55 protein-coding genes and 2 tRNA genes (2 of these 57 running past the window's edge) are annotated in these 56,792 nt (G+C 60.8%); 40 read left to right on the forward strand and 17 right to left on the reverse strand.

The features are described from left to right. The 16 genes from gyrA to Q6D67_RS11195 form a co-directional block, all read left to right on the forward strand. On the forward strand, positions 1-1,706 hold the 3' portion of the coding sequence (gyrA, locus tag Q6D67_RS11120) for a DNA gyrase subunit A (protein WP_304705683.1). It extends 862 nt beyond the left edge of the window; only the last 1,706 of its 2,568 coding nucleotides appear in the window; its start codon lies beyond the left edge, outside the window; its stop codon occupies positions 1,704-1,706. Positions 1,707-1,745: 39 nt separating this feature from the next. After that, positions 1,746-2,825 carry a 3-phosphoserine/phosphohydroxythreonine transaminase gene (gene serC, locus Q6D67_RS11125; protein ID WP_304705684.1) on the forward strand — a complete coding sequence of 360 codons (1,080 nt, stop codon included), beginning with the start codon at positions 1,746-1,748 and terminating at the stop codon, positions 2,823-2,825. Between the two features lie 16 nt (positions 2,826-2,841). Next, positions 2,842-3,960 (forward strand): prephenate dehydratase, encoded by a 1,119-nt coding sequence (gene pheA, locus Q6D67_RS11130; protein ID WP_304705685.1) that lies wholly within the window; start codon positions 2,842-2,844, stop codon positions 3,958-3,960. A gap of 14 nt (positions 3,961-3,974) precedes the next feature. Beyond that, positions 3,975-4,889, forward strand: a complete 915-nt coding sequence (locus tag Q6D67_RS11135) for a prephenate dehydrogenase/arogenate dehydrogenase family protein (RefSeq protein ID WP_304705686.1) — start codon at positions 3,975-3,977, stop codon at positions 4,887-4,889. A 31-nt stretch (positions 4,890-4,920) separates the two neighbouring features. After that, complete coding sequence (gene aroA / locus Q6D67_RS11140) at positions 4,921-6,225, forward strand: 3-phosphoshikimate 1-carboxyvinyltransferase (protein ID WP_304705687.1); 1,305 nt, start codon at positions 4,921-4,923, stop codon at positions 6,223-6,225. Further along, complete coding sequence (gene cmk / locus Q6D67_RS11145) at positions 6,225-6,905, forward strand: (d)CMP kinase (protein WP_304705688.1); 681 nt, start codon at positions 6,225-6,227, stop codon at positions 6,903-6,905. Before aroA ends, cmk begins: the two co-directional genes overlap by 1 nt. A 161-nt stretch (positions 6,906-7,066) precedes the next feature. Next, on the forward strand, positions 7,067-8,737 hold the full coding sequence (gene rpsA / locus Q6D67_RS11150) for a 30S ribosomal protein S1 (protein WP_304705689.1): 1,671 nt from the start codon (positions 7,067-7,069) through the stop codon (positions 8,735-8,737). A gap of 344 nt (positions 8,738-9,081) precedes the next feature. Further along, the gene (gene ihfB / locus Q6D67_RS11155; protein ID WP_304705690.1) at positions 9,082-9,378 is read left to right on the forward strand and encodes an integration host factor subunit beta; all 297 of its coding nucleotides are present in this window, start codon (positions 9,082-9,084) and stop codon (positions 9,376-9,378) included. Positions 9,379-9,412: 34 nt separating this feature from the next. After that, positions 9,413-9,718: a lipopolysaccharide assembly protein LapA domain-containing protein gene (locus Q6D67_RS11160; protein WP_304705691.1), complete on the forward strand. Its 306-nt coding sequence runs from the start codon at positions 9,413-9,415 to the stop codon at positions 9,716-9,718. After that, positions 9,711-10,913: a lipopolysaccharide assembly protein LapB gene (gene lapB / locus Q6D67_RS11165; protein ID WP_304705692.1), complete on the forward strand. Its 1,203-nt coding sequence runs from the start codon at positions 9,711-9,713 to the stop codon at positions 10,911-10,913. The genes Q6D67_RS11160 and lapB overlap by 8 nt, the downstream gene beginning before the upstream one ends. Positions 10,914-10,944: 31 nt before the next feature. Continuing rightward, positions 10,945-11,646 (forward strand): orotidine-5'-phosphate decarboxylase, encoded by a 702-nt coding sequence (gene pyrF / locus Q6D67_RS11170; RefSeq protein ID WP_304705693.1) that lies wholly within the window; start codon positions 10,945-10,947, stop codon positions 11,644-11,646. Between the two features lie 101 nt (positions 11,647-11,747). After that, positions 11,748-12,140 (forward strand): helix-hairpin-helix domain-containing protein, encoded by a 393-nt coding sequence (locus Q6D67_RS11175; protein WP_304705694.1) that lies wholly within the window; start codon positions 11,748-11,750, stop codon positions 12,138-12,140. A gap of 72 nt (positions 12,141-12,212) precedes the next feature. Beyond that, the gene (locus Q6D67_RS11180) at positions 12,213-13,151 is read left to right on the forward strand and encodes an NAD-dependent epimerase/dehydratase family protein (RefSeq protein WP_304705695.1); all 939 of its coding nucleotides are present in this window, start codon (positions 12,213-12,215) and stop codon (positions 13,149-13,151) included. Then, on the forward strand, positions 13,148-14,134 hold the full coding sequence (locus Q6D67_RS11185; RefSeq protein ID WP_304705696.1) for a glycosyltransferase family 4 protein: 987 nt from the start codon (positions 13,148-13,150) through the stop codon (positions 14,132-14,134). The genes Q6D67_RS11180 and Q6D67_RS11185 overlap by 4 nt, the downstream gene beginning before the upstream one ends. A 103-nt stretch (positions 14,135-14,237) precedes the next feature. After that, positions 14,238-16,265, forward strand: a complete 2,028-nt coding sequence (locus Q6D67_RS11190) for a polysaccharide biosynthesis protein (RefSeq protein WP_370551951.1) — start codon at positions 14,238-14,240, stop codon at positions 16,263-16,265. A gap of 21 nt (positions 16,266-16,286) precedes the next feature. Further along, the gene (locus Q6D67_RS11195; RefSeq protein WP_304705697.1) at positions 16,287-17,246 is read left to right on the forward strand and encodes a DHH family phosphoesterase; all 960 of its coding nucleotides are present in this window, start codon (positions 16,287-16,289) and stop codon (positions 17,244-17,246) included. A gap of 89 nt (positions 17,247-17,335) precedes the next feature. On the opposite strand, the gene Q6D67_RS11200 is transcribed toward Q6D67_RS11195, so the two are convergent. The 7 genes from Q6D67_RS11200 to Q6D67_RS11230 all read right to left on the reverse strand — a co-directional run bounded on the left by Q6D67_RS11200 (position 17,336) and on the right by Q6D67_RS11230 (position 23,866). After that, the gene (locus tag Q6D67_RS11200; protein ID WP_304705698.1) at positions 17,336-17,926 is read right to left on the reverse strand and encodes a DUF502 domain-containing protein; all 591 of its coding nucleotides are present in this window, start codon (positions 17,924-17,926) and stop codon (positions 17,336-17,338) included. A 147-nt stretch (positions 17,927-18,073) separates the two neighbouring features. After that, positions 18,074-20,755, reverse strand: coding sequence for an EAL domain-containing protein (locus tag Q6D67_RS11205; RefSeq protein WP_304705699.1), 2,682 nt, complete (start codon positions 20,753-20,755; stop codon positions 18,074-18,076). 272 nt (positions 20,756-21,027) lie between these two features. Beyond that, the gene (locus Q6D67_RS11210; protein WP_304705700.1) at positions 21,028-21,456 is read right to left on the reverse strand and encodes an H-NS histone family protein; all 429 of its coding nucleotides are present in this window, start codon (positions 21,454-21,456) and stop codon (positions 21,028-21,030) included. A 149-nt stretch (positions 21,457-21,605) separates the two neighbouring features. Further along, on the reverse strand, positions 21,606-22,832 hold the full coding sequence (locus Q6D67_RS11215) for an AI-2E family transporter (protein ID WP_304705701.1): 1,227 nt from the start codon (positions 22,830-22,832) through the stop codon (positions 21,606-21,608). Next, the gene (locus tag Q6D67_RS11220) at positions 22,829-23,116 is read right to left on the reverse strand and encodes a hypothetical protein (RefSeq protein ID WP_304705702.1); all 288 of its coding nucleotides are present in this window, start codon (positions 23,114-23,116) and stop codon (positions 22,829-22,831) included. Before Q6D67_RS11220 ends, Q6D67_RS11215 begins: the two co-directional genes overlap by 4 nt. Next, complete coding sequence (locus Q6D67_RS11225) at positions 23,091-23,591, reverse strand: hypothetical protein (protein ID WP_304705703.1); 501 nt, start codon at positions 23,589-23,591, stop codon at positions 23,091-23,093. Before Q6D67_RS11225 ends, Q6D67_RS11220 begins: the two co-directional genes overlap by 26 nt. Before the next feature lie 5 nt (positions 23,592-23,596). Next, positions 23,597-23,866 carry a DUF883 C-terminal domain-containing protein gene (locus Q6D67_RS11230; RefSeq protein WP_304705704.1) on the reverse strand — a complete coding sequence of 90 codons (270 nt, stop codon included), beginning with the start codon at positions 23,864-23,866 and terminating at the stop codon, positions 23,597-23,599. 294 nt (positions 23,867-24,160) lie between these two features. Between Q6D67_RS11230 and Q6D67_RS11235 the strand changes: the two genes are divergently transcribed. After that, complete coding sequence (locus tag Q6D67_RS11235) at positions 24,161-24,316, forward strand: entericidin A/B family lipoprotein (protein WP_304705705.1); 156 nt, start codon at positions 24,161-24,163, stop codon at positions 24,314-24,316. Positions 24,317-24,419: 103 nt separating this feature from the next. On the opposite strand, the gene Q6D67_RS11240 is transcribed toward Q6D67_RS11235, so the two are convergent. After that, positions 24,420-24,632, reverse strand: a complete 213-nt coding sequence (locus tag Q6D67_RS11240; RefSeq protein ID WP_304705706.1) for an RNA-binding S4 domain-containing protein — start codon at positions 24,630-24,632, stop codon at positions 24,420-24,422. A 496-nt stretch (positions 24,633-25,128) separates the two neighbouring features. On the opposite strand from Q6D67_RS11240, the gene Q6D67_RS11245 reads away from it, so the two are divergent. The 3 genes from Q6D67_RS11245 to Q6D67_RS21800 all read left to right on the forward strand — a co-directional run bounded on the left by Q6D67_RS11245 (position 25,129) and on the right by Q6D67_RS21800 (position 28,385). Next, positions 25,129-27,486, forward strand: coding sequence for a TonB-dependent receptor (locus Q6D67_RS11245; protein WP_304705707.1), 2,358 nt, complete (start codon positions 25,129-25,131; stop codon positions 27,484-27,486). A 110-nt stretch (positions 27,487-27,596) separates the two neighbouring features. Continuing rightward, on the forward strand, positions 27,597-27,953 hold the full coding sequence (locus Q6D67_RS11250; protein ID WP_304705708.1) for an EthD domain-containing protein: 357 nt from the start codon (positions 27,597-27,599) through the stop codon (positions 27,951-27,953). Positions 27,954-28,037: 84 nt separating this feature from the next. Beyond that, on the forward strand, positions 28,038-28,385 hold the full coding sequence (locus Q6D67_RS21800) for a DUF1508 domain-containing protein (RefSeq protein WP_370551952.1): 348 nt from the start codon (positions 28,038-28,040) through the stop codon (positions 28,383-28,385). Positions 28,386-28,474: 89 nt separating this feature from the next. Here the strand turns inward: Q6D67_RS21800 and Q6D67_RS11255 are convergent, their stop codons facing one another. Together Q6D67_RS11255 and Q6D67_RS11260 are read right to left on the reverse strand one after the other, a co-directional pair. Next, on the reverse strand, positions 28,475-28,615 hold the full coding sequence (locus Q6D67_RS11255) for a hypothetical protein (RefSeq protein WP_304705709.1): 141 nt from the start codon (positions 28,613-28,615) through the stop codon (positions 28,475-28,477). 250 nt (positions 28,616-28,865) lie between these two features. Continuing rightward, complete coding sequence (locus tag Q6D67_RS11260) at positions 28,866-29,087, reverse strand: hypothetical protein (protein WP_304705710.1); 222 nt, start codon at positions 29,085-29,087, stop codon at positions 28,866-28,868. 462 nt (positions 29,088-29,549) lie between these two features. Between Q6D67_RS11260 and Q6D67_RS11265 the strand changes: the two genes are divergently transcribed. Then, positions 29,550-30,713, forward strand: a complete 1,164-nt coding sequence (locus tag Q6D67_RS11265) for an acetamidase/formamidase family protein (protein ID WP_304705711.1) — start codon at positions 29,550-29,552, stop codon at positions 30,711-30,713. 188 nt (positions 30,714-30,901) lie between these two features. Here Q6D67_RS11265 and Q6D67_RS11270 read toward each other — a convergent pair whose 3' ends face one another. The 4 genes from Q6D67_RS11270 to Q6D67_RS11285 all read right to left on the reverse strand — a co-directional run bounded on the left by Q6D67_RS11270 (position 30,902) and on the right by Q6D67_RS11285 (position 33,779). Continuing rightward, complete coding sequence (locus Q6D67_RS11270) at positions 30,902-31,450, reverse strand: hypothetical protein (RefSeq protein WP_304705712.1); 549 nt, start codon at positions 31,448-31,450, stop codon at positions 30,902-30,904. Between the two features lie 49 nt (positions 31,451-31,499). Next, entirely contained in the window at positions 31,500-32,294 is a 795-nt protein-coding gene (locus Q6D67_RS11275; protein ID WP_304705713.1) for a ubiquitin family protein, read from the reverse strand. A 78-nt stretch (positions 32,295-32,372) separates the two neighbouring features. Then, positions 32,373-32,448: transfer RNA gene (locus Q6D67_RS11280), tRNA-Asn, on the reverse strand. 89 nt (positions 32,449-32,537) lie between these two features. Next, positions 32,538-33,779 (reverse strand): hypothetical protein, encoded by a 1,242-nt coding sequence (locus Q6D67_RS11285; protein WP_304705714.1) that lies wholly within the window; start codon positions 33,777-33,779, stop codon positions 32,538-32,540. Between the two features lie 148 nt (positions 33,780-33,927). On the opposite strand from Q6D67_RS11285, the gene Q6D67_RS11290 reads away from it, so the two are divergent. Beyond that, a complete protein-coding gene (locus Q6D67_RS11290; protein ID WP_304705715.1) occupies positions 33,928-35,082 on the forward strand; it encodes a helix-turn-helix transcriptional regulator in 1,155 nt (384 codons plus the stop codon). A gap of 102 nt (positions 35,083-35,184) precedes the next feature. Continuing rightward, positions 35,185-37,203 carry an excinuclease ABC subunit UvrB gene (gene uvrB, locus Q6D67_RS11295; protein WP_304705716.1) on the forward strand — a complete coding sequence of 673 codons (2,019 nt, stop codon included), beginning with the start codon at positions 35,185-35,187 and terminating at the stop codon, positions 37,201-37,203. On the opposite strand, the gene Q6D67_RS11300 is transcribed toward uvrB, so the two are convergent. Next, entirely contained in the window at positions 37,196-39,256 is a 2,061-nt protein-coding gene (locus Q6D67_RS11300; RefSeq protein ID WP_304705717.1) for an ATP-binding protein, read from the reverse strand. The genes uvrB and Q6D67_RS11300 overlap by 8 nt on opposite strands. A gap of 3 nt (positions 39,257-39,259) precedes the next feature. Then, positions 39,260-39,952 carry a proteobacterial dedicated sortase system response regulator gene (gene pdsR, locus Q6D67_RS11305; RefSeq protein WP_304705718.1) on the reverse strand — a complete coding sequence of 231 codons (693 nt, stop codon included), beginning with the start codon at positions 39,950-39,952 and terminating at the stop codon, positions 39,260-39,262. Between the two features lie 169 nt (positions 39,953-40,121). Between pdsR and Q6D67_RS11310 the strand changes: the two genes are divergently transcribed. Together Q6D67_RS11310 and Q6D67_RS11315 are read left to right on the forward strand one after the other, a co-directional pair. Continuing rightward, positions 40,122-42,290 (forward strand): marine proteobacterial sortase target protein, encoded by a 2,169-nt coding sequence (locus tag Q6D67_RS11310; protein WP_304705719.1) that lies wholly within the window; start codon positions 40,122-40,124, stop codon positions 42,288-42,290. Beyond that, positions 42,268-42,945 carry a class GN sortase gene (locus Q6D67_RS11315; RefSeq protein ID WP_304705720.1) on the forward strand — a complete coding sequence of 226 codons (678 nt, stop codon included), beginning with the start codon at positions 42,268-42,270 and terminating at the stop codon, positions 42,943-42,945. The genes Q6D67_RS11310 and Q6D67_RS11315 overlap by 23 nt, the downstream gene beginning before the upstream one ends. On the opposite strand, the gene Q6D67_RS11320 is transcribed toward Q6D67_RS11315, so the two are convergent. Then, positions 42,891-43,337 carry a host attachment protein gene (locus Q6D67_RS11320; RefSeq protein WP_304705721.1) on the reverse strand — a complete coding sequence of 149 codons (447 nt, stop codon included), beginning with the start codon at positions 43,335-43,337 and terminating at the stop codon, positions 42,891-42,893. The genes Q6D67_RS11315 and Q6D67_RS11320 overlap by 55 nt on opposite strands. A 99-nt stretch (positions 43,338-43,436) precedes the next feature. On the opposite strand from Q6D67_RS11320, the gene Q6D67_RS11325 reads away from it, so the two are divergent. The 15 genes from Q6D67_RS11325 to Q6D67_RS11395 all read left to right on the forward strand — a co-directional run. Beyond that, positions 43,437-44,618 carry a DUF3667 domain-containing protein gene (locus Q6D67_RS11325; protein WP_304705722.1) on the forward strand — a complete coding sequence of 394 codons (1,182 nt, stop codon included), beginning with the start codon at positions 43,437-43,439 and terminating at the stop codon, positions 44,616-44,618. Between the two features lie 133 nt (positions 44,619-44,751). Further along, positions 44,752-46,683, forward strand: coding sequence for a threonine--tRNA ligase (gene thrS / locus Q6D67_RS11330; protein ID WP_304705723.1), 1,932 nt, complete (start codon positions 44,752-44,754; stop codon positions 46,681-46,683). Next, complete coding sequence (infC, locus tag Q6D67_RS11335; RefSeq protein ID WP_370551953.1) at positions 46,640-47,215, forward strand: translation initiation factor IF-3; 576 nt, start codon at positions 46,640-46,642, stop codon at positions 47,213-47,215. Before thrS ends, infC begins: the two co-directional genes overlap by 44 nt. Positions 47,216-47,273: 58 nt before the next feature. Further along, positions 47,274-47,468, forward strand: a complete 195-nt coding sequence (rpmI, locus tag Q6D67_RS11340; RefSeq protein WP_163493898.1) for a 50S ribosomal protein L35 — start codon at positions 47,274-47,276, stop codon at positions 47,466-47,468. Between the two features lie 29 nt (positions 47,469-47,497). Next, a complete protein-coding gene (gene rplT / locus Q6D67_RS11345; protein WP_163493897.1) occupies positions 47,498-47,854 on the forward strand; it encodes a 50S ribosomal protein L20 in 357 nt (118 codons plus the stop codon). Positions 47,855-48,494: 640 nt separating this feature from the next. Continuing rightward, a complete protein-coding gene (pheS, locus tag Q6D67_RS11350; RefSeq protein ID WP_304705724.1) occupies positions 48,495-49,508 on the forward strand; it encodes a phenylalanine--tRNA ligase subunit alpha in 1,014 nt (337 codons plus the stop codon). Positions 49,509-49,528: 20 nt separating this feature from the next. After that, on the forward strand, positions 49,529-51,928 hold the full coding sequence (pheT, locus tag Q6D67_RS11355) for a phenylalanine--tRNA ligase subunit beta (protein ID WP_304705725.1): 2,400 nt from the start codon (positions 49,529-49,531) through the stop codon (positions 51,926-51,928). Between the two features lie 5 nt (positions 51,929-51,933). After that, positions 51,934-52,239, forward strand: coding sequence for an integration host factor subunit alpha (ihfA, locus tag Q6D67_RS11360; protein ID WP_304705726.1), 306 nt, complete (start codon positions 51,934-51,936; stop codon positions 52,237-52,239). Then, positions 52,217-52,579, forward strand: coding sequence for a MerR family transcriptional regulator (locus tag Q6D67_RS11365; RefSeq protein ID WP_304705727.1), 363 nt, complete (start codon positions 52,217-52,219; stop codon positions 52,577-52,579). The genes ihfA and Q6D67_RS11365 overlap by 23 nt, the downstream gene beginning before the upstream one ends. 56 nt (positions 52,580-52,635) lie before the next feature. Then, positions 52,636-52,712 (forward strand) — tRNA-Pro (locus tag Q6D67_RS11370). 203 nt (positions 52,713-52,915) lie between these two features. After that, entirely contained in the window at positions 52,916-54,145 is a 1,230-nt protein-coding gene (locus tag Q6D67_RS11375) for an integrase arm-type DNA-binding domain-containing protein (protein WP_304705728.1), read from the forward strand. Between the two features lie 96 nt (positions 54,146-54,241). Beyond that, positions 54,242-55,084 carry a hypothetical protein gene (locus tag Q6D67_RS11380; RefSeq protein WP_304705729.1) on the forward strand — a complete coding sequence of 281 codons (843 nt, stop codon included), beginning with the start codon at positions 54,242-54,244 and terminating at the stop codon, positions 55,082-55,084. A 445-nt stretch (positions 55,085-55,529) separates the two neighbouring features. Next, positions 55,530-55,715: an AlpA family transcriptional regulator gene (locus Q6D67_RS11385; RefSeq protein WP_304705738.1), complete on the forward strand. Its 186-nt coding sequence runs from the start codon at positions 55,530-55,532 to the stop codon at positions 55,713-55,715. Next, positions 55,712-56,179: a hypothetical protein gene (locus tag Q6D67_RS11390; RefSeq protein ID WP_304705730.1), complete on the forward strand. Its 468-nt coding sequence runs from the start codon at positions 55,712-55,714 to the stop codon at positions 56,177-56,179. Before Q6D67_RS11385 ends, Q6D67_RS11390 begins: the two co-directional genes overlap by 4 nt. After that, positions 56,176-56,792, forward strand: the 5' portion of a protein-coding gene (locus Q6D67_RS11395; protein WP_304705731.1) for a toprim domain-containing protein. It continues 334 nt past the right edge of the window; only the first 617 of its 951 coding nucleotides appear in the window; the start codon lies at positions 56,176-56,178; the stop codon falls past the right edge of the window. Before Q6D67_RS11390 ends, Q6D67_RS11395 begins: the two co-directional genes overlap by 4 nt.

Consider the following 56,792-nt stretch of genomic DNA (forward strand, 5'->3'; position numbering starts at 1 on the left):
GCATTTCCGAGCTGCGCGACGAGTCCGACAAGGACGGCATGCGGGTCGTTATCGAATTGCGCCGCGGCGAGATCGGCGACGTGGTCCTCAACAACCTCTATGCCCAGACCCAGCTGCAGGCGGTATTCGGCATCAACATGGTGGCCCTGGTCGACGGCCAGCCCAAGCTGCTGAATCTGAAGCAGATCCTGGAGGCCTTTATCCGCCACCGCCGCGAGGTGGTAACCCGGCGTACAGTCTACCTGCTGCGCAAGGCCCGCGAGCGCGGCCACCTGCTGGAAGGCCTGGCGGTGGCGCTGGCCAATATCGACTCGATCATCGAGCTGATCAAGGCCTCCCCCAGTTCCTCCGAAGCGAAAGAGGGTCTGATTGCCCGCTCCTGGTCGCCGGGGGAAGTGACCGCCATGCTGCAGCGTGCGGGCGACGACGCCTGCCGCCCGGATGAACTGGAGCCCCGCTACGGGCTGCACGACGGCCAGTACTTCCTGTCCCCGGCCCAGGCCCAGGCCATTCTCGATCTGCGCCTGCACCGCCTGACCGGCCTCGAGCATGAAAAACTGCTCGCTGAATACGATGAAAAACTGCGCGAAATCGCCGATTACCTGGAAATCCTGGGCGATCCGGACCGCCTCAAGCTGGTGATCCGGGAAGAGCTGGAAGCGATCGTCACCGAATTTGGCGATGACCGCCTGACCGTAATCAGTGCGTCCCAGCACGACCTTACAGTGGAAGACCTGATCACCGAGGAAGACCGGGTGGTCACCATCTCCCACGGTGGTTACGCCAAGACCCAGCCCCTGTCCGACTATCAGGCCCAGCGCCGTGGCGGCACCGGGCGCACCGCCACTGCGGTGAAGGACGAGGACTTCGTCGAGCACCTGCTGATCGCCAGCACCCACGCCACCATTCTCTGCTTCACCAACTTGGGCAAGGTGTACTGGTTGAAGGTTTACCAGATTCCCCTGGCGGGGCGTAATTCCCGCGGCCGGCCCATGGTCAACTTGCTGCCGCTGGAAAACGGCGAACGCGTCACCTCCATCCTGCAGGTAAACGAATATACCGAAGGCTGGTACATCTTCATGGCCACCGCCAGCGGCACGGTGAAGAAGACCGCGCTGACCGCCTTCTCCCGCCAGCGCAGCGTCGGCCTGCGGGCCCTGGCGCTCGATGAGGGCGACGTGCTTATCGGCACCGCCATTACCGACGGCACCTGCGATGTCATGCTGTTTTCCAGCGAGGGCAAGGCGGTGCGGTTCCGCGAGGAAGATATACGTGACTTGTCACGTACCGCCCGCGGCGTGCGTGGCATCCGCCTGGGCGCGGGCCACCAGCTGATCTCCATCATTGTTCCTCGCGAGGGCGGCCGCATCCTCACTGTAAGCGAAAACGGCTACGGCAAGCGCACCGAAGCGGCGGAATTCCCGACCAAGGGCCGTGGCAACAAGGGCGTCATCGCCATGTCTACCAGCGCCCGGAACGGTCGCCTGGTGGGCGCCGTGCAGGTGTTTGACGGCGACGAGCTGATGCTGATTTCCAACCAGGGCACCCTGGTCCGCACCCGGGCTGAAGAGGTGTCCCTGCTGGGCCGGAACACCCAGGGTGTGCGCGTGATCCGCACCCGGCCGGATGAGTTCCTGGTCAGCTGCGAACGTATCGACGAGCCGGAAATCGAAGTTATTGAAGGGGCTGAAGACGTCCCGGAATGATGCGTCCAGCACTCCCGCCAACCTGAGGAAAGACCCGCAATGACGCGTTTGTACAACTTTTGCGCCGGCCCGGCAGCCCTGCCGGAGCCGGTGCTGGAAACCGCCCGCAACGACATGCTGGACTGGCATGGTCGCGGCCTGTCGGTGATGGAGATGAGCCATCGCAGCAAGGAGTTTGTCGGCATCGCCGGACACGCCGAGACCACCCTGCGTGAGCTGCTGGCCATCCCCGATGACTACGCGGTTCTGTTTTTACAGGGCGGCGCCAGCACCCAGTTTGCCGCGGTGCCGCTGAATCTGCTGCCGGAGGGCGGTTCTGCCGACTATATCAATACCGGGCAGTGGTCGAAGAAGGCGATAGCCGAGGGGAAACGTTACGGCGCGGCCAATGTTGCCGCCAGCGCCGAGGACACCAACTTCAGCACCATTCCCGCCCGCGACAGCTGGCAGCTGTCCGCCGACGCTGCCTATCTGCACTACACTCCCAACGAAACCATAGGCGGGGTCGAGTTCCACTGGGTGCCCGAGGTGTCGGCGCCGCTGGTGGCAGACATGTCCTCCACCATTCTGTCGCGGCCGCTGGATGTCTCCCGTTTCGGTGTCATCTACGCCGGCGCGCAGAAAAACATTGGTCCCGCGGGCCTCACCCTGGTGATCGTGCACCGCGAACTGTTGGGACGGTCGCGCCCGGGTTGCCCGGTGATGCTGGACTGGAAAACCGCCGCCGACAACGATTCCATGTACAACACGCCGCCCACTTTTGCCCTGTACCTGGCTGGTCTGGTGTTTGCCTGGCTCAAGGATCTTGGGGGTCTCGAGGCCATGGCTGAACTCAACCGGCGCAAGGCGGAGAAGCTGTACGCAACCATAGACAGCAGCGCCTTCTACGCCAACCCGGTGGAGTTGCCCAGCCGCTCACTGATGAACGTACCCTTTACCCTGGCGGACCCTGCCCTGGACAAGGTCTTTCAGCAGGATGCAGAAGCCGCCGGCCTGCTGAATCTGGGCGGTCACCGCTCGGTGGGCGGAATGCGCGCCAGCCTCTACAATGCGGTGCCGGAGGCGGCAGTGGATGCGCTGATCGCCTTCATGCTGGATTTTGAGCAGCGCAAGGGCTGAGGCGGCAGGCAGGTTGATGGCAGATATCAGGGATCTCGACCAGGTCAGGGCGGACATCGACGCCATAGACCGGGAAATCCAGGCGCTGATCCAGCGTCGCGCCGGCTGTGCCCAGCGCGTTGCCGAGATCAAGCTGGCTGAGGTTCTGGCGGCGCAGGAAAAGGGGGAGCCGGCGGCCGAGGTGGTCTTTTACCGGCCAGAGCGGGAAGCCCAGATTCTGCAGCAGATCATCGACCGCAATGAAGGCCCACTGGTCGGCTCCGCGGTGGCGCACATCTTTCGCGAGGTCATGTCCGCCTGCCTGGCGCTGGAGCGTCCGCTGCAGGTGGCCTACCTCGGCCCCGAGGGTACCTTTACCCAGGCCGCGACGCTGAAGCATTTCGGCCATGCCGCTATCTGCGTGCCCCAGAATACCATCGATGGCGTGTTCGCCCAGGTTGAGTCCGGGGAATGCAACTATGGCGTGGTGCCGGTGGAGAACTCCACCGAGGGCATGGTCAGCCATACCCTGGACAATTTCATGGACTCGCCGCTGAAGATTTCCGGCGAGGTGGAGATGCGTATCGTCCACCACCTGCTGGCGGCCCCCGGCATCGGTGAGGAATCCATCACCCGTATCTGCGCCCACCAGCAGGCGCTGGCCCAGTGCCGCAACTGGCTGGACAGCCACTGGCCCAAAGTCGAGCGCGAAGCGGTCAGCAGCAACGGCGAAGCCGCGCGGCTGGCGGCGACCACCCCCGGAGTTGCTGCGGTGGCGGGGGACATGGCGGCGGAGCTGTACCAGTTGGAGAAGCTCGCCGAGCATATCGAGGACTACCCCGACAACACCACCCGCTTTCTGGTGGTGGGGCGCGAAGAGGTGCCGCCCAGCGGCCGCGACAAGACCTCCCTGATAGTCTCCAGCCGCAACAAGCCCGGCGCCCTGTTTACCCTGCTGGACCCCTTCCGCCGCGCCGGTGTCAGCCTGACCCGCATCGACACCCGGCCTTCGCGTACAGAGAAGTGGGCCTACGTCTTTTTCATTGAATTCGAAGGGCATATGCAGGACGAGGCCATCCGCGGCATCGTGGCCGACCTGGAAGAGCAATCCATACTGCTGAAACCGCTCGGGTCCTACCCTCGGGCAGTGCTCTAGCCGTGGCTGAGTCAGTGTCTGAGCGCGACACCAGCAGCCCCACCGTGGTCGTGCTGGGGCTGGGGCTGATCGGCGGCTCGCTGGCCGCGGCCCTGCGCGGCAACGGGTTCTGCCGGCGCTGCATCGGCTGGGGCCATCGCGAGGCCTCACTGCAGCGCGGTGTGGAGCTGGGTATTATCGACAGTTACACTCTGGACCTCGAAGCGGCGGTTGACGCCGCCGATATTCTGGTCATCGCCACGCCGACCCTGGTGGCGGCGCAGATGCTGGAGCGTATCCTGCCGCGCCTGCAGGACCGTGCCCAACCGCCGGTCATCACCGATGTGGCCAGCGTCAAGGGCAACCTGCAGCGCACCGCCGAAGCCGTGTGGGGCGGAATGCCGCCGCGGCTGGTGTTGGGCCATCCCATTGCAGGGTCCGAGCGCAGCGGGGTGGACGCGGCCGACGCCGGCCTGTTTCTGAACCACCGGGTCATCCTGACGCCGGTGCCGGGCAACGATGCCTCGGCCGTGGAACTGGTGCGCGCCATGTGGGCCAGCACCGGCGCCGAGGTCATCGATATGGGGGTGGCGGAACACGATCGCGTACTGGCGGCGACCAGCCACCTGCCCCACGTCCTCGCCTATGCCCTGGTGGATGCGCTGGCCCAAAGCGCTGCCAGCGCTGACATTTTCCGCTTTGCCGCCGGCGGCTTTCGCGACTTCACCCGCATTGCCTCCAGTGACCCGGTCATGTGGCGGGACATCGCCATTGCCAACCGGCCGGCACTGCTGCAGGCTATCGACCTGTTCAGCGACCATCTGCTGGAATTGCGCGCCGCCATTGACCAGCAGCAGTCGGATGCGTTGCTGGAGACTTTCAGCCGGGCCAAGGGTGCTCGCGATGCCTTTGCCGCACAGCTTGCCGCCCGCGGCCAGCGCCCCGCCTGAACCCCACCAACCCCGAGAGTAGAGACCAGCCATGGAATTCCAGTTACTGCCCGGCGGTGTCATCAGCGGCGAAGCGCGGGTACCCGGGGACAAATCCATTTCTCACCGCTCCATCATGCTCGGTGCTATCGCCGAGGGCACTACCCGAATCAATGGTTTCCTCGAAGGGGAGGATGCGCTGGCAACCGTGGCGGCATTGCGCGCCCTGGGCGTAGCGATCGAGGGTCCCGACGATGGTGAAGTGGCCGTCCACGGCGTCGGCCTGCACGGTCTGCGGGCGCCTGCGGGCCCGCTGGACATGGGCAACTCCGGCACCAGCATGCGACTCCTTGCGGGTCTGTTGGCGGGCCAGGTTTTCGACAGCGAGCTGACCGGCGACGTCTCCCTGTGCAAGCGGCCGATGGGCCGGGTGATGGGGCCGCTGCAGCAGATGGGCGCCAGTATCGAAGGTTCGGCCGACGGGACACCGCCGCTGCGGGTTCACGGTGGCCGGGCCCTGCACGGCATTCACTACGACCTGCCCATGGCCAGCGCCCAGGTGAAATCCTGCGTCCTGCTGGCGGGACTGTATGCCGAGGGCAGAACCTCGGTGACCGAGCCGGCGCCCACCCGCGACCACACCGAGCGCATGCTGCGAGGCTTCGGCTATCATGTGGGTAACGAAAACGGCGTGATCAGCCTGGAGGGCGGCGGCCGCCTGTTGGCAACGGAAATTGATGTGCCAGCCGACATTTCCTCGGCGGCCTTTTTTCTGGTGGCGGCCAGCATCGCTCCGGGCTCGGACCTCCTGCTGTTGCATGTCGGCGTCAATCCTACCCGTACCGGGGTCATCAACATCCTGCGACTGATGGGCGCCGACATTACCCTGAAAAACCAGCGGGAGGTGGGCGGGGAACCGGTCGCGGACATCCATGTGCGCCATGCACCGCTTGCGGGCATCGAGATCCCCCGCGACCAGGTGCCGCTGGCCATCGACGAGTTTCCGGCCCTGTTTATCGCCGCGGCCTGCGCCAGCGGGCGCACTGTCCTGCGCGGTGCCGAGGAGTTGCGGGTCAAGGAGAGCGACCGCATCGCCGCCATGGCCGCGGGGCTGTCTATCCTGGGTGTGCCCAACGAGGTGCTGGAGGACGGGATCATCATTGACGGCGGTGGCCTGGGGGGCGGAGTCATCCACACTTGCCACGACCACCGGATTGCCATGTCCTTCGCCATAGCAGCCCTGCGCGCGAGCGCGGAGATACGGATCCTCGATTGCGACCCGGTCGCTACCTCCTTTCCCGGTTTCGATGCCCTGGCCCGGGGACTGGGCCTGCAGATCATGGCCCGGGTCGACTGATGTCGAAGGTGTCGGTAATCACGGTAGATGGCCCCAGCGGCGCCGGTAAGGGCACCCTCAGCCACCTGTTGGCGGATACCCTGGACTGGCATTTCCTCGACAGCGGCGCCCTGTACCGCGTCACCGGCCAGGCCTGCGTGATGGAAGGAGTGTCCTGGGAGGATGCGCCGGCGGTGGCGGAAGTGGCCCGCCACCTGCAGGTCGAATTTTTCACCGACGCCAACGGCGAGGTGCGGGTGGTGTATAAAGGCACCGATGTCAGCCGTGAGATCCGCACCGAAGAGGGCGGTCGCGGGGCTTCCACGGTTGCCGCCATTCCCGCGGTGCGGGAGGCCCTGCTGCAGCGTCAGCGCGAGTTCCTGCAGCCGCCGGGCCTGGTCGCCGACGGTCGCGACATGGGTACGGTGGTGTTTCCCGACGCCCCGCTGAAAATCTTCCTCACCGCCAGCAGCGAGGAGCGCGCACAGCGCCGTTATCGACAGTTGCTCGAAAAGGGAGAAAATGTTAGTCTCCCGCGCCTTCTTGAGGACATCGAGGAGCGAGATGCGCGCGACAGCAGCCGCTCCGTTTCCCCGCTGGTCCCCGCTGAAGACGCCTTTGTCATTGACAGCAGTCATATGCCTATTGTCGATGTGTTTGCCGCAGTGATGGCAGCGGCGCGTGAGAAAGGCCTGGCCTGAACTCACCCGCTGACGCTCGCTGGGTTACAATGGTGTGGCAGGTACTGTTCCTGGCGCCGGTTCCAGAAGTGGCGCAGGAGTGGTTTAACTGGATGACCCGTGCCAGCTGGAGGCGCGGCAAGGCGGATACCCGCCGTAATCTCACTGACAGGTAATGTGTAATGAGCGAATCCTTCGCTGAAATGTTTGCAGAAAGTTTGAAGACCGTCGAAATGGTACCCGGCAGCATTGTCACCGGCGTTGTCATCGACATCGATAACGAGTGGGTCACCGTCCACGCAGGCCTGAAGTCTGAAGGCGTGATTCCTCGTGCCCAGTTCCTCGACGCCGCCGGCAACTGCTCGCTGAGCATTGGCGATGAGGTCCAGGTCGCCCTGGAAACCGTGGAAGACGGTTTCGGTGAGACCAAGCTGTCCCGCGAGAAAGCCAAGCGCGCCGAGTCCTGGAAAGAGCTCGAAGCTGCGCATGAGGCGGACGAAGTGGTCAAGGGTGTCATCAACGGCAAGGTCAAGGGTGGCTTCACCGTGGACATCAACACCATCCGCGCGTTCCTGCCCGGCTCGCTGGTTGACGTGCGCCCGGTTCGCGACACCGCGCACCTGGAGAACAAGGAACTCGAATTCAAGGTCATCAAGCTGGACCAGAAGCGCAACAACGTGGTTGTTTCCCGCCGTGCGGTGATGGAAGCGGCCAACAGCGTCGAGCGCGAAGCCCTGCTGGAATCCCTGCAGGAAGGCATGTCGGTCAAGGGCATTGTCAAGAACCTCACCGACTACGGCGCGTTCGTGGATCTCGGCGGTGTCGACGGCTTGCTGCACATTACCGATATGGCCTGGAAGCGCATCAAGCACCCCTCCGAGATTGTCGAAGTGGGCCAGGAAATCGACGTCAAGATCCTCAAGTTCGACCGCGAGCGCAATCGCGTGTCACTTGGCCTCAAGCAGCTGGGCGAGGATCCCTGGGTGGAAATCACCAATCGTTACCCCGAAGGCAGCCGCGTCAAGGCGCGCGTCACCAACCTCACCGACTACGGCTGCTTCGCCGAGCTGGAAGAGGGTGTGGAAGGCCTGGTGCACGTGTCCGAGATGGACTGGACCAACAAGAACGTGCATCCCTCCAAGATCGTCCAGCTGGGCGACGAAGTGGAGGTCATGGTGCTGGATATCGACGAGGAGCGTCGCCGCATCTCGCTGGGTATCAAACAGTGCCAGCAGAACCCCTGGGACGCCTTTGCTTCCCAGTACAGCAAGGGCGACAAGATTGCCGGCAGCATCAAGTCAATCACTGACTTCGGTATCTTTATCGGCCTGGAAGGCAACATCGACGGCCTGGTACACCTGTCCGACATCAGCTGGAACGAAACTGGCGAGGAAGCGGTGCGCAACTACAAGAAGGGCGATGAAATCGAGACGGTTATCCTCTCTATCGACCCCGAGCGCGAGCGCATCTCCCTGGGCATCAAGCAGCTTGAAGACGACGCTTTCTCCGGCTACGTGGCCGAGAACGATCGCGGCTCCATCGTGACCGGCGAAGTGATCGAGGTGGATGCCAAGTCGGTCACCATCAAACTGGCGGACGAGGTCGAGGGTGTCCTCAAGGCCTCCGACATCAGCCGCGACAAGGTGGACGATGCCCGCAGCCTGTACAAGGTGGGTGACAGCGTCGAAGCCAAGATCATCTCCGTCGACCGCAAGAACCGCGGCCTGGCCCTGTCGATCAAGGCCAAGGACTTCGACGACGAGAAAGATGCGGTCAAGTCGCTGAAGGACCAGGATGAAACTTCCTCCCCCGCTACTATCGGCGACCTGATCAAGGCGCAGATGGAAAAGTAATCCCCTCGCGGTGGGAGCCCGCTGGCCCAGGCCACCTTCTCTGTCCGCTGCGCGGCCATGCACCTTGTCCGCGGGCGATCAGCTTGATCGCGCACAGAGTGCGCTCCCACCATTTGTAGGAGCCCGCTCCGCGGGCGATCAGCTTGATCGCGCACAGAGTGCGCTCCCACCATTTGTAGGAGCCCGCTCCGCGGGCGAATCGGTACTGAAAGGCTCACCCTCGGGTGGGCCTTTTTTCGTTATAAAATAACAAGTTGCGCTAAAGTCCCGGCAGCGTCACAATGGTCTGAACGGTACGGAATGCAACAGTGCCGGGATTAAAAGGGTGCAGGGGCGGAGGGACAATGACCAAAAGTGAATTGATCGAGGCAATCGCTGCCCGACAGACCCAGCTGTCGCTGAAAGACGTGGAGCTTGCGGTCAAGACCATCCTCGAGCACATGTCGGAAGCGCTGGCCGCGGGTGAGCGCATTGAGATCCGCGGCTTTGGCAGTTTTTCCCTGCACTACCGCGAACCCCGTCGAGGTCGCAATCCCAAGACCGGAGACACGGTCGAGCTTACCGGGAAATATGTCCCGCATTTCAAGCCCGGCAAGGAGTTGCGCGAACGCGTCAACCTGGGGCTGCAGGCAGGGTTCTGAGTGGGAGTCAGGTAGCGAAATCGGGGGCAGGCTTATGAACGCATTGCGCAAGGTGGTTTCCCTGCTGGTGATAGTGGTGATGCTGGTGCTGGGCGTGCTGTTTGCCCTGCAGAATCATCAGCCGGTCGGTCTGGATCTGTTGTTCTATGAGTTTGCGCCCCGCAGCCTCGCTCTGTGGTTGCTGGCGGCGCTCGCGCTGGGTGGCGCGCTGGGGCTGCTGGCTTCCAGTGTCATGGTCCTCAGGTTGCGCGGCGGTCTGGCGGCCACGCAGCGCAAGCTCGACAAGTGTAAATTGGAACTGGATCGGTTGCGGGTGGCCGGATTCAAAGAGGGTGAATGACCTGTTGGTATTTGTCCTGCTGTTTGCGGCCATCGGCATCGGCTGGTGGTTGGGGCGGCGCAGTGTCCGCATTGCCCCAACGGATCTTCCCGGCCAGTACTACAAGGGCCTGAACTACCTGTTGGACGGTCGCCCGGACGGCGCGGTAGACGCATTTATCAATGCCCTGGAGGTCAATACCGAGACCCTGGAGACCCATATTGCGCTGGGCAACCTGCTGCGCAAGCGGGGCGAGGTGGATCGCGCCATCCGCATTCACCAGAATCTGCTGGCCCGGCCCAGCCTGCCTCGACAGCAGGTGCATCAGGCCCACCTTGAGCTCGCCCGGGACTACATCAGCGCGGGCCTGTTCGACCGTGCGGAACGGTTGCTGCTCGACCTGGTCAGGGATTCCCCGGAGCAGCGCCGGGCCAGCCAGCGGCACCTGCTGGAAATTTTCCAGAGCCAGCGTGAGTGGGCCAATGCCATCGAGGTTGCCACTGAGCTGTTGCCGCGCAAATCGCTGCTCAGCCAGACGGGCCCCGTCCCGCTCGGTGCCAACCGGCAATCGGTGGCAGTGGCGCTCGCGCATTACCACTGCGAGCTGGCAGCGGAATTGCTCAAGCAGGGGAACGTCCAGGCTGCGCGCAAGGAGTTGCAACAGGGTCTGGTTCACGACCGCCTCTGTGTGCGCGCATCGCTGATGTTGGGCGATCTGGAGTGTCAGGCGGGGAATTACCGGCAGGCGATCAGGGCCCTGCGCAAGGTCAGGCAGCAGGATCCCGACTATATTCCCGAAACCATATCGACCCTGCAGGAAGCCTATCACCAGCTCGGGGAGGAGCAGACCCTGCGCCAGTATCTGGAGGATTGTCTGCAGAGCAATCCGGCGGCGCCACTGGTATTGGCGGTCGCTGAAGATATCCGCGGCAGCAGTGGCGATGCTGCGGCGGCCACTTTCCTGTCCACACAGCTGGCGAAGTATCCGTCTCTGCGCGGCCTGTCCCGGTTGATCGGCCTGCAGATGGGCAATACCGAGGGTCAGATCCGGGAAAATCTCAGCCTGCTCGAGCGCCTGGTGGAGCGGCTGCTCGCCGAGCGCCCGACCTATCGTTGCAGCCACTGCGGTTTCTCCGGTCGCCAGCTGCACTGGTTCTGCCCCGGGTGCAAGCACTGGGGCACCGTCAAATCCATCCGCGGTAACCGTGTAGACTGATAGCGGCCCGCTCGAGACCAAGGTAGAAAGTATGGACTCACCCGTTCTGGTGGCGTTGGATTACGCCGAAGAAGCCGCAGCCCTGGCGTTGGCCGAGCAGCTGTCGCCGCAACTGTGCCGACTCAAGATTGGCAAGGAGCTGTTTACCCGCTGCGGGCCCGGCCTGGTCCGGCAGCTGCAGGGTTGGGGATTCGAGATATTCCTGGACCTGAAATTCCACGATATCCCCAACACTGTCGCCGGCGCCGTGCGGGCCGCTGCCGATCTCGGCGTGTGGATGGTGAACGTGCATGCCGCTGGTGGCCGCCGGATGCTGGAGGCTGCTGCAGGCGCCCTGGAGAACTACGATCGGCCGCCGCTGCTGATTGGCGTCACCGTCCTGACCAGCATGACCGACGAGGATCTGGCCGAGCTCGGCTATGCGGAAACGGCGCTGCAGCGGGTGCAGCGCCTGGCCAGTCTGGCGGCGGATTGCGGTCTGCGCGGGGTGGTCTGTTCGGCGCAGGAGGCGCCTTTGTTGCGGCGGCAGCACGGCCCCGGATTCTGCCTGGTAACGCCGGGGATTCGCCTCGCGGGAGACTTGCCGGGAGACCAGCGCAGGGTGGTTACGCCGGCCGATGCGTGCGAGTTGGGCGCGGACTATCTGGTCATCGGCCGCTCCATTACCGACGCCCCGGATCCGCTGGCGGCGCTGGAACGGGTGCTGGCCGAACTGGGCCTCTCCACGCAATAACATCAAATGCGGTCAACGGGCTTGGCCGCATCCTGGTGGTTGCTACACTGTCTCCCGATACGGATGCGCAGGGATGCCGACTCGTAAAAGGAGATTACGCCATGACATACCTCGAAAACTCACCTCAAGTTGTTGCGGGGGCCGGCCAGACCGGTATTCCGTTGAAAGTCCATCGCTATGCGCCCGGGCTGGCCGCACCATTGCTGGCCATGCTGTTGTGCCTGGGCCTGACCCCCGGCACGGCGCTGGCGGATACGGGCGCCGAGCCCCCGGCGGTCGCGGCAGCGGCCCAGGCCCGGTTGGTCAATATCAATACCGCGGACGCCGCCGCTCTGGCGGCGGGGCTGCAGGGGGTAGGCCTGTCCCGGGCGGAGGATATTATCCGCTACCGGGAAACCTACGGCCCCTTCGGCGCCGTGGAAGAGTTGGTTGATGTGAAGGGCATCGGCCAGGCAACGCTGGACAAGAACCGCACTGTTATAACACTGGAATAGGCTGCAGGCATCCGTATCATAGGGGGCTTCGGCCCCTTTTCACGTTGTTCCGCCGTTCGCGGTAAGGTTGGTATGCACGCACTGGTGACCGGTGCCACCGGGTACGTCGGCAGGGAGCTCTGCCGGCAGCTGACGGCTGCGGGCCGTGGCTTCGTCCCACTCAGCTGTGGCGGGGGCGCCCTGCCATCCGGGCGTGGTACCCACGCCGTGGATTTCCGCCAGGCAGCCATTGCAGACGCCCTGCTGGAAGGAATAGAAGTGGTTTACCACCTCGCAGGTATCGCGCACCAGCAGGCGCAGGCACAGCTCCACGAAGAGGTCAACTACCGGGCAACCCTGGCCCTGGCCGAAGCCTCAGAACGTGCCGGTGTACGCCTGTTTATCTATCTCAGCAGTGTCAAGGCAATGGGGCCCGCCGCCGGATGCGGGTCCCGGCGCGAGAATGAGTTGGCGGATCCGTCCGGTCCCTACGGGCTGTCCAAGTGGCGGGCGGAATGCGCGCTGCGGGAGCGTTTTTCTGCCAGCGCCATGGCCGTGGTCATTCTGCGGCCAGCGCTGGTGTACGGGCCCGATCCCCGGGGCAACCTGCAGTGGCTGCTGCGCGCGGCCCGCTGGGGCTTTCCCGCTCCCCCCGAGGGCGGGGCGCGCTCCATGGTTGGGGTCGAAGATCTCGCCGAGCTCCTGCTCCTGCTGCCGCAGGTCGTGGAGGAGGGCGTGCATACCTGGATAGTGACAGACGGGGAGGCCTATACCACCCGCCATGTGTACCAGTTGTTGTGTGAGGCTCTTGGGCGCAGCGGTGGGCGGCAGTTACCCGCCTGGTGCTGGCGCATACTCGCCGCGGGACTGGACGTTTTCCAGCGCCAGCCGAGAGGAAGCAGCTACGGCAAACTGTTCGGGGCAGAACGCTATGACAACTGCGCCCTGCTGCAGGCGACGGGGTGGCAGCCGCGCCAGACCCTGGCCTGTGTGGCGCCAGCGATTGTAGCTGGCCCGGCGCCTGCAACATGATGCTGGCACTCCTTGTCGCGCCGCTGGCATCGGCGCTGCTGTGCGGCGTTTGGCTGCGATTGGCCCACCGTGGCAGCTGGCTGGATCATCCGGGGCACCGCAGTTCCCACACCCGGGTCACGCCCAATGGAGGCGGTGTAGGGATCGTCCTTGCCCTGGTGCTCTCGGTCTCGGTTGCCGCCCTGGGTGGCGTCAGTTGGGCCGCGCCCTATCCGGTATTGCTGGGTCTGGCCCTGGTGCTGATGCTGGTGGGCATGGCCGATGATCGTTGCAACCTGCCGGCAGTTCTGCGGCTGGGGGTCTACGGGCTGTGTTGTGCTGCGCTGGTCCGGGGGCTGGAATGGGGCATGATCCTGCACCCTGCTATCCCCGGCTGGCTGCTGGGCCCCCTGCTGGTAGCTGGCATGCTGTGGCTGCTCAATCTGTACAATTTCATGGATGGTATCGACGGTATTGCGTCGCTCCAGTGCATCCTTGCCGCCGCCAGCGCGGCCCTCCTCGCCCTGCTCGCCGGCGCTCCGGAATTCGCTCTGTTCTGCGCTTTGCTGGCCCTCTGTCAGCTGGGGTTTCTGTATTGGAACTGGCCGCCCGCACGGCTGTTCATGGGAGATGCGGGCAGTATTCCGGTGGGTTTTCTGCTCGGCGGGCTTGCCCTCCACGGTGCCAGTTCGGGGGCGCTGCCACTGGGTTGCTGGCTGGTGTTGCTCGCCGGGTTTATCACCGATGCCAGTTGGACCCTGATGGCCCGCTGGCTGCGTGGGGCGCCACTGATGGAGGCGCACCGGGAGCATGCCTATCAGCGTCTCAGCCGGCACTGGCAGTCGCATGTGGCGGTCGATTTCCTGCTCGTTGCACTCAACGCACTGTGGTTGTTCCCAATCGCTTGGACGATTTGGTACTGGCCCGAATTCCAGCTTTTATTGGTAATTTTGGCATATCTTCCGCTTTTGCTTGGCATGGCCAAGTTGAGGGGTTTGCCGTAGTATTGAAGATTGGGGTTCGCACAGAAAATACCGGTTGCAAGCGGGCCTGTCACGACCATTCGGAGTGGGAGGAAATTTGCTGAATCGGCTTGGGGATGGTGTGGTGCAAGCGATTTCCCAGGTGATGGGAACCGTACGTGATGCTGTTGAAAAACTGGTAGAACTTCCCCGCAATATCAAACAGGCTCTGCTGCTGGCGCTGGATATGATTTTTGTCAGCGCTGCCATGTGGGGCGCCGTGGTTCTGCGCCAGGGCAATAGTCAGTTTACCCCCGGCTCCACCGAAGTCCTCTGCGCCGCCATTACCATCATTGTCAGCGCCATTATCTTCCTGCGCCTGGGCCTCTACCGTGCGGTGATACGTTTCATGGGCCAGCAGGCGATCTGGGCAGTCATTACCGCGGTGACCTATTCAACCCTGGTGCTGGCCTCCACCGTGTTCCTGCTGCAGGCCGAGGTACCGCGGGCAATGCCATTCTTCTACTGGGTTGTCGCCCTGCTGCTGATCGGTGGTACCCGGCTGACCGTGCGCGCCTACTACCAGGCCAAGCTGCGCTCCCTGTCTCGCAATGTCATCATCTACGGCGCCGGTGATTCCGGGCGTCAGCTGCTTACCGCCCTGCACCACGGCGACCAGTATCGCGCGGTCGTGTTTGTCGACGACGATCCGCGCCTGCAGCACTCGGTGATCAATGGCCTGCAGGTGGCCAGGCCTGAGGAAATCAAGCGCCTCATTGGGGAGCACAACATCACCCAGGTGCTGCTGGCCATACCCTCTGCCTCATCGGAGCGGCGGCGGGAGATCATCAATTCCCTGGTCGGTTTGCCGGTGCATGTGCGCACGGTCCCCAAGATCAGTGAGCTGGTGGCTGGCCGCGCCAGTGTCAACCAGATCCAGGATATCGATCTCGATGACCTGCTCGGTCGCGACCCGGTACCGCCCCATCCCGAGCTGATTGACCGCTGTATCACTGACAAGGTGGTGATGGTTACCGGCGCCGGTGGCTCTATTGGTTCCGAACTCTGCCGCCAGATCCTCACCTCCGGCCCCCGCGAGCTGCTGTTGCTGGACAATTCCGAATACGCGCTCTATAGCGTGGAGCGTGAGCTGCGCGATATCAGGCAGGCCACCGGTTCCACGGTCGAGATTATCGCCCTGCTGGGTTCAGTGCAGGACCAGCGCCGGCTGGAGACGGTGTACCGTACCTTTGCCGTGCAGACTGTGTACCACGCTGCCGCCTACAAACACGTGCCGATGGTGGAGTACAACGTCGCCGAGGGCGTTGCCAACAATGTGTTTGGTACCTGGTACGCGGCCGAGGCCGCGCGCAAGGCGGAGGTGGAGACCTTCGTGCTCGTGTCGACGGACAAGGCCGTACGTCCCACCAACATCATGGGTGCCTCCAAGCGTTTCGCCGAGCTGGTGTTGCAGGGTCTGGCCCAGCGCGAAACGCGCACCCGCTTTTGCATGGTGCGCTTTGGCAACGTGCTGGGGTCCTCGGGCTCGGTCGTGCCCCTGTTCCGGGAGCAGATCGAGAGTGGCGGCCCGGTGACGGTGACGCATCCGGAAGTCTCGCGCTACTTCATGACGATCCAGGAAGCGGCACAATTGGTGTTGCAGGCCGGGGCCATGGGTACCGGCGGGGATGTGTTTGTCCTCGACATGGGTGAGCCGGTACGTATTGTCGATCTGGCGCGGCGCATGATTCGCCTCAGCGGTTACGAAATGCAGCACGATAGCCACGCCCAGGACCACATACAGATCGAGTTCATTGGCTTGCGGCCCGGCGAGAAGTTGCGCGAGGAATTGCTGCTGGGAAGCAATGTCACCGGCACCGGTCACCCGATGATCATGCGCGCCGAAGAGGAATGCCTGTCCTACGGCCAGATCCACCGGATGCTGACCGAGCTGAAAAACTATTGCGACAGCATGGATTGCGCCGGGATTACCACAGTGCTGAATGCGGTAGTCAGCGGGTTCAACAGCCACGAAGTGCGCTACGACCACGTCTGGCGCAAGCAGGGTATGTCGGGCGGGCCATTGCTGGCAAAGCCCAAGCCGAAGCCCAAGATCGGGCCGGCTGCCATCGGTCTCTCCAACGTCCAGGAACTCTTCCCGGACAAGTCCTGAGATTTTCAATAAGGTTATCGAATGCAACACTACGACGTCTTCAACGGTGACGCCGATGGCATTTGCGCCCTGGTGCAACTGCGGCGGGCACAGCCCCGCGATGCGGTACTCGTCACCGGGGTCAAACGAGACACTTCGCTGCTCAAGCAGGTGAACGCGGGGCAGGGCTCGCAGATCACGGTGCTCGACGTGTCCCTGGACAAGAACCGCAGCGATCTGGAACGCCTGCTCGCGGCTGGAGCCGAAATATTCTACTGCGACCATCATTTTGCCGGGGAGATCCCGCAAAGTGCGCGGCTGCAGACCCTGATCAACCCCGCTGCGGATGTCTGTACCAGCCTGCTGGTGAACGGCCACCTGCAGGGCGCTTTCCCGGCCTGGGCAGTAGTGGGGACCTTTGGTGACAACCTCCGGGACAGCGCGCTGCGGCTGGCGCGGCCACTGGGTCTCACGCCTGAGCAGCTGGAACAGCTGGAACAGCTGGGCATCTACATCAATTACAACGGCTATGGGCCAGCGCTGGAAGATCTGCACTTTTCGCCCGCAGACCTGTATCGCCTGCTGAGCGGTTACGATGATCCGTTTGCATTCATGACCGCGGAGCGGGAGCATTTCCAGCATCTGGAGACCGGCTACCGGGAAGACATGGCTGCTGCCGCCGCCCTTGCACCGGAGTACCGGGATGCGGCGGCGGCGGTCTATCTGCTGCCCGATGCGGCGTGGGCCAGGCGCGTCAGCGGGGTATACGGCAACGATCTGGCCAATGGCGACCCGGACCGTGCGCATGCGGTGGTTACCGCACGAGCCGACGGCAATTATCTGGTCAGCGTGCGGGCTCCGCTGCACAACAAGGTCGGTGCCGATGTCCTGTGCCGCGAGTTTCCCACCGGCGGCGGTCGCGCCGCGGCTGCCGGGATCAACGAGCTGCCGGCTGCACAGCTGCCGGAGTTCATCACCCGTATCGCGGCCTTTTACGCCTGAGCGCACCTTGGCGCGCTCTGCGTGAGGTGATTGCCGAAGAGTTCGCCACGGTGGCAGCGCAGCTGGACACCCGCTCAGGGGGCGCCGCTTCAGTCGCTGTTCGGGCTCTGGATGCCCCCGGTTACCGCGATGCGCATGGCTTCTTCCACACTGATATCCACGGGCTGTAGCTGTTCCGGGGCGAGATAGATGGTATATCCGCCCAGCTGGTAACTCATTGGCAGGTACACACCTACAATGTTGGGTCCCAGCGCGCCGCGCAGTTTGTCCGGGGGGTGGCGAGAGGTCACGAACCCCAGCAGGCGGACGTTTTCCTGCACTTCCACCAGTACTACCGAATCCGCCTGCTTCTTGTCGGCGATGCTGAAAGCCCGCAGTACATCCTGGATTGCGCCGTGCACGGACTTCACCAGCGGGATGCTGCTGAGCAACGCATCGCCCAGCCGCAGCAGATGGCGGATGGCGTAGGCGTTGACCAGGAGGCCCACCAGCATCAGCAACAGCAGGGCGGACAGCAGCCCCAGTCCTCCGAAATACCAGTCCCTGGGCAGCACTGCGCGCAGCGCTGTCCCGGCGATGGTCTCCATGGTCAACAGTAACCAGTAAATCAGGTAGAGGGTCAGGCCCACCGGTAGCACGGCAACCAGTCCCTGCAAGGTGAGAGCGGCCAGACGTTTCATTCTCTGTTCCTGCTATCGAGTGAATGCGAACAGTGTACATCAGGCCGGGGACGGGGGTCGGGCAAATGCCCGGTGGAGGATGCTGCCGTGCGTTTCCAGGACCGGAACGGCGTCGCCCTGCGCCTGGGCGGCTTTTTCGTCATGGGCTCATCGCCGCGGTTGCAGCATCTCCCGGAATTCAGCTGCCGGCATTGGTCTCGCGAACAGGTAGCCCTGAAAGAGGTCGCAGCCGCTGCTGCGTAAAAAATCGCTCTGGGCCTGTGTTTCCACCCCTTCGGCGATGGAGGTCATCCCCAGGATGGTCGCCAGTTCCAGCATCGCGTGCACAATCTGGTTGCCCTTCTCCGAACAATTGATGTCGTCTACAAACTGCTTGTCGATCTTGAGTACGTCGATTGGCATGCTGGTTAGATAGGCAAAGCTGCAAAAGCCGGTGCCGAAGTCATCCAGCGCAATCCGCAGCCCCATAGCGTGCAGTTCCCCCAGTGTCCTGACGACCTCCTGCGGGTGCGCCATCAGCGCTGACTCAGTGATTTCCAGCCCGAAATCAGCGGCGCTCAGGTCATATTTCAGCAGCATGTCCTGCATCAGACTAACCAGATTCTGGTCCTGAAACTGGCGCGCGGCAACGTTGATGCAGATCTGCACCGGCTCCAGTCCCTCATCGCGCCAGCATCTGACCTGGCGTCCCGCCTCGTCGATGACCCAGGCTCCGATGGCGTTGATCAGTCCCGAGCTTTCCGCCAGAGGGATGAAGCGTGCGGGTGGCACCAGGCCGTTGCCGGGTTGATCCCAGCGCACCAGGGCCTCCGCGCTGGTGACGAGCTCATTTTCCATACTGACCTGGGGTTGATAATGCAGCAGCAGTTCACCCTTTTCCATACCCAGGCGGAGCTGGGTAATAGTGTCCATGCGCTCGACGGCGGAGATACCGAGGTCCTCGGTGAAGAAGCAGAAGCGGCTGTTGCCCAGGCTTTTGGCCCTGTACATGGCGGTGTCCGCGCTGCGCAGGAGTTCTTCCCAGGTGTCGCCGTTTTCTGGAAACACGCTGATGCCTATGCAGCATTCGGGAAAACACTCGCGACCGTTGGACAAGGTGTATTGGCTGGTGACCGAGGCAATCAGGTCGGAAGCTTTTTGCGCCACCGCGGCGGACGAATCCATATCCTCCATCAGGCAGACGAACTCATCACCCCCAAGGCGCGCCAGCGTATCGGATCTGCGCAGGCCGTGCTGCAGCCGACGCGCCACCTCAACCAGGACTTCATCTCCGATCACATGGCCATAACTGTCGTTGAGGGTCTTGAAGTCATCCAGATCCAGAAACAGTACCGCAAGCTGCTGCTGTTTGCGGCGGGCCCGTTCAATCGCGTGTTCCAGGCGCGACACCAGGAGCAGGCGGTTGGGGAGGTTGGTGAGCGCATCGTAATGTGCTAGGTGGACCAGGTCCTCCTCGAAGCGCTTTTCCAGGCTGATATCGCGGCAGATCAACACCCGTTTGTGGCTGTCCGTGGCGGTGCTGTGGACTACGCTGGCGGTGACTGTTAGCGGAATCTCGCGACCACCGGGGTGATGATAGAAGATCTCGCCGTGCCAGTGCGGCGTCCTGTCCAGCATGTCCATGACGTCGCGAAAGCTGGAGTTGGTGCCGTTGCCAAACAGTTGGTCCATGGAGTGCCCGGCCAGCTCCGCTTCCTGCCGTCCGCAGATCGCGGCGAAAGCTGCATTGCAGGAAAGCACGATGTGGTCCTGATCGACGATCAGGACCCCCTCAGAGAGCCCGGCAATAGCGGCGGCATGGAGGTCGCGACGTTCCTGGTCCTGCTTCGACTCGGTGATATCGACCCAGCAGCCAACAATGTGAACGGAACCGGTGTCGCCGGCGGGGAGCGCGAAGCAGCGGGACGTATTCCGGATCCAGCGCAGTTCGCCCTCGCCATCGGTAACCCGCAACAGATTCGAAACTTCGCTCTGCTGACCCTCGCGCAGTTGATCCATCAGTCCCAGCACCACGGGTATGTCGTCCGGATGGATATGTTGCTGCCACCAGTCACTGCCAACAATCACGGCAGCATCCACTTTCAGAATGCGCTCCACGTTGTCGCTGACCCAGACCAGGCTGTATACCTCCCCGCGAACATCCATGGTGTAAGTGATGGTTGGGCTGGCGGCAAGGGTCAGTTGCAGTCGATGTTCAAGCGTCTGTTGATACTCGTGGGCCTCGTGCAGGCCGGAGATGTCGGTAAGAGTGCCCTCATGGCCACAAAAAACGCCATCACGGTAGCGGGGATATGCGCTGTCCACCAGCCAGCGCATGGCACCCTTGGCGTTGCTTTGCAACGGATACCGCTCAAGAAAGCTGATGTGTTCGGTCAAGGCCGCCTGCCAGCGGTCCTGTACGCGCTCCCGGTGTTGGGGAGACGGCAGCTGCTGGAAGTAGGAGTCCCCGCGGTTGTCTCCGGGGCGCAAACCTGCAAGCTGGGTTGCCGCGTGGTTGGCGTAGCTTACTTTGCCGTCTGTCCCGGTCTCATAAATCCCCACTTCCAGGTGCGCCAGCCGCTGCAGATAATCCAGCTGGGTCTTGTCCAGCTGCGTCTGGATGGCTGACTGGCGCTGCAGGGCACGGCGTACGAGCAAGCTCAGCAGCAAACTGGTCAGGACAATAAAAATCCAGCCTTTCCAGGTTTGCAGGGCGGAAATATCTGCCCCGGTGCCCTCGGGCAACAGCAGCAACAGCGCTCGATCCGACAGCAGGATCCACAGGGCGCCAATAAAAAAGTATATGAGGGTAACCCTGGAGGTTGCCCTGAAAATCTGGGCTGGACTCACGGAGCGCCGGGAAGGCTGTCCGCGACAGCATTGATGCTGGTCGTGTAGCGGGTCCGCACGCTGGTTCCCCTCTCGCCTTGCCGGATCAGGCGAGCGCCGTCCGGCAATTATTAGTGTGTCTACAGCCTAGTACAGCAGGGGGTAAAACACCATGGCGGGAGCCCGGTTATCGGGCAATACCGGCGGATCATGGACCCCCGTAGGGGCAACGTTCCGACGCCCCGGTAGAGGATATCGAGCGCACCGGGTTCAGCGGTAATCTGTGGGCGGCATCAAGCCGCGATTTCGCAGCTTTCCCTGCTATTGCCCGCGTCGAAATATTGCTGGAAAACCCTGGGGGTGCGGCCGCGTCCAGACCAGAGGTACTCCTGGCCGTCGATTTCCAGCCTGTAGCGGGGCGGTACTTTTGCTTTTCTGCCACGCTTTCCCGCCGCGGGCTTTTTTGCACCAGTCTTGCGGGGAGCCTTTTTCAGGTCCTCTGGTTTCAAGCCGCTCTCGGCGAGGAGATCATTGACCTTTTGAATCGTGGCCTGGCGCTCCTGCGCTTCCTTCTTTTCCAGTTTGGCCTTTTCCGCGGCCAGCGATGCATTCAGGTTGGCAATGAGTTTTTCAAGCTCGGATACGGATAGACGACGAGCCTCTGTATTTGTTTTGGCTTTGGATTTCGCATAAACAGAAAATACTGAAGTTTTGCCTTTCATACTTTGCTCCCTGAAAAATTGAGGTGCCTATTATATTTACCCCAAGTATTTAAGCAAACGGAAATATGCGGACATAATATGTGGAAAGTTTCTGTTTAAATCAGATAAAGCAAAATCTACCAGTTCGGATTATTGGCAAAGCCATTTGTTTAGTCGTGTTTGCCCGAGACAACCATGCCATCTGATCCTCGGGACTCAATCGCATCCACCCAGTGACGTAAGGACTTGCTCTGGCCGATTGCGAGCTTGAGACAAACCAGCAGCGGCATGGCCAGCAGTACGCCCATGGCGCCCCACAGCCAGCCCCATGCTACCAGCCACACTATTATGACCAGCGGGTTTAGTCGCATGTTTCTGCCCATTATCAGCGGCGTGACAACCTGTGCTTCGACCAGGTTGATACTGAAATACACCATTGCCGGCAGTGCTGCCGAGGCCACGGCGCCGTACTGAACCACTCCCGCGAGCAGGAGCACGATCACTGCGAGCAGCGGGCCGACATAGGGCGCGAAATTGAGCATGCCCACCAATACCCCCCACAGCAGGGCGTCCTGTACTCCAAACAGCCACAGTGCGCCGGCGGTGGCGAGCCCAAGGCAGGTATTGATTGCGCTGACCGTAACAATATAGCGGGACAACTCCACCTGTATGGTTCTCACCAGCACAATGCTACGGCGCTTGTCCTGAATCCGGGGGAAAGTATTTACGAAGCTGACAAACAGGCCCGGCCCGAACACCAGCAGGAACAGGATCAGCATTACTGTTGTCAGTAACTGGGCGATCATCCATGGGGCGCCGCTCAGCATGGTTAGAATCACCTCGACCCCACTCTGCTTTATTTTTTCACTTACCCGGTTCTCATCCTTCGCGGCAGACTCTTCGACATTGACGGTTTCGGCTTCGGCTTCGGTGGCGCTGTCGTCCCCGAACAGGCCGAAGAAAGTGAAGCCCCTGGGTTTGGGCGGTTCAGGAGCCGGGATTGGTTCAGGCGTTGCAGTCAGTGAGTCAGTAATTTTATCGACTCGCTGTGAGAACTGCTCCGTCAGTTCCGGAATAGCTTTGGCCCAGCGCTGGGCGGGCTCCGCCAGTTGGGTGGCGAGCAGGATTAGTGGGCCTCCTATCAGGCTCAGAATGAGAATGGCCGATATTGCCCGGGGAATGTAGAAGCGCTTGAGCAACTGTACCAATGGGCTGAGCAGAAGCGCAAAGATCAGCGCGACGACGATCGGTATCAACAGCGACTTCGCAAAATAGATGGTGTAAAGCAGCGCCAGCATCAGGAGGGAGCGAAAAGCCAGCGATGACTTCGGTGGCTCAGGAGATTCGGTCTTCTGTGCAGCTGCGCCTGCGCGCTCAGGTAGTTGCTCGTTGGTCATACTTTGGGATCACTTAGCGCCAGGCCGGCGGTCATCCCGGAAGACAGCAAGGGCCAGAGGCGTAGCCCTATCGCCAACGGTGTTCCAACACCGGAACCGGACAGCAAGGTGTCGGCCCGCTGTACCAGGACCCCGGCAACAAATCCGCCTCCGATCAGCCAGTACGGGCCCAGCGCGCGCAACTGGTCTAGTCGTTGCTGTGCACTTTGCTGCAACAGCTGCCGCCGTGCGACCAGCTCTGCCTCTGCAAATTGCAGCTCACGGATCTGTTGTTTTCTTTTCATCGCTGTTTTCTGTACCTGTCATTGCCCTTAGTTGGCGCCGTGTAGCTGGCAGCCCCAGGCTACTTTGGAAAACACGCGCCGCCCGCCAGAGCAGGAGCAGCGCTATCAGCTGGACCAGAACGAATCCTGCGAGGCTCAAACTGACGGAGCCACTGGCCAGAAAAACCAGCCAGGCGAGCAACACAGACAGCCCAAGCCACGCCAGTACGGCGACTGGCACCATGGCCAGTCTTACAAATAGCAGGCGTAGGCCGTCTGCGACAGCGAGCTTGAGCTCCAGCTGCAGCAGCTTGGAGAGCTGGCGCCCGGTCGCCAGCGCTTGTTGCAATAAGGTGGCCCAGGCTTGTAATTGAGCCTCTGTAGGGGCCGTTTCCGGTTCACTCTCGGACCGCAACCGGTCTGCCTGCGAGCCTTGTTGTGCCGCTTCTTCTGCTTGCTCAGCCTCTGCTGATTGAGAGTTGGTAACCCCGGGCACCGGGTCTATTTCCGCGATAGTAACTGTGCCGCGAGCAGGCCTGCCACGAATGCGAGCCCAAGGGTTGCCACTGGTTTGTCATGTACAAACTGCTCGACGTCGTGCCCTAGCGCGTCGGCCTTGTTCTTGCCTTTGGCGAACTGCGCGACGGCATCGTGTTTCAGGTCCATGCCGGCGGCTTCCGCAGCCTGGCGAAAATGTCCTTGCGCCTCCAGCAAGTTTTCATAAGCGGACATCACCGCCTCTTTGCCAGAATCCATTTCCTGCTTCTTCACGTTAGTCTCCTTTTCAGTTGCGCTTGCCACAGCTTCTACCTCCTGGTCACATAGGTGGGCGGCGCCCGGTGATAAAGGGTGTGAACCTGCTCTGCGAGCAGTATGCACACTGGTGAATGATAATTCATTTTACATTGCTTGTATCCCGGCCTCCGCTGGTTCTGGTCCAGCGGTAGTAATGCAGCGCGAAGAAAGATACCCAATATGCCACTTCCGAACTAAACTGGTCTGGAAGTTCGCAACAATCGAGTTTGTGCGGTTCCGGCAACATCACCAATACAGGTAAGCTACAGTATGCAAGCATTTTACGCACTACAGCAAATCAAGACCCTGGCCGTGCGAGCGGCAGTGCTCACAGCGATTGTCGCACTGACCGCCTGCAATACCATGCAGGGAGCTGGCAGGGACATTGAGCGGGCAGGTGAAGAGATCCAGGACGTAGCAGACTAAAGTTGTTCCGCTGCCAATAAACGGCGTCGTTTCCAGCGACTGACTGAAGTACTGCAAGGATAGGTGTCTCAACATGCCAGGGGCTGTCGCTGCAGCCCGAGGTTCATACGCGTCTGATTTCTAACCGCTCCCCGCGGAATTCAATGACATCCCCATCCACGATCTTCTTGCGCCGCTGGGTCTCCACTGAACCGTTCACCAGGACCTGGCCGTCGCCTATAAGCAGCTTGGCCTCACCACCGGTGCTCACCAGTCCCTCGAACTTGAGGATCTTGTAGAGTTCAACTGGGTCTTTGTTGATGTCGACGGTTCTCATTGCGGGTTACCTGGGAAGGTTTTAGTAGGAAGGTTGCAAGGGGTGGAGGGCTGCCTGCACGCTATGGATGAGCGAGGAAGCCAGGTGCCGGCGGGGAGTGCCAGAGGTTTCGTGAAGCAGAAAAACGAGGCTACATTTCTCGAACGCCGTGATTCTAACAGAATATGGTTTCGCCTGCTGGCCCTGGTTTTCTTCATCCGGGGACCCAATGACTTCCCGTCATAGGTTCCTTCAAAAACAACCCCAGTCACATCTCACGCAGCAGCCGATTCTTCCTTGGCTTCGACATTCTCCGCGTCTTCCGGGTTCGCCTCAGCCACCTTGGCTTCCAGCTCTGCGACCTTGCGCTGCAGTTCCGCGTTCTCTTTCTTCGTCTCGCTAAGCGTTTTCTGCAGGCTGGAAAACTACACGAATCCGGGCACATCCAATCTTGAGGTCAACATATTATGTTTTTCTGGACAGACCTCCCGCAATGCTATAAGTTCAAGTTACTTGCTTGACGCAAGTTATTAAGTTTAATTCAAATTCTAAGAAGGTGGGGTTCACCATGCGACACGTTAATCAACAGAGCTCGTTCACGAAGAGAAATATCGGGTGTCGTTCTACACTTGTAGCAGCCGCGATTGCGGGAATGGGTTCCACAATGTCTTTATCGGCAACCGCTCAAAACGAGAGGGTGGTGGCATTGGAAGAAGTTGTGGTAACAGCGACGAAGAGAAGTGAAAGTCTTCAAGATGTACCGATGACAATTACGGTTCTGACCGAAGAGGATATCAGGCAGGCGGGAATCACAAAGCCGTCGGACTTCTTGAATAGCATACCGAATGTAACTTTCCTCCAGGACTCAACAGGTGAGAGTTTCGTGAATATCCGTGGACAGACATCGAGCAGGAACTCTGACCCGAATGTTGCAATCGTCGTAGACGGTGTAACCATGTCCAGCATGAGGACTTTCTACCAGGATCTGCTTGACGTAGAGCAGATTGAAATTCTAAAGGGTCCCCAGAGTGCGCTCTACGGTAGGAATGCTGCTGCCGGTGCAATCATCATTAACACCAAACCTCCTTCGGATGAGCTTGAGGGCAGCGTAAGTCTAGGCGCCGGCAACTTCAATTCGTCTAGCTTTCAGGCCTCATTGGGTGGGCCGATATCGGACACGCTGAAGTTTCGCGTATCGGCCTCGACAAAAGATACCGATGGTCCATGGACAGGAGTCAACTCGGGTGAAAAAGTTGCTCGGTACACACCGAAAATGGGGAGAGTTCGGCTCTTGTATGAGCCAAACGAAAATATGTCTGTAGATTTCAAATATGGCACCGAGAGAACTAAGGGTGGGTCACTTTCCGCTGCCAATGCACAGGTTGTCGGCCTCCCGATAGGGAGCTTCCCTGCGACAGAGCTGGATGCAAATTTCGCTGATATGCCTTTTGTAACTAATGTGACAGGGTTGTTCGATCAAACCTATCACGAATCTACATTAAAAGTTGATTACAATTTTGGTTCGATGGTTTTGACGTCTATCACCTCGTGGACTGACCTTGACACCTATTGGGGTGGGGATGTCCCACCTTACATCCCTGATACAGGCATGCCAGGTAGCGCCTTATCGGGCTATTCCTATTTGGACGAAAACATTTCTCAAGAATTCAGGCTGACCTCTGAAACAGACAGCAATCTGCAGTGGCAGATAGGAATGTATGCGCTGAGTTTCAAGAGGGACCAGTATTCTGAGTTCAATGATGATCTATTTGGATCTGTTCCAGCTACCAGAAACAAAATAGACGGACCTGAAGCGCTTCAGCCTACGACGAGCTTCGGTAATCAATACTATACGACAGATAGCACTGCAGTTTTCGCCAACATCCAATACGACATTACCGATACGCTGCAGGTCAGACTCGCTGGGAGATACGATAAAGAAGAACGCGATGTTGAAGAGCGGGCTCCAGATGAAATCAACCCCTATACCGGGCAGAATTACAACCTCTGCGTTGAGCTTACGGGGCGATCAAAGAACGAATGCAGGAGCTCAAATGAATTCGAACAGTTCCAGCCAAAAGTCGTACTCTCATGGAGTGCATCTTCGAACATAAATCTCTACGCAAGTTATGGTGAAGGATTCAAGGCTGGAGGATTCAATCCACTCGGCGGCCGTGAAGCCATCATTGCAGCAGCAATAGCAAGTGGGCAAGATGCCAGTTCAGTATATGTCGAAGAATCATATGACAAGGAATTGTCCGAATCACTGGAGCTGGGAGCAAAGCTCCAGTTTCTGGACAATCGATTGTCTATCAACTTCGCTGCATTTCAAACCGACATTGAAGGAGCTCAACAGTATGAGTTTGTACCGACCGTAGGATTGCAAACTACGGTTAGTATTGATGAGGTGGAGGTTCGAGGATTTGACCTGGACTTCAAGGCGGCGCTGCCAGGCCAAATCACTGTGTTTGGGGGTTACGGTTATACAGATGGAGAAATTAAGAACTTTGCCGCAAACCCGATTTTTAATGGGAATGTTGCTCCCAACTCTTTCAAGTACAATGCCATACTTGGAGCAATTGCAACAATTGATCTTCCGAGAGATTTTACACTTACCCCACGAGTCGAGTGGAATCGGCTTGGTCCCATCTGGTGGGATATCGCGAACAGTCCTGGCACCAAGCGGGACCCAGTAGATCTTTTAAAAGCTAGAGTGACCCTGGCTAGTGAGGATGGTTGGGAGTTCAGCGTATGGGGGGATAATCTCACAGATGAAAAGTATTTCAAGCAGGTAGTTGCAATCATCAACACCTTCACAGTCAACTTCCAGGCTCCAACAAGGACCTACGGAGTTGAAATTTCGAAAAGATTTTAAGGAAGGGAAGCGGGAGGGCGGCTTTAGATGTCTGAAGCCGGGATTAATGCCAAGGAAGGCGTGTTTTATCGAAAAAGTTACGTCACTGGATTTGAAGAGGAAGATTATTCATGTTTAAGGCCATTTTTCTCCTGAAGCGAAAGCCGGGAACATCGTTTGAAGAATTCAAGGAGTATTACGAATCCACCCATAGGAAATTGGGGGAGCGAGCGTTGCCGACGGCCAAAAAATATATCCGCCGTTTTCTAACGCCTTATCCGGAGCAAGAGACCGTCGAAAGGCCCGAAACCGAGTTCGATGTGATAACGGAAATCTGGTTTGAGGACAAGGACGCTTTTGAAAGTGCAGTTACTGCCCTGGCGGCGCCTAATCTGCAAGCTGAGATTGTTGAAGATGAGTCTAGGTTTATGGATCGGAGTAAAATATCACTCTTTACCGTCGAGGAATTTGAGTCGACCATTGATTGAGGGCAACAAGCCGGACTCGGATTGTGACGTACTCGAGTCCGGTAATTTACGCTGGTTTTCACGACGGTTTTCGGCTCCGAAAGTATGTCTAGTCGATTTAACATAAGATCGTGTGCGGATGGTCTATTTTTCTTTGAGCTCCAAGCCTCGAATGGTCGAGTATTGGTCACTAGTCGAGCGTTCAGAAGAAAGCAGGCGGTCTTAGAGGCATTGAGAGGTTTTCAGTGTGCAAGTAACGATAGTTTCATCTACCTGTGTTCCGAGCAAAGCTCAAGAGGTTTCAGTTTCTACATAACGAACGGTTTGGGTAAAAAAGTGGCATTTAGTGAGCCATACTCAAATAGGTGGGCGTTAAAGCAAGGCATCGAAGCTGCTAAATCTAACGCAGCATCGGCAAGGATCATTGATCTTAGCGATGTATCGCCCCTCTAGAAATCACAAGCTCTCTTGGTTTCCGCTTGCTGATATGGCGAAAGGGAGCCTGTAGGTGAGCCTGAAAGTAGATCTGTGTAAACCACACCTCACGCCGCAGCCGATTCTTCCTTGGCATCGACATTCTCCGCGTCTTCCGGTGCCAGCTCTGCCACCCTGGCTTCCAACTCCGCAACCTTGCGCTGCAATTCCGCGTTCTCTTTCTTGCTCTCGCTCAGCGTTTTTTGCAACAGGTCGGCCGCGCTGGTCTTCTCCGCCAGCTTCTTCTTGCTCGCGTCGAGGTTCTTCTTCAGGGTTCTACCCCACTTCTACGGACGGCTCTAAAACGGGCATGGACTTCCCCTGGTTCATGGAGACTTCTAGCCTATTCTGTGGACTTCCCCCTGATTCGGCGCCTTCGGTGAGTGAGTCAGGGTAGTAGCCTGAGATGAGGCAGCTGAATCCATTGGCTAGAGGCGCTAATTTGGCACCAGCTAACAACTAGCGCTTGTTTTTTTCATCACGACGAGCCCTTTTGGTCAGCGGCCTGCCGTCTGCACCAATAGTACTTTTGGGCTTCTCGCCCTTGGCAGTCTTTGACGCTCGGCTAAGAGCAATGAGTCGCAGGGTTTCGTCATCACGCAATTTGATCGCGTTTTTTTCCAGAGTATCCAGCTCTTCGAAGCTGTACACGTCGTTCTTGAGCTTCTCTATTCTGTTCATATTACGCTCGATCGGGGTCTGTTAGCTGTAACGCTCGCGACCTGATCTTACAGCTATCGGCCCGAATCAGTAACCCCGGTCACCTCTCAAGCAGCAGCCGATTCTTCCTTGGCATCGACATTCTCCGCATCTTCAGGCGCATCGGTAACTTCAGCCTCAGACCCAGCCACCCTGGCTTCCAGCTCCGCCACCCTGCGCTGCAATTCCGCGTTCTCTCTCTTCGTCTCGCTGCGATTGTGCAGCTCACGGCAGCGCTGCTTAGTTTTCTGGCTGTCGCAGAAATAGGCGCTGAGTTACAAGCTCTGTGATGACAGCTTGAGCGGGAGTTCTGCACTATACTCTGGCTTCGGGTCTGCAATTTCACAGCGAGGTGTGCGCATGAAGAAGCGGCATGTTTTCCGAAAGTTGTCTGGTCTGCTGGCAATACTCGCGCTATCCAGCCCCACCAGCGCGGAGGTTGTATTGGGCGACCGCAGCGTGCCCTGCGCCGAGGATTCCGCCTGTATTAACCGGCTACACCCCGATATTCCGATGGTGGCCACGGCCGATCCCGGGGAGCGCATCGTGTTTGTCAGCCGGGACGCCTTCGACCTCACCCTGGACCCCGATGAATTTTCCAGCGCCCCTGCGATACCCAGGGAGGGGACAGGTATCGTTCATGCACTGACCGGTCCCGTCTCCATTCGCGGCGCAAAGGCAGGTGACGTGCTGGCAGTCAAAATTGAGTCGCTGGAGCCCGCCGAAGTCGGCTGGACCGAGGCCGGAGCGTTCGGCTTCGCCGGAGAGCAATTCGGCAGGGACAAGCGTTTCATCGTCTGGCGTATCAACAAGGATTACGCGGTGAGCGATGCCCTGCCCGGAGTGCGGATTCCGAACGCGAGTTTCCCTGGTGTTATAACGACGCTGCCCAGCGAGCGCTTGCTTGCCGACATACTCAGGCGCGAGAGAGAGCTTTTGGAGATCGGCGGCGCCGGACTGGACCTTGATCCGAACGAAGCCCAGCCTTCGCTATTGTGCGGGTCCGAGGGTACGAAGGCGGCAGAGTGCCTGCGCACCATCCCTCCGCGGGAGCACGGCGGCAATATGGATATCCGTTACATGACTACGGGTACTACCATATACCTGCCCTGTTACATTGATGGCTGCGGTCTGGCCGTTGGTGATTTCCACTACGCTCAGGGTGATGGGGAGGTATCTGGCACGGCCATCGAAATGGGGGGGACACTTACCGTGACCACCCGCGTCGTGAAGGAGGGCCCGGACCTTTCTCATGGTCCGCATTACGAAGGGGCCGCTTCGGTTCTGGGAATCCCCTCGGAGCGCTTTTACGCCGTAACTGGCTTCCCGCTTAAGGAACCCGGCAGCATACCCGCGAACATGGCGTATCTGGATTCAGACCGAATTGCGGGTCTTAGTAATCTCTCGGCTGATCTCCACCTGGCGGCGCGGAACGCGCTCGCCGCCATGATCGATTACATTGTGTCGGAGTACGGTTATGACCGGGCGCAAGCGTACATTATTGCCAGCGTTGTGGTGGACATGCGTATTGGTCAGCTAGTCGATGTCCCGAATGTCGGTGTCACTGCGGTATTGCCGTTGGATATTTTTGTGGAGAGGGGGAAATAATCAGTCGGGGTTGAACGCGGTCATTTACTTGTTGCTGGCAGACCACGCACGGCGACTATTTCCCTTCCTGTCGACAGTTCGAGTTGGGTAGAGGGCTAGTTCCAGAGCAATCAGCGTCAGCCCAGATTGCCCGTGGCTACTGCAAAGCTTTTGTCGTGCAGGCCCTTGCCAGTAACCTCAGTCACCCCTCAAGCCGCGACCGATTCCTCCTTGGCCTCGTCACTCTCCGCATCTTCCGGCGCCAGCTCCGCCACCTTGGCTTCCAGCTCCGCAACCTTGCGCTGCAGGTCAGCGTTCTCTTTCTTGGTCTCACTCAACGTCTTCTGCAAGGTATCGGCCGCGCTGGTCTTCTCCGCCAGTTTCTTCTTGCTGGCGTCGAGGTTCTTCTTCATGCGCACGGGATCGAATTGCGTGAGCGTCTTGTTCTCCTCGCGCACCGCTGCCAGATCCTTTTGCAGGCTTTTCACGCGCTGCTTGCTCTCGTCGATCTCTGCCAACAGCTTCTCGCAACGATTGTGCAGTTCGCGGCTGCGCTGCTCGGCTTTCTGGCTGTCCGTCGCCTTGCCGGTCAGCTCGGTGATGGTCTCCAGTTGCTTGTCGACGGCGGCTTGGAGTTCTGACTCTCTGGCGGTAAGGCGGTCGATCTCGGCGGTCTTCTTGTCGAGCTCCTGCTGATACTCGGCGCGGAGATCGTTCTCGAGTTCCATGATTTTTTCAAGTTTGTTGGCTGTAAGCATAATGTCCTTGTATCTCGTGTGAGTGGATGACCTTGGGGTCCTGGTTTGGTTATTGGTTCTTTAACTGACGCATGCCGAAAAGCGCCAGCAGGCCAGTCAACAGCACCAGCCCTGTAATAGGCAGCGTCGGTACGGCTGTCGGCGGTGCTGCTGGTTCATCGGCAGGTATGCCGACCCCCGCGGGATCGACGATGACACCGTTGCTGCTGCCGTCGGCGTCTTTCGGCCCACCGTCGGTTACGGAATAGCTCAATACGCTCCCGCTGATGGTGGCGCCTGCAATTGGCGTCCAGGGGTCGGTCTTCCACGCGGTGGCGTCTGCAGGCAGTGCCTCGCCGTAGTCTATGGCCACGTCAATCACTGCATCGTTTTCGCATCCATTCACGGTAAAAGCGACCACGCCATAGGGAAAATCAATGCCCTCGGGTGGATCGATGGCCGCGGTGAACACGGGGTCAGTGTCAAATGTGCAGTTCGCATCTGCCGTGGTAAAACTGATGGTTCCCGCGCCGCCGCCCGGCAGTTGGCCAGCAAACTCGCGCCGGAGGGCCGCAAGAAGATGCAGCGTGGATTCCTTCTGGATGTTGTAGTCAGACAGTGTGCGACCGTCTTCGAGTACCTTTCCCGCAAACACCAGCCGCTGCTGCTCTGGCGGGATGCCTTCTTTTTCCTGGATTTTCGATTTAACGTTCTCGATGGAGTCGTTGGGTTCGACTTCGAGAGCGATGTTCTTGCCCGTGAGCGTTCTGACGAAGATCTGCATCGCATTGGCGTTGACGGCGCTAAATGCCAGCAGGAGGGCCAGCAGGAAACGCGGTGGGAGTGTGACCTTGGACTTTTTCAACGATAGGCTTCCAGGCGGCTCTGGGCATACAGAAAAAAGGGGTCACATCGCTGTAACCCCTTGATTTTTTTCTGAATATGGCTCCGCCTGCTGGGCTCGAACCAGCGACCCATTGATTAACAGTCAATTGCTCTACCAACTGAGCTAAGGCGGAATGGTGGTAACCGAGGCCGCGTATATTAATGATGAGCCCCGGGCAGGTCAACCGTCCGGGGCGTCTTTTTTGCCGGTCAGACAGAAGTTCTAGTGGGCCGCTACCGGGAACCATCCTCCGGTGATGATGCGGGTGCTGCTGCCGGTGGCAATGTCATAGCGGTAGATGTCGGTAGACTTGCGGGCATGCATGCTGTGGACGATGACGCCGGGCTTCAGCCAGGCGGCACCGAATCGCGCTCCCACGATCTGTCTGCCGTCTGTATCACTCAGGCACTGTTGCCATGCATCCGGGCCATCCACCGCCACAGGCATGAGACAGTTCACGTCGACCACCGAACCATAGTATTCACCTCTTCCGGGCTCGGAAACGAAATGCCGCAATAGTATTTCTGCGTCTGGCAAGACAGGGCTCGTTGACGCTATCCGAGGATCGGAACCAGAGGAGTAGCTACTGATGACGCTATAGGCCAGTACGTCTGGGTCGCTACCGTAGTTCGACCAGTAGAGAACCCCGCCGAAGCCATCACCGGACGGTCCGCGCAGCTTGAAGTTGGCGAACAGAGACTCCGGGGCGCCTGCAGAGAGCCCGAACACCGGCGAGTCCAATCGCAGGCTCACATTATCATCAGCGGTATCAAGGCAATCATCGTCCGCATAGCACAGTGAAAGATCCGCCGGGACCAGTGTGACCGTAACTGGCCCATGGGGGAACTCGTCCGACGCCCACTTCACCAACTGGATGTCGGAAGTCGCAGACTCGCCCACTTCGATCCAGTCCCGGTGCAGGAGGGTCGCATAAACACTTCCGTCCTCGTCTAGCCTGACATCGCCAGGGAGTCGCGTATAGGTCGGATCGGGGACGTTGTCGAAAGCGGATACCAGCTGCTGCGGGTCGCCCACGCTCAGAGCGCCGCTCTCCTTGTCCACCGAAAAACGCAGTGCCCAGATTTCATGAGCGACCCAGCCGAGGTCGGGGTCTCGCTCTGTCCACAGGATAATGCCCTCGTCGCTGGCACTGTCCAGATGGTAGGCAAGACGCTCAGGAACCGCATACTCTCTACTTGTGAGCAGTGTGAGGCTGCACCCCTCGCTGCTGGCGAGCATGATGTCTTCACCGCCTTTGGAGTTTTCTGTGCGGTAGACAAAAGCGGCAGCCCGATCCTGGCACACCTCCGGTGAAGTATCTCCGCCACCATCGCTGCCGCCGTCGTCACCCCCGCCGCCTTTGCCACCCCCTTTTCCACTGTTGCCCTGCGCATAAACGGGCACCGCCGCCAACAGTGTGACGGTCAATACACAGGCAATTGCATTCCGACTCCACATAGCCATCTCCCCTGCTTGGTCTTCTTCAGCTTTATCCTAGCAACACTGTGCATTTGCCGCATGTCCCATATTGGACACAAAACGTCCATTTTTCGGAGGATGAACTATATTACCTGGAGCCTGGAACAACACAGAACAACAGGAGCAGCGCTCCATGGGGAACCTGACAAGCAGCGTGCGCTTTCGACAGATTGTCGATCAGCTGTACGAGGGCATCGAGCACGATGACGCGATGTCCCGGGCTCTGGATCTTATAGGGCGGCAGGCGGGGATGTTGATATCGTCCTGCGAGAGATTCGATCTCGCGACCGGCCAGTTCAGCACCCTGGTGCATTCCGGAAATGAGCCCGGACACCCGGGATTCCGCTTGCTTGAGGACCGTGCCCGAGAGCTCAACCCCTATTACAAGCCCGAGGTGGTGACGGGCCTGGTCGGCGAGGCCCGGTTTGCCAGCGACGTGTTGCCCCAGTCGGTAGTACGGCATACCGCTTACTACTCCGAATATCTTGGCCCTCTCGGGGTAGGCGATATTGCCGGATACTTCTTCGAGACGGACCCCGGCGTGCTTTACTGTCTCAGTTTCCCGCGCGACGGGAGCGGTGTTTTTCCCGACCGTGACCGCACCCTGTTCAGGGAGCTGGCACCGCACATCTTCCGGGCTTTTTCCCTGCGACATCAGCTGCTGGCGGCTCGGGAAGAAAAAAGCATGCTGGAAAGCGTGCTGGAGCAAAACCGGCACGGCCTGCTGTTGCTGGACGACCGGGGGCAAGCCTTCTGGCGCAATTCCGCCGCGGACAGCTTGCTGGCGCGCAAGGATGGCCTGGACCTGTCCATGGGGTCGCTGACGCTGTGCCATACCGGTGAGAACCGGCAGTTTCAGCGCCTGCTGCGGCAGCAGCTGGCAGCCTGTTCCCTGGAAAGCCGCCTGCACCGGGCGTCCGCCTATCATATTTCACAAACGTCAGGGCTCACGCCCTATACCATCAGCCTGCATCCTCTCAACCGGGGTCAGGTTGGGGCGGCGTCCGGTCGCGGCAGACTCTGCGCCGTGGTGGTTGATCCTCTGCGCCAGCACGAAGTGACGGTGGGGCAGTTGATGAGACAGTACGATCTCACCCTGGCGGAAGCGAATGTGGCCGTTGGCGTGGGATCGGGTTTGGATCTTGAGGTGATTGCCGACCAGCAGCGACGGAAGGTGTCCACGACGCGCAATTTACTCAAGCGCGCGATGCGAAAAACCGATACCCACCGCCAGGCTGAACTTGGCGCGCGTATCTGGGCCCTGTCCCTGCCCGTCAACCTGCCCTGAGGCCGACGGTTCACCGGGCTGGTGGGGAGGTGAGTGCTGCTGCAATTCTCTTTCGACTGCACCATAATACCCGGTTCGTTGTAGAGCGCAGGTCCCCACTCCATGTCAAAACGGTTCAAGGTTCATTCCAGCTACTCCCCGGCCGGGGACCAGCCCAAGGCCATCCGCGAGCTGGTGGAGGGGATCAATGCGGGCCTGGCGTCGCAGATCCTGCTGGGCGTCACCGGGTCGGGCAAGACCTTCACCATGGCCCACGTAGTGGAGCAAATACAGCGCCCGACCATTGTCATGGCGCACAACAAGACCCTGGCCGCGCAGCTCTATGGCGAATTCAAGGAATTCTTCCCGGACAACGCGGTCGAGTACTTCGTCTCCTACTACGACTATTACCAGCCCGAGGCCTATGTTCCGTCCTCCGATACGTTCATCGAGAAAGACGCCTCGGTGAACGAGCACATCGAGCAGATGCGCCTGTCCGCGACCAAGGCCCTGCTTGAGCGGGAGGACTGTCTGGTGGTGGCAACGGTGTCCGCGATCTACGGGCTGGGTGACCCGAAGTCATATTTCAAGATGATCCTGCACCTGTCCCGTGGCGAGATGATCGACCAGCGCCAGGTGCTGCGGCATCTGGCGGACCTGCAGTATACCCGCAACGATGTCGACTTTCATCGCGGCACCTACCGGGTGCGGGGGGATGTGATCGACATTTTTCCGGCGGACTCCGAGCATGAGGCCGTGCGGATAGAGCTGTTCGACGAGGAAATCGAAAGTATCTACTTTTTCGACCCGCTGACCGGCGCGGTCGAACGCAAGGTGCCGCGGGTGACGATTTTCCCCAAGAGCCACTACGTGACGACGCGGGATGTCATGCTGGACGCGGTGATCCAGATCGAGGTGGAACTGGAGCAGCGGGTAAAGCAACTCAAGGACAACGACAAACTGGTGGAGGCCCAGCGCCTGCAGCAGCGCACCCGCTATGACCTGGAGATGATTCGTGAACTGGGCTACTGCAACGGCGTGGAGAACTACTCCCGCTATCTGTCCGGCCGCGGTCCCGGGGAACCGCCTCCGACGTTGTTCGAATATCTGCCGGACAATGCCCTGGTGATTATCGACGAATCCCACGCCACGGTTCCCCAGATCGGCGGCATGTACCGCGGCGATCGCTCGCGCAAGGAGACGCTGGTGGAGTACGGGTTTCGCCTGCCTTCCGCGCTGGACAACCGGCCGCTGCGGTTCGAGGAGTGGGAGCAGCTGGTGCCGCAGGCGCTGTTTGTGTCCGCGACACCTGGCCCCTATGAACTGGAACATGCGGGACGCACGGTAGAGCAGGTGGTGCGTCCCACCGGCCTCACCGACCCCGAGATTGAAGTCCGGCCCGCGAGCAGCCAGGTGGACGATCTGCTGCAGGAGATCCACAAGAATGTCGCCCTTGGTGAGCGGGTACTGGTGACGACCCTGACCAAGCGCATGTCGGAGGACCTCACCGAATATCTGGCGGAGCATGGGATCAAGGTGCGCTATCTGCACTCGGATATCGAGACGGTGGAACGGGTGGAGATCATTCGCGACCTGCGCCTGGGTGAGTTCGATGTGCTGGTGGGCATCAACCTGCTGCGGGAGGGCCTCGACATGCCGGAAGTATCGCTGGTCGCCATTCTGGACGCGGACAAGGAGGGCTTCCTGCGCTCGGATCGCTCCCTGATCCAGACCATCGGCAGGGCGGCCAGGAATCTGAATGGCCGCGCGATTCTCTATGCGGACAAGATCACCGGCTCCATGGAGCGGGCGATGGCGGAGACCGCCCGTCGGCGCGAGAAGCAGGTCGCCTACAACCTGGAGCACGGGATAACCCCGGTCGGCGTGTTCAAATCGGTGCAGGACATCATGGAAGGCGCCCGCCGCATGCCGACAAAGGCCAAGGCCAAGGGGCGCAAGGTGGCGGAGGAGTCTCTCGCCTACAGCACCGAGGTCGCCAGCCTCAGCCCCGCGGCCCTGGCCCGCAAGCTGCAGCAGATGGAGGCCAAGATGCAGGAACACGCCCGCAACCTGGAGTTTGAGCAGGCAGCGGCAATGCGCGACCAGCTGGCGCAGGTACGCCAGCTCGCGTTCCTCAGCTAGCCGCGGGCAGAACCAGGGTAAACACGGCGCCCTTGCCGTCATCACGATTTTCTGCCTGCACGCTGCCATGATGGTAGTCCGCGACCAGCTTGACGACATACAGCCCCAGTCCCAGGTGCACCGACTCGGCGGCGGTGCGCTGCCGCAGCGATACCATGGCCTCGAACAGGCGCCCCTGCATGTCGCCAGGCAGGGGCGGCCCCGTGTTGCTGACAGCCAGTGCCCAGCTCCGGTCCCTGGGTGTCAGGCTGACCACGATGTCGCTGCCAGTCGGTGCGAATGACGCGGCGTTGTCCACCAGTTTGTCCAGTGCCTGCACCAGCAGGTCAGCGGCGCCGCGGACAGGGGCGGGGCCGGGCGGGCAGTGGAGCACCAGCCTGTGGTCGGGATAGATGCCGCGATAGGCTGCGCACACTTCCTGCACCAGCGGCACCAGGTCCAGCACGATGTGCTCGCGCTGACCGATGCTTTCTTCCAGCCGGCTGGCTTCGGTCATGGCGTTGAGGATGTGACTGAGCCGCTCCAGCCCTTCCCGGGCTCGACTGACGTAGACGCTGTCTCCCGAATTGTCCTGAACGGAGCCGAGATTATCCAGCGAAGACTGGATCACGGCGATCGGGGTACGCAACTCATGTGACAGTTTGCGGCTCAGGGTGCGCAGGTATTCATTGTAATCATGCAGTTCATCCAGCAGGCGGGCATAGCTGCGGGACAGGTCGCCGATTTCGTCCCGGGCGCGGCTGCGGGGAAAGTGGGCCAGCTCCATGCCCTGACTGCCCAGCACCCGGTCGGCGGCGCGGCTCAGCTTGCGGATACGCCAGGACAGCAGGCTGGCGAAACCCAGCAGACCCAGTGCGGCAACACCCAGGACCAGCAGGCTGTAGCCCAGCAGGCGACTGAAGGCGCGGTCGGTCAGGGACAGATACTGTTCGCTACCTTGCTGTACGACCACGGTACCGATGACGGTGCCGCGTTCGCGTATCGGCGCAGCCACGGACAGGGTTCTGCGGCCCGGCGTATTGGTGCGGTACCAGCGCTGTTCGGGGTAACCCCTGAGCGCGCCGCTGATTTCCTCGCCGCTGACAGTGCCGGTAAGCGCCGGTTCCGGCTGGGTTTCCAGGGCCGGGTCCGCGAGTATCCGGCGGTAGAGTGCCCGCAACAGCCAGAAGGTTGTCGGTGCAGCGGCGTCGCCAGGGTCGGAGGTGGCGGCTACAGTAGTCAGCAGCCGGGCGTGCCGGTCGGTCACCAGCAGGCGCTGCCCGCCACCTGCGAAGCGGGCCAGCTGCGCCGCCAACTCAGCCGGCGGATAAATCAGCCACGGTGGTGCGGCCTGGAGCAGGGGGCCGGTGTTGCCCGCGGTGCGCCAGCCGCGACTGCGGTGGCTGGCGACATCAATCGCGTACAAACCCAGCCGCCCGCCGGTGAGGGCCAGGGGCAGGGCCAGTTCAATCGCGTAGCCCTCGGCGGTATCCTGCCAGTAGCCCCTGATCCGGGTCGCCTCCGCACCCGGATGACGTCTGCCTGCGTACTGCCCCGCCACGCTGCCCGGGGCCGGCGTGGCGATCACATATTCCTGGCGCCGGCCGTCCAGCCAGGTGACGAGCATTAGCCGGTCACCGTTGGGCTCTGGACTCAGGCCCGGGTCGTGGTAGGTGACGCTGTCATCCCTGATCTGCAACATCAGGTACAGGGTGCCCCCGCGGACACCCGCGCGGTAGTGTAGCGACGGCACCCGAATATCCAGATTTTCGAACGTGCCCTGGATCGCTTCCGGCCAGCCGTCTTCGTAGCCGTCCAACACCGGGTCCAGCTCGAGTGCCGGGGCATAGATCGACCCTTCAAGGTTATCCGCTGAACGCAGGCGCTCCGGGTGGGGGTAGAGTAACCGGGGCTGGTCCGACAGGCTGGCGGCGATGGCATCGGCGGTGGCGGCGAGAGCCCGTCCCTGACCTTCGCGCAGAGCGCCTTCCATCTCCCGCAGAAATTGGCATCCCGCCCAGGGCAGGGTCAACAATAGCAGGCTGACCATGATCAGCTGGCGACGCAGGCTCAAAGGTCAGTCACCGCGCCAGCGATAGCCCATGCCATAGGCCGTTTCGATCGCGCCGAAACCAGGGTCGAGGGTTTCAAACTTGCGCCGGACCCGTTTGATGTGCGAGGTGATGGTGTTGTCGTCAAGGACCACGTTGGCGCTCTCCATCAGTTGTTGCCGGTTCTTGACGTGGCCGGGGTGGCGGGCGAGGGTGTGCACCATCCAGAATTCGGTGACCGTCAGCGGCACGGGCTCCCCCTGCCAGTGTGCGGTCATCCGTTCCAGGTTCAGCGTCAGTGCCCCCTGGGCAATGATGTGCTCGCGCAGTTCCGGTTCCCGCAACGCCCGCATCCGGCGAAACAGGGCCACGATGCGGGCGAGCATGTGCGCCTGGCTGATGTCTTTGGTGAGGTAGTCATCCGCGCCCAGGCGCAGGCCGGAAATGATGTCCAGCTCGCTGTCCCGGGCGGTCAGGAAGACGATGGGCAGCTCCGGTGACTGGCTGCGCAGTTCGCGGCAGAGCTCAAACCCGCCCTCGATATCGTCCCCCAGGCCGACGTCAATGATGGCGAGATCCGGCAGCTGGCGCAGGAACGCAGCGCTGGCGCTCTGCCGGTCCCGGTGCACGGAGACCTGGAATCCCTGGCGCTGCAGGGCATCGCGGTAATTCGCTGCCAGCGCGGCTTCGTCTTCGACAATGGCAATATGGTGGGGCATGCAGACTGGTACCGGGGCCCGGAAAGCCGCCATGGTTCCAGAATCCCGGGATGCACTCAAGCTGCTGCCACAATTCGCCATGATTGCGCAGCACCCTGCCACACCAGCGCCACCGCATTGCCAGCCCCGAGCGCTTCAATACTCTCGTCTTCAATTGCGGGAGAGTAGCGTGAACACCACCAGATCCAGACTCAATTCCTTGCCCAGGCGGCGCCCGGTAGCGCCTGGCCTGTGGTTCTGTTTCCGGCTGTTGCCGGCACTGACGGTTTGCCTGCTGAGTTGCATACTGCTCAATGCCAGCGTGGCGCGGGCGGCAGATGATGTCCCGGGGGCAGGGGAACTAATGTTGCACAGCCCCGGTCTGCCGCCCGCGCCCGCGCTGATGCAACGCAGCGCGGTGCAGGTGAGCATCTCCGGCATGGTGGCGGTGGTTACTCTGGAGCAGAGTTTTCGCAACACCAGCGAGCAATGGGCGGAGGGTGTCTATACCTTTCCCTTGCCGGGGGAGGCCGCAGTGCGAGCATTGGAAATTCGAGTCGGTGAGCGGCGGATTGTGGGCGAGATCCGCGAGCGACATGAGGCCGAGGCGGTGTACACAGCGGCCCGGGATGCAGGCCGCAAGGCCAGCCTGGTGGCACAGCAGCGCCCCAATCTTTTCAGCAACCGCATTGCCAACCTTGCCCCTGGCGAGACCATCGCGGTCAAGCTGGAGTTTGTGCAGCCGGTGAATTACACAGCGGGGGTGTTCAGCCTGCGCCTGCCCATGACCCTGACGGCGCGCTATATCCCGGGCCGTCCACTTGGCGACAAGCCGGAGAGTACTGATCCCCTGCCGTTGCCCGACTATCTTGGGCGTTTCCTCTGGACAGACGAAGTGCCTGATGCGCCGCTGCTGGCAACCCTGCAGCACCCCCGGGCTGGCTCCGATGCCGCACCGCTGAATCCGCTGACCATTGCGGTTGAGCTTGACCCGGGAATGCCGCTGGCCCGGGTCGATAGCCCCTACCACGAGATGCGTCTGCGCCGGGACGGCAGCCGCTACCATCTGCAGCTGGCGCGGGGCAGTAGTGAAATGGATCGGGATTTTGTCCTCAGCTGGGAGCCGGCTACCGGCAGTCGACCGCAAGCTGCATTGTTCACGGAAAAGGTGGCCGGGGAGCATTACGGCCTGCTGCTGGTGGTGCCGCCCGCCCTGGCCGAAAACCTGGAAAACCGGGCGCGGGAACTGGTCTTTGTGGTCGACACCTCCGGCTCCATGGGCGGCGTCCCCATTCAGCAATTGCGGGAAAGTCTGGTCGCGGCGCTGGACGGACTGCGGCCCGGGGACAGCTTCAATATTATCGCTTTCGATCACAGTTACCGGACGCTGTTTGCCGATGCCATGCCGGTCGATCGACTGGCACTGAAGCGGGCGCGGATATTTATCAGTGAACTGCGCGCGGCCGGTGGTACCGAAATGCTGCCACCACTGCGGCGGGCACTGGCCTCCTCGCCTGCTGACGACAGCCGCGGCCGACTGCGCCAGGTGGTCTTCATGACCGACGGTGCAGTGGGCAATGAGCAGGCCATCATCGACACCATCGTCGCAGAGCTGGGTGACAGCCGTCTGTTTACACTGGGGCTGGGTTCCGCGCCCAATAGCTGGTTTCTGCGCAAGGCGGCGCAGCTTGGACGCGGCCGCCATCTGCGGATTGGCGACCATGCGGAGATCAGCGCCCGGGTAGGGCTCCTGCTGGAGTACCTGGCCGCCCCGATGCTGACAGATATCAGCGTGGAGTGGCCGCAGGCGGTGGCGGATGCCGGCGGTCCGGTTCCCGACCTCTACGCCGGTGCACCGTTGCTGCGGCTGGTGCGCTTCAATATGCCCCCGCAGCCCGGCGTGATCAGGGTTTCGGGCGAGCTTGCAGGGCTGCCCTGGCAGCAAGCGTTGGCTCTGGAAGCTGGCGACGAGGTCGCGGCCAGCGCGCCCGGCGTGGCCAGTCTGTGGGCGCGGGAGCGTATTGAGCAGATCCTCGACCAACGCTACCAGGGCCGGCATGAGGACAGCGTACGCGCTGAGGTGCTGGCGGTAGCGCTGCCCCATCGGCTGCTCAGCCCCTATACCAGTTTCGTCGCCGTCGAGCAGCAGGTGTCTCGTCCCCAGGGCATACCCCTGCGATCGGTTGCGGTGCCCGGCACCCGGCCGCGGGGCCAGAGCCCGCAGGCTTATGCCTACCCGCAAACGGCAACCACCGCCGCGGCCAAGCTGTTCCTGGCTTGCCTGCTGCTGTTCATCGCCCTGCTGTTCTGGGTCATGCGCGGCCCGGAGGCGGACCGTGTTCCCGATCAGCCTCGGTAGGCGGGTGCGCCACCTCGCGCTTGCGGGCCTGTTGCTGCTCGCGGGCTGGCAGTTGGCGGGCGCCGGCTGGATCCACGGCAAGGCGCTGCTGGCCCAGCAGCTGCTCGGCCGGGCCTGGCTGGAATCCGCTGCCACCGGTGTGGCTCAGAAGCCATGGCCCTGGGCCGACACCTGGCCGGTCGCCCGTTTGCGGGTGCCGGGTCTGCAAGTGGAGCAGTATGTGCTGGCGGGGACCAGCGGCCAGGCACTGGCCTTTGGGCCGGGGATGCACGAGGCGTTTGCCGGCGGTGCTCGCAACTGGACCGTGCTGGCCGGGCATCGCGACACTCATTTCGGGTTCCTCGGGGCACTCGTGCCCGGCGTGCGGCTATCCCTGGAGTTGCCAGATGGGGAGTTGCGGGATTACCAGGTGCAATCAAGCCGGGTGGTGGACAGTCGCGTTGAACGCCTGGACCCGCCACCGGTGGACAGACCGCACCTGCTGCTGGTTACCTGTTATCCCTTCGCCAGCGTGGCGGCAAACGGTCCGCTGCGCTTTGTGGTTGTGGCCCGGGCGGTCTATGGCTTCAGCAAGGCGACCAGTGCGTCGCCTGGGGCCACTCACGCCAGCGGGTCCAGCTTCGCGACCAGGTCCTCTTCATCCAGGGCGGTATAATCCTTGCTGACATGTACCGTCGCCAGCCTGGCAACGTGTTCGTTCAATTGCTGGTTCAAAAGGCCGAGGAAGTGCGGCGAAGCCACCAGGATCAGGTTGTCGTAGCGGTTCCTGGTACGCCCTTCATTCAGGTGTTGGGCCAGCTCCGCTGCGAAGCGCTCGTGCTCATAATCCTTGGGGTTGGTAGGCTCCGCGAAGGCTCCGCGATTGGCGCCCTCCATGCCCTGGGATGTGGTCTGGAAATGCCCGGGCCGGTCGGAACTGAGGTCTTCATTTTTCTCCCGACTCTGGGGATGGGTGAATTCCTCCAGCAGGTTGAGGGTGCGGGGGCGCGCCTGAGTGGCAAACAGCCGGGCGCGGCTGGCGTTGGCAACAAGTAGCCAGGTGCTCATGGACTCTCCTTCAGTGACTGCCTTCCCCCTGAACTATAGCGCACTCTGCCGAGTATCGCTGCCCCTGCCTCGCCCTCCCCACAGCCGCCTGGATCGTGTATGTTATGGCAAAAAAACGGGGGCGACGGGATGACCGAGGAGGAGCCTGCCGGCGCGCAGGCGCAGTGCCAGAACTGTCGGGCCAGCCTGCTGGGGCCCTATTGCCACCACTGTGGTCAGCCTGCCAAACCGGTGGTCCGGTTTTTCGGGACCCTGGTAGTAGAGTTCCTGCAGGAAACCATCAGCCTGGACTCCCGCGCCATGCGCACGCTGGTGGCGTTGCTGACGCGGCCGGGATTCCTCACCAACGCCTACCTGCGTGGCCGGCGCAAGCGTTTTGTGCCACCGCTACGCCTCTTCCTGTTCACCAGCCTGGTGTGCATTTTCGCGATCTGGCTGCTGAATGTCACCAGTGACCGGGATCTGGTGGTCGGTCCCGGCGGGGTGCTGACGCTGAACGGTGAGCTCAGTCCGGAGCAGCGCGAGCAGCTCGGAACGCGCATGGCCGACGAGCGGCTCGAGGAACTGGATCCGGCGCAGCGCGCCGAAATCGAAGAGCAGCTGGATCGCCTGGAAACGATACTCCAAAGCGGCGCGCGCGCGGCCGGCCGCGACACTGCCCAGCAGCCTTCGGCCGGTAATGACCCCGCCACCGCCGAAGCTGAACCTGCCGGGCCGGAGCCCCGGAGTTCAGGTGTCAACTTTACTGATGGAGAGCTGACCGTCGATGTGCCCTGGCTGTCGGAGACGAACAATCGACAACTGGAAGCCCGGCTGCGCAAGAGTATCGCCAAGATCAGCGAAGACCCGGACGATTTTCTCAGCGACCTGCTGGAAAACATCCCCCAGACCACCTTGCTACTGGTGCCGCTGTTGGCGCTGCTGATGAAGCTGGTCTATCCCTTCACCGGTCGCTATTACGTGGAACACCTTATTCACGCCCTGCACGGGCACGCCTTCCTGTTCCTGACGGTACTATTGCTGATCGGGCTGGATGTGGGGGACCGCCGATTATCGGTGGCCGCGAGCACGCCCCTGCAGTGGCTGGGCGAACTGCTGGGAATGGTCGAAGCCCTGTTGCTGCTCTGGGTGCCGATTTACTTTCTGCTGTCCCTGCGAGCGGTCTACGGGCAGTCCTGGGGCTTGACGGTGTGGAAGGGCTTCTGGCTCTGGCTCTGCTATTGCTTCCTCTTTTTCTTCGCCCTGGTCAGTCTGCTGCTGGTCAGCGTACTTGTCAGCTGAAGCGCCAGCTGTGCTATACTGCGCGCCCTGAATTTACCGGTTCGGGAAAACCACGAACCTCAGCCCCCGATCCCTGATTGCAGCTGACTCACGTGGCCTTTAGTAGGGGCCACCACTGACAAAAGGAAAGCGCATGCCCGCGATTACCCTGCCTGACGGCAGCCAGCGCCACTTTGACCAAGCCGTTTCCGTACACGATGTAGCCACTGCGATTGGCCCCGGCCTCGCCAAGGCCGCCCTGGCCGGCGTGGTCAACGGTCGCGAGGTGGATACCTCTCATGTCATTGAGCAGGATGCCAGCCTGGCCATCATCACCGAGCGCGACGAAGCTGGCCTGGAGGTCATCCGCCACTCCACCGCCCACCTGCTGGCGATGGCGGTGCAGGAACTGTTCCCCGGCACCCAGGTGACAATCGGCCCGGTGATTGAGGACGGCTTTTATTACGACTTCGCCAGTGGCCACCACTTCACTCCGGAAGACCTGGAAAAGATCGAGCAGCGCATGCAGCAGATCGTCGAGGATGACCTGCCGGTGGAACGTCTGGTAATGAGCCGCGAACGTGCTGTCGAGCTGTTCCGCAACATGGGCGAGCACTACAAGGTGCAGATTATCCAGGACTTGCCCGAGGGTGAAGAGCTCTCCCTCTACCAACAGGGTCCGTGGATGGACCTCTGCCGCGGCCCGCACGTGCCCAACACCGGCAAGCTCAAGGCCTTCAAGCTGACCAAGGTGGCCGGCGCCTACTGGCGTGGCGATTCCAGCAACGAGATGCTGCAGCGGATCTACGGTACCGCCTGGGCCAACAAGAAGCAGTTGCAGGAGTACCTGACCCGGATCGAAGAGGCGGAGAAGCGCGACCACCGCCGGATCGGCAAGAAGCTGGGGCTGTTCCATACCCAGGAAGAGGCGCCGGGCATGGTGTTCTGGCACCCGGACGGCTGGACCCTGTACCAGGTCATCGAGCAATACATGCGCCAGGCTCAGCGTGCCCATGGTTACCAGGAGATCCGCACCCCACAACTGGTGGACATGTCCCTGTGGGAGCGCTCCGGCCACGCCGACAAGTTCGGCGACGACATGTTCACACTGCAGTCCGAGGAGCGCCAGTTCGCGGTCAAGCCCATGAACTGCCCCTGCCACGTGCAGGTGTTCAACCAGGGCCTGAAGTCCTACCGGGAGCTGCCGCTGCGCCTGGCCGAATTCGGCAGCTGTCACCGCAACGAGCCCTCGGGCTCCCTGCACGGGATCATGCGGGTGCGTGGTTTTACCCAGGACGATGCACATATCTTCTGCACCGAAGACCAGATCCAGCCTGAAGTTGCCAGCTTCATCGACTTCCTGCACGCGGTGTATGCGGATTTCGGCTTCAGCGAAGTTATCTATCGGCTGTCGACGCGTCCGGCACAGCGGGTCGGTTCGGAGGCCGACTGGGACCGGGCCGAGCAGGCGCTGGCACAGGCTCTGGACGCCCATGGCCTGCCCTGGCAGGAACTGCCGGGGGAGGGCGCTTTCTACGGCCCGAAGATTGAGTTTTCCCTGAAAGACTGCATCGGCCGGGTCTGGCAGCTGGGTACGATGCAGGTGGACTTTTCCATGCCGGGCCGTCTCGGCGCCCAGTATGTGGCGGAAGACGGCTCGCGGCAGGTGCCGGTTATGCTGCACCGGGCCATCCTCGGCTCCTTTGAGCGTTTCATCGGAATTTTGATCGAACACTACGAGGGCGTGTTCCCCACCTGGCTGGCCCCGAACCAGGCAGTTGTGTTGAATATTACCGACAAACAGGCCGAATATGCCCGGATTGTGGAAGATTCCTTGAAAAACAAAGGCTTTCGGGTCCATTCGGACTTGAGAAATGAGAAAATCGGCTTTAAAATTCGCGAGCACACAATTCAGAAGGTTCCCTACCTGTTGGTGGTGGGGGATAAAGAGGTTGAAACACAGACTGTGGCCGTGAGGGCCCGTCGTGGCGAGGACCTGGGTTCATTGAGCCTGGACGCGCTGGCAGCGCTGCTCGCGGACGATGTGGCACGTCGCGGCCGTATTGCATTGGAGAATCAGCATTAAGAAAGATATCGGCAAGGGCGCCTCCAAGAAAGCCCTGATCAATGACCAGATTACGTCAGACCCGGTGCGCCTTATTGGCGCCGACGGTGAACAGGTAGGCATTGTGTCTTTGCGAGAGGCACTGGCGGCGGCGGAAGCGGCCACCATGGACCTCGTGTTGATAGCTGATTCAGAGCCCCCGGTCTGCAAGGTGATGGACTATGGGAAGCATGTGTTCGAGGCCAAGAAACAGAAGAATCTGCAGAAGAAGAAGCAGAAGCGGACACAAGTAAAGGAAATGAAGTTTCGTCCAGGGACGGAGGAAGGAGACTACCAGGTAAAACTACGCAACCTGGTGCGTTTTCTGGAGCAAGGCGATAAGGCCAAGGTCACGCTGCGGTTTCGCGGTCGTGAAATGGCTCACCAGGAAATCGGCATGGAGCTACTCAAGCGGGTAGAAGCTGATCTGGCCGAATTGGGCGGTGTCGAGCAATTTCCGAAAATGGAAGGGCGACAGTTGACTATGGTGATCGCACCAAGGAAGAAGAGCTAGGGCCCGTGAATGCCCTTTTTCTTCACTTTTAATTGATGCCAATGCGGAGTATCTGACGATGCCAAAAGCGAAAATTCACAGCGGGGCTGCCAAGCGTTTCAAGAAAACGGCTGGCGGTTACAAGCGCAAGAGCGCTTACAAAAGCCATATCCTGACCAAGATGACCACCAAGCGCAAGCGTCAACTGCGCGGGACCTCCATGGTCCACGCCAGTGACAAAGTGCACGTAGACCGCATGTTGCGGGCCTGCTGACGGTTATCATCCAGTATTAGGAGAAGACTATGCCCCGCGTAAAACGTGGTGTTACGGCTCATCGCCGTCACAAGAAAATCCTGAAACAGGCCAAGGGCTATTATGGCGCCCGCAGCCGTGTGTTTCGTGTAGCCAAGCAGGCTGTTACCAAGGCAGGCCAGTACGCCTACCGCGACCGCCGTCAGCGCAAGCGCCAGTTCCGGGCGCTGTGGATCACGCGTATCAACGCCCAGTCCCGCGCCAACGGCCTCAGCTATAGCCGCCTGATCAATGGCCTGAAGAAAGCCGAAATCGGCCTGGATCGACGCGTCCTCTCGGACCTGGCGGTGCATGACAAGCCGGCTTTTGCAGCGATAGTGGAGCAAGCGAAGGCCGCACTGGCCTGAGCCCACCCTGGCCGCGCTTCGGCGCGGATCGCTGGCTACATTTGCAAGACCACGAAAGGGAAAGGGCACTGCTCTTTCCCTTTTTTGTTTGGTTTTTGGTTGGGCAGTGAATTGTCGTCCGGGCAGGCGGTGGGGACCTGGCCGGACACGCCGCAAGTACGTCCGTGTAGGCTCGGCGGCGGCCGTCCATGGCCGCCGACGGTCCGGCCAGGCCCCCACCGCCCGCGCCGGACTACCTTCGGCGCGTTGAAGAGGCACCAAACAAGAATTTGCTGGGGGTGGTGGGTCTGGCACGAGGGTAGTGGCAGTGGCTTGTATGGCCGACCAGTGGCGGATGTGGCACTGAAGGGAGCCTCGAGGGGGCAGGGTGGGGGTTTCGGGACCGTTGAGCGCATGGATGCGCGATACGAGCCTACATGGACGTATTCACGGCGCGCCCCGAAACCCCCACCCGGGTGGGGGTTTCGGGACCGTTGAGCGCATGGATGCGCGATACGAGCCTACATGGACGTATTCACGGCGAGTCCCGAAACCCCCACCCTGGTCGCTCGAGGCGGCGTAAGAACGAAGAATCCAGCTCGCACGGACTCGGGACTATATTATCCCCGTCCACCAGGACATTGACAGCGGAATCGAACAGATGGAAAACCTGAAACCCCTCGCCGAGGAAGCCAAGGCCGCGATTGCCGCCGCCAACGACAGCGCCACGCTGGAACAGCTGCGGGTCGATTTCCTGGGCAAGAAAGGCCGTGTCACCGAGCTGCTCAAGGGCCTGGGCAAACTGTCGGCCGAGGAGCGCCCGGCAGCGGGTGCGCTGATCAACGTGGCCAAGCAGGAGCTGCAGGACCAGATTGCCGAGCGCAAGGCGGTGCTGGAAGCGGCGGCGGTCACCGAGAAGCTGGCGCGGGAGACGCTTGACGTTACCCTGCCGGGGCGCGGCCAGAGCACTGGCGGCATCCACCCCGTGACCCGTACCATCGAGCGCATGGAGGATTTCTTCGGCGCGGTGGGCTTTGAGGTGGTGGAGGGTCCGGAGATCGAGGATGACTACCACAACTTCGAGGCCCTCAACATTCCCGCCCACCACCCGGCGCGGGCCATGCACGACACCTTCTATGTCGACCCGACCACGGTGCTGCGAACCCACACCTCGCCGGTACAGGTGCGGGTGATGGAGAACAACCAGCCGCCGCTGCGGGTGATCTGTCCGGGGCGGGTGTACCGTTGCGACTCGGACCTGACCCACACGCCCATGTTCCACCAGGTCGAAGGCCTGTTGGTGGACGAGCGTTCCAGCTTTGCTGACCTGAAGGGCCTGATTGAGGATTTCCTGCGGGTGTTCTTCGAGAAGGATCTGGAGGTGCGGTTCCGGCCCTCCTATTTCCCCTTCACCGAACCCTCCGCGGAAGTGGACATCCAGTGCGTGAACTGCGGTGGCTCGGGTTGCCGCGTGTGCAGCCAGACCGGCTGGCTGGAAGTCATGGGCTGCGGCATGGTGCATCCGCGGGTGTTGGAGACGTCGGGCATAGATGCGGAGCGCTACACCGGCTTTGCCTTCGGCATGGGGGTGGAGCGGCTGGCGATGCTGCGCTATGGCGTCAACGACCTGCGCCTGTTTTTTGAAAATGACCTGCGCTTCCTCGAGCAGTTCTAGTAGACCACGGAGACAGATCAGTGAAAATCAGCGAACAATGGCTGCGCGAGTGGGTTAATCCGCCGCTGTCCAGCGACGAACTGGCCCACCAGCTCACCATGGCCGGCCTGGAAGTGGATGCCCTGGAGCCGGTGGCCGGCACCTTCAGCGGTGTGGTGGTAGCGGAAATCACCCACGCCGAACAGCACCCGGATGCGGACAAGCTGCGCGTCTGTACGGTCAACATGGGCGCAGATACAGTGCAGATTGTCTGCGGCGCGCCCAACGCCCGGGTGGGGTTGAAAGCACCTTTGGCCCGGGTCGGCGCGGTACTGCCGGGGGACTTCAAAATCAAGAAAGCGAAGCTGCGCGGCGTCGAGTCCCAGGGCATGCTTTGCGCAGAGGCCGAATTGGGCCTTTCCGACGCCAGTGAAGGTTTGATGGCGCTGCCGGCGGATGCTCCCGTGGGAACCGATCTGCGCGACTACCTGCAGTTGGATGACCACCTGATTGAAATCGGCCTCACCCCGAACCGGGCCGACTGCCTGGGCATCGCCGGCATTGCCCGCGAGGTCGGCCTGCTGAACGGCCTGCCGGTGAACGAGGTCAGCTGCGAACCGGTGGCCGCCGCGGTCGAGGACACCTTCCAGGTGCAGTTGGAGGCGCCGGAGCGCTGCCCGCGCTATGTCGGCCGGGTCATCCGGAATATCGATATTTCGCGCCCGTCACCCCTGTGGCTACAGGAAAAACTGCGCCGCTGCGGCCTGCGCAGCATCGATGCGGTGGTGGACGTCACCAACTATATCCTGCTCGAACTGGGCCAGCCCATGCATGCGTTCGATCTGGATCGGCTGCAGGGCGGCATCGTGGTGCGTACCGCGCAGGCGGGCGAGAGCCTGCCACTGCTGGATGGCCAGACTGCCGAATTGCGCGACGACACGCTCGTGATTGCCGACCATGGCGGTCCGGTGGCGATGGCCGGAATCATGGGCGGTGAGCCGACTGCGGTGGGCGAGGGCACAAGCCACCTGTTCCTGGAATCGGCGTTCTTTGCCCCAGGGCCCCTGGCGGGGCAGGCTCGCAGCTATGGCCTGCACACGGATTCCTCCCACCGTTTCGAGCGCGGTGTGGATTTCCGGCTGCAACGCAGCGCCCTGGAACGCGCCACCCGTCTGTTGCTGGATATCGTAGGCGGCGAGCCCGGTCCGGTGATCGAGGCCGTAGCTGAGGCGCAACTGCCCGTGCGCCCGGACGTGGCGCTGCGTCGCGCGCGCATTCCCCGTCTGCTGGGCTTCGAGCTGGCGGATGCGGATGTCGAGCGGATCCTGACCGGGCTCGGCCTCGGGGTGACCGCAACCGCCGAAGGCTGGCTCTGCAGTGTCCCCAGTTGGCGTTTCGATATCAGTATCGAGGCCGACCTGCTGGAAGAGCTGGCGCGGGTGTATGGCTATAACCGCCTGCCGGTCAGCCATATCCAGGCCGCTCTCGTCATCCCCCCGAAACCCGAGTCGCGCCTGTCCCTGCGCAGTTTGCGTCGCCACCTCTGTGCCCGCGGCTACCGGGAAGCGATCACCTACAGCTTTGTCGATCCCAGGCTGCAGCAGTTGTTCGACCCGGCGGTGGACCCTGTTGCCCTGGAGAACCCGATCTCCGCGGAGATGGCGGTGATGCGCAGCAGCCTGTTGCCCGGCCTGGCCAGCGCGGTCCAGCGCAGCGCCCATCGCCAGCAGAGCCGTGTGCGCCTGTTCGAGACCGGTCTGCGCTTTATTCCGGGCGCCCCGGGAGCGGGCCTGGCGGGGCTGCGACAGGTGCCCACCCTGGCGATGATGATCAGTGGCCAGCGCTTTGCGGAGTCCTGGTCAGTGGCGTCCGCGGCCGCTGATTTCTACGATCTCAAGGGCGATCTTGAAAGCCTGCTGGGGCTCGGGCGCTGCCAGGGCGAGTTTGCCTTCCGCGCGGCCGAGCACCCCGCCCTGCACCCGGGCCAGACTGCTGAAATAACCCGAACGGGGCAGGTGGTGGGCCGGATCGGCGCTCTGCACCCGGCGGTGCTCGCGGCGCTGGACATCAATGGTCCGGTGCTGGCCTGCGAAATGGACCTGGATGCCCTGCTGGAAGGCGAGCTGCCTGCGTTTGGCGAATTGTCGCGCTTCCCCGAGGTTCGCCGGGATTTGTCGGTGTTGGTGGACAAATCCGTGCCTGCAGCTACCCTGATGCAGAATGTCACCGCAGCGGCGGGAGCTTACCTGCGTGAGTTAAGGTTGTTTGATGTCTATGAAGGGAAAGGCATTGATCCTAAAAGAAAAAGTCTTGCATTTGGTTTGACTTTCCGGGATCAATCACGCACTCTAAGTGACGAAGTGGTGAACCAGGCCATGGATCAAGTGATTGATTCCTTGGAAAAAAACTATAACGCTGAGCTCAGGAACCAGGCACTGTAGATACGATGGCTGCTCTCACAAAATCCGAAATGGCCGAGCGCCTGTTTGAAGAGCTCGGGCTCAACAAACGGGAAGCCAAGGAGATTGTTGAGCTATTCTTCGAGGAGATTCGCGCCAGCCTGGAGGGCAACGAGCAGGTCAAGCTGTCCGGTTTCGGCAATTTTGACCTGCGCGACAAGAGCCAGCGTCCCGGTCGCAATCCCAAGACCGGGGAGGAAATTCCAATTTCTGCACGTCGGGTGGTCACGTTTCGCCCGGGGCAAAAGCTGAAAGCACGGGTAGAAGAATATGTTGGAACCGAGTCACAATAACGAGTTGCCGGCGATCCCGGGCAAGCGCTACTTCACCATCGGCGAGGTCAGTGAGCTGTGTGCGGTCAAGCCGCACGTTCTTCGCTACTGGGAGCAGGAATTTCCCCAGCTGAAGCCGGTCAAGCGGCGCGGCAATCGCCGCTACTACCAGCGCGAAGATGTCCTCACCATTCGCCAGATCCGCACCCTGCTGTACGACCAGGGCTACACCATCGGCGGCGCCCGCCAGCGCATGACCACGGAAGAGCCCGATCCCCTGCAGTTGGACATACAGGCCGTGCTCAAGGAAACCATCGAAGAGCTTGAGGACGTGCTGAAGGTACTGGCCCCGGTTAAATAGAGTTTGTCTTCAGGGCCCCATTCAGTATAATGCCGGCCTCGCGACAAGCGACTTCTCGGGGCGTAGCGCAGCCTGGTAGCGCACCACACTGGGGGTGTGGTGGTCGCAGGTTCAAATCCTGCCGTCCCGACCAAATACCTCTCCAGCAACATCCGTTAATATTTCTAAAGCCCTGTTCTCAGGGCTTTTTTTTGCTTTATTGTCTATACTCAGTCCGTAAGCGTCCATTAATAACCGGGGGCATACCCCCAAAAGTGGGGGTACATACGGGGGTATATCGCGTACCCCCGGAGCGCGTACCCCCAAATTGGATACCCCCAGGGGAAGGAGCGCGGCATGGGAAAGCTGACTGCAACCGAGGTGAAACAGGCCAAAGCAGGTGACAAGGACCGCAAGCTGGCGGACGGGGGTGGACTGTTCCTCCTGGTGACCAACGCCGGAGGTAAACGCTGGCGCTACAAGTACCGCATTGCCGGTAAAGAGAAACTGTTGGCGCTGGGCACCTATCCTGACGTTAGCTTGGCGGATGCCCGGAAACGGCACCAGGCGGCCCGTGACAGGCTGGCCCAGGGTATCGACCCTGGCGAGGTGCGTAAGGTCGAGAAACTGACCAAGCACCAAGCGGCAGCGGATAGCTTCGAGGCCGTGGCCCGGGAGTGGTTCAACCAGATTATGCCCGGCAAGTCCGAAAGCTACAGTGTGCGCACCCGCCGCATAATGGAAAAGGACCTATTCCCACACCTTGGCAATCGTCCTATCGCGGGCATTACCGCACCGGAACTGCTGGCAGTCCTGCGCCGTATCGAGGCCCGGGGAGCCAACGACATAGCCCACCGCGCCAAGCAAACCTCCGGGCAAGTGTTCCGCTATGCCGTCGCCACCGGGCGCGCTGAGCGGGACCCCTCTGGCGACCTCAAGGGCGCATTGAAGCCCAAGCGCACAAAGCACCATGCCGCCATTATCGACCCGCCCGGGGTAGGCCGCCTGATGGTGGCTATTGATGGGTTTCAGGGTACGCCGGTGGTCAAGGCTGCACTGCAACTGTCTGCCCTGCTGTTCCAACGCCCGGGAGAGATACGGGCTATGGAGTGGGGGGAAATCGACTGGGACGCTGAACGCTGGGAGCTACCCGCTGACAAGATGAAGATGCGGCAACCCCATGTTGTTCCCCTATGCCGGCAGGCTCTGGAAATATTGCGTGAACTGCACCGTCTGACTGGCCGGGGCCGGTACGTATTCCCCAGCGCCCGTGGCGGCAGTCGGCAGCTATCTGAAAATGGTGTGCGCACCGCCCTGCGGACAATGGGCTACGACAACGACGCCATGACCCCGCATGGTTTCCGGGCGATGGCCCGCACCCTGCTCGATGAGGTGTTGGGGTATCGGGTGGACTGGATCGAACACCAGTTAGCCCACGCCGTAAAGGATGCCAATGGAAGAGCCTACAACCGGACCAGTCACCTTGAGGGCCGGGCAGAGATGATGCAGGGTTGGGCGGACTACCTGGACAACGTGAAGGTACAAGCTCAGTCCGGTAATGTGGTAGTGGGGCAGTTTCGCAAGTAGTCGAATTGCAGCGCCTAGGATGGCCCCCGAAAAGCCGCGACCCTGGCGGCCTGGCGCTGCAACCTTCACCTAGGGATGCACTGAGGGATGTGCGCTATGCCCAAGAATCCGCTGAGCTGGTACCGCTTTGAACCAAGCCTGTTGGCGAAAGAGCGTGAGGAACTGCGCGCGTTGGGGGAAGACACGCTAGCTGACACAGTTATGGACCACAATGGATACGAAGTGGAGAGCGCCGCAGCCTTGATAGAAGTCGGCGCCGTTGAGCCGAATGTCTTTTGTTCATCAGACTGGCTGGCTGAGATACAAGAACGGTTTAGGAGTCCCGAGGACACGCCCACCATATTAGCGTTGATGGCAGAGGCGACGCCCTGGCTGGGGTACTCGGAGCTACCAACAATCGAGCCACTTCCAGAATCCAACTTTTCCCAATGTTGCCCATTCGAGGTACTGCAGGGGTTAGAGCGGGAGTGGACAGCACTGCGCGGAGAGACGGCAAAGAGGGAGCGCGAGTCCGACAATGAGATTCCCAACTTTAAGAACCTCACTACCGTGCATGCTTATCTGGATAGCGTAATAGGATACGGCAGATACCCGACGCCAGAAATACTATTGGCCATCGCCAAAGCCTTTGAATTGTACTTGATCGCCGGCGGCGCGCTCACACTGGAACAAGTTTTCTTCGGGCCTGCTGTTCAACGTGCCGGCAACTTCGCAAAACGCTCAAGACGAGAGCAACGTTTTCTATTTTTCCACGATACGGTAAGACGAGAGCGCGGATTGTTCGAGGTAACCGGAAAGCCGTTCTCATTGGAAGCACTGGCCACCGTATTTTTGCGACAAGAGCGCGAAATGGCTGGTAAGGGACATACCGATCCTGAGACTTTTCTGCGGGGCTATCGTGACTGGAAAACGAAACACCCCGACCTCGCGGACGAATAACCCACTTATTCTTCCTCGCCCCCTGTAATGGGGTACTAGTACATTGCCATGTAAAGCCGCATGCGTCCAAAGATGTGCGGGCGAATGCCCCCCTCTGCAAATAGGTGTGAACATGGCACAACAACTAAATACCTTCACCACAAAGTGCCCGCTCTACCATCCGTGATAATTATTTGGGGAAGTCCCCAATTAAAAAGAAAAACAGCTTTTCCATGCCCGCCGATTTGTTGGATCATTGCGGACATTGTTGGATGTAAGGAGTGAACTACAGAGTTAACAGCGAGTAAAGAAGTGCGGGGAGGCAACAGCTCAGACGCCAATCAAACCTGTTGCCCCCCCTATCCCTAGCAGGGGTCCGTCATTTTGATACGGCTGGCCCCCATATTGCAACATGGAGCCAGATATGACAGATGCAGCATCAGCTAGAAACCCTCACGGCAGACTTATGCGGCTACCCGAAGTCAAAGCCAAGTCCGGGTTAGGTAGCAGCTCAATTTATGCCGGGGTAGCTGACAAAACCTTCCCAGCGCCAATAAAAATCGGCCCTCGGGCATCAGCTTGGTTAGAGTCAGAGATTGATGCCTGGATTGCAGCCCGAGTCGCTGAGCGTGACGGAGGCCAGTCCGCATGAATTACTTTTATCACTACACTACCGGCGAAAAGCTACCCCTTATTCTCGAAGCTGGCTACCTGAAGCCATCCGCCGCTGGCGGCAGCCCAGGAGAGCAACCCCTGTTGTGGCTATCCAGGGCGAGGGACTATGAACCTACCGCTTTGAAGCTTTTGCAACTACCTGGCGGGCGAGCGCGGCTATTGTCTCAGGTCGAGCAGCGAGAAGTTGTGGGTAACGTCCGCTTCCGGCTGAAGGCTGATACCGTCGACCTACTGCCCTGGCGCGACGCTTGCCGTGCGGCTGGGATCTGTAGGCGTGAACGCCAACATATGGAGCGAGCCGGCAAGGCTGAAGGCGCCAAGCATACAAACTGGTTTGCAGTGGCCAAGACTATGCCCGTGACCATGTTCGACATCGAGGTTGAAACCGTCCACGGGTGGGAGGCAATGGATGAGGTGATCGAGCTGGAGGGTGCCGTATGAATTTAAAAGCGGGCGCCCCGGCACAGGGCGCCAACCAATACAGCCAAGGTCATTTTACCACCACTACTGATCCCGTGCGCGCCTTTGCTGGCGCCATAGCCCAGAACATGGGCGCCACCGTGGACCCGATACCAGACAGCAAAATATACCGGTTCGACTGCCCGGACGGCAAGCGAGGCAACCGCGCCTGTTGGTACGTTCTGTACTTGGATATTAGGCCCGCCGGGGCGTACGGCAACTGGCGGACGGGCGCCACCTTCACTTGGCGGCAGGATTTACGGCAACAACTGGACCCGGCAGAGCAGGCCCGCATACAGGCGTCCTTCCGTGCCGCCAGAGCACAACGGGACCAGGAGCGTATCGACGCACACCAGAAAACTGCGGAGCGCGCCAGCGCCTTGTGGCGTGACGGCAGGCGAGCCACTGTCGATCACCCCTATCTAGTCTCAAAACGAATTCCAGCCCTATGCCTGCGGCAGCGCGGGGATGTGTTGCTGGTGTCGATGCGCACCGTGGCCGGGGAGCTGGTGAATATCCAGCGAATCCACCCAGACGGCAGCAAGCGGTTCCTGAAGGGCGGCAGAATCACCGGATGCTTTGCCCTGTTCGGGCG

Origin of the sequence: Haliea sp. E1-2-M8, assembly GCF_030649675.1 — a bacterium.
Lineage (GTDB): Bacteria > Pseudomonadota > Gammaproteobacteria > Pseudomonadales > Halieaceae > Haliea.

Bases quoted from the DNA above. Each gene is read 5' to 3' on its own strand.
- Q6D67_RS11200 (WP_304705698.1), bottom strand. From the start codon at position 17,926: ATGAAACGTCTGGCCGCTCTCACCTTGCAGGGACTGGTTGCCGTGCTA.
- Q6D67_RS11380 (WP_304705729.1), top strand. From the start codon at position 54,242: ATGCCCAAGAATCCGCTGAGCTGGTACCGCTTTGAACCAAGCCTGTTG.
- Q6D67_RS11325 (WP_304705722.1), top strand. From the start codon at position 43,437: ATGTTATGGCAAAAAAACGGGGGCGACGGGATGACCGAGGAGGAGCCT.
- Q6D67_RS11285 (WP_304705714.1), bottom strand. From the start codon at position 33,779: ATGGCTATGTGGAGTCGGAATGCAATTGCCTGTGTATTGACCGTCACA.
- infC (WP_370551953.1), top strand. From the start codon at position 46,640: ATGTGGCACGTCGCGGCCGTATTGCATTGGAGAATCAGCATTAAGAAA.
- Q6D67_RS11390 (WP_304705730.1), top strand. From the start codon at position 55,712: ATGAATTACTTTTATCACTACACTACCGGCGAAAAGCTACCCCTTATT.
- Q6D67_RS11260 (WP_304705710.1), bottom strand. From the start codon at position 29,087: ATGAACAGAATAGAGAAGCTCAAGAACGACGTGTACAGCTTCGAAGAG.
- ihfA (WP_304705726.1), top strand. From the start codon at position 51,934: ATGGCTGCTCTCACAAAATCCGAAATGGCCGAGCGCCTGTTTGAAGAG.
- pdsR (WP_304705718.1), bottom strand. From the start codon at position 39,952: ATGCCCCACCATATTGCCATTGTCGAAGACGAAGCCGCGCTGGCAGCG.
- Q6D67_RS11185 (WP_304705696.1), top strand. From the start codon at position 13,148: ATGATGCTGGCACTCCTTGTCGCGCCGCTGGCATCGGCGCTGCTGTGC.
- rpsA (WP_304705689.1), top strand. From the start codon at position 7,067: ATGAGCGAATCCTTCGCTGAAATGTTTGCAGAAAGTTTGAAGACCGTC.
- Q6D67_RS11180 (WP_304705695.1), top strand. From the start codon at position 12,213: ATGCACGCACTGGTGACCGGTGCCACCGGGTACGTCGGCAGGGAGCTC.
- uvrB (WP_304705716.1), top strand. From the start codon at position 35,185: ATGTCAAAACGGTTCAAGGTTCATTCCAGCTACTCCCCGGCCGGGGAC.
- pheA (WP_304705685.1), top strand. From the start codon at position 2,842: ATGGCAGATATCAGGGATCTCGACCAGGTCAGGGCGGACATCGACGCC.
- Q6D67_RS11235 (WP_304705705.1), top strand. From the start codon at position 24,161: ATGCAAGCATTTTACGCACTACAGCAAATCAAGACCCTGGCCGTGCGA.
- Q6D67_RS11385 (WP_304705738.1), top strand. From the start codon at position 55,530: ATGCGGCTACCCGAAGTCAAAGCCAAGTCCGGGTTAGGTAGCAGCTCA.
- thrS (WP_304705723.1), top strand. From the start codon at position 44,752: ATGCCCGCGATTACCCTGCCTGACGGCAGCCAGCGCCACTTTGACCAA.
- rpmI (WP_163493898.1), top strand. From the start codon at position 47,274: ATGCCAAAAGCGAAAATTCACAGCGGGGCTGCCAAGCGTTTCAAGAAA.
- Q6D67_RS11175 (WP_304705694.1), top strand. From the start codon at position 11,748: ATGACATACCTCGAAAACTCACCTCAAGTTGTTGCGGGGGCCGGCCAG.
- Q6D67_RS11290 (WP_304705715.1), top strand. From the start codon at position 33,928: ATGGGGAACCTGACAAGCAGCGTGCGCTTTCGACAGATTGTCGATCAG.
- Q6D67_RS11375 (WP_304705728.1), top strand. From the start codon at position 52,916: ATGGGAAAGCTGACTGCAACCGAGGTGAAACAGGCCAAAGCAGGTGAC.
- pyrF (WP_304705693.1), top strand. From the start codon at position 10,945: ATGGACTCACCCGTTCTGGTGGCGTTGGATTACGCCGAAGAAGCCGCA.
- Q6D67_RS11365 (WP_304705727.1), top strand. From the start codon at position 52,217: ATGTTGGAACCGAGTCACAATAACGAGTTGCCGGCGATCCCGGGCAAG.
- ihfB (WP_304705690.1), top strand. From the start codon at position 9,082: ATGACCAAAAGTGAATTGATCGAGGCAATCGCTGCCCGACAGACCCAG.
- serC (WP_304705684.1), top strand. From the start codon at position 1,746: ATGACGCGTTTGTACAACTTTTGCGCCGGCCCGGCAGCCCTGCCGGAG.
- Q6D67_RS21800 (WP_370551952.1), top strand. From the start codon at position 28,038: ATGTCTAGTCGATTTAACATAAGATCGTGTGCGGATGGTCTATTTTTC.
- aroA (WP_304705687.1), top strand. From the start codon at position 4,921: ATGGAATTCCAGTTACTGCCCGGCGGTGTCATCAGCGGCGAAGCGCGG.
- Q6D67_RS11210 (WP_304705700.1), bottom strand. From the start codon at position 21,456: ATGAAAGGCAAAACTTCAGTATTTTCTGTTTATGCGAAATCCAAAGCC.
- pheS (WP_304705724.1), top strand. From the start codon at position 48,495: ATGGAAAACCTGAAACCCCTCGCCGAGGAAGCCAAGGCCGCGATTGCC.
- Q6D67_RS11220 (WP_304705702.1), bottom strand. From the start codon at position 23,116: ATGAAAAGAAAACAACAGATCCGTGAGCTGCAATTTGCAGAGGCAGAG.
- Q6D67_RS11195 (WP_304705697.1), top strand. From the start codon at position 16,287: ATGCAACACTACGACGTCTTCAACGGTGACGCCGATGGCATTTGCGCC.
- Q6D67_RS11250 (WP_304705708.1), top strand. From the start codon at position 27,597: ATGTTTAAGGCCATTTTTCTCCTGAAGCGAAAGCCGGGAACATCGTTT.
- Q6D67_RS11160 (WP_304705691.1), top strand. From the start codon at position 9,413: ATGAACGCATTGCGCAAGGTGGTTTCCCTGCTGGTGATAGTGGTGATG.
- Q6D67_RS11320 (WP_304705721.1), bottom strand. From the start codon at position 43,337: ATGAGCACCTGGCTACTTGTTGCCAACGCCAGCCGCGCCCGGCTGTTT.
- Q6D67_RS11270 (WP_304705712.1), bottom strand. From the start codon at position 31,450: ATGCTTACAGCCAACAAACTTGAAAAAATCATGGAACTCGAGAACGAT.
- Q6D67_RS11215 (WP_304705701.1), bottom strand. From the start codon at position 22,832: ATGACCAACGAGCAACTACCTGAGCGCGCAGGCGCAGCTGCACAGAAG.
- Q6D67_RS11240 (WP_304705706.1), bottom strand. From the start codon at position 24,632: ATGAGAACCGTCGACATCAACAAAGACCCAGTTGAACTCTACAAGATC.
- cmk (WP_304705688.1), top strand. From the start codon at position 6,225: ATGTCGAAGGTGTCGGTAATCACGGTAGATGGCCCCAGCGGCGCCGGT.
- rplT (WP_163493897.1), top strand. From the start codon at position 47,498: ATGCCCCGCGTAAAACGTGGTGTTACGGCTCATCGCCGTCACAAGAAA.